The organism is Candidatus Methylomirabilota bacterium (assembly GCA_035764725.1).
In the GTDB taxonomy this organism is placed as follows: Bacteria; Methylomirabilota; Methylomirabilia; order Rokubacteriales; family CSP1-6; genus DASRWT01.
Map to the genome: position 1 here is coordinate 1 of DASTYT010000049.1, position 56533 is coordinate 56533.

Annotated in this window: 59 protein-coding genes (1 of these 59 cut by a window edge); 42 read left to right on the forward strand and 17 right to left on the reverse strand. The window is 70.0% G+C overall.

Translation table 11 applies throughout. The annotated features are described in order from the left end of the window. The first annotated feature begins 98 nt into the window (after positions 1-98). Together VFX14_08245 and VFX14_08250 are read left to right on the forward strand one after the other, a co-directional pair. Complete coding sequence (locus tag VFX14_08245; protein HEU5189664.1) at positions 99-1298, forward strand: aromatic ring-hydroxylating dioxygenase subunit alpha; 1200 nt, start codon at positions 99-101, stop codon at positions 1296-1298. Between the two features lie 11 nt (positions 1299-1309). Next, positions 1310-1579, forward strand: a complete 270-nt coding sequence (locus VFX14_08250; GenBank protein HEU5189665.1) for a hypothetical protein — start codon at positions 1310-1312, stop codon at positions 1577-1579. On the opposite strand, the gene VFX14_08255 is transcribed toward VFX14_08250, so the two are convergent. From VFX14_08255 to VFX14_08265, 3 genes are read right to left on the reverse strand one after another with little or no spacing between them, the layout of a single operon-like run. Next, positions 1569-2480, reverse strand: coding sequence for an SDR family NAD(P)-dependent oxidoreductase (locus tag VFX14_08255; GenBank protein HEU5189666.1), 912 nt, complete (start codon positions 2478-2480; stop codon positions 1569-1571). The genes VFX14_08250 and VFX14_08255 overlap by 11 nt on opposite strands. Before the next feature lie 11 nt (positions 2481-2491). Then, positions 2492-2872 (reverse strand): Zn-ribbon domain-containing OB-fold protein, encoded by a 381-nt coding sequence (locus VFX14_08260; GenBank protein HEU5189667.1) that lies wholly within the window; start codon positions 2870-2872, stop codon positions 2492-2494. Next, positions 2865-4019, reverse strand: coding sequence for a thiolase domain-containing protein (locus tag VFX14_08265; protein HEU5189668.1), 1155 nt, complete (start codon positions 4017-4019; stop codon positions 2865-2867). Before VFX14_08265 ends, VFX14_08260 begins: the two co-directional genes overlap by 8 nt. A gap of 153 nt (positions 4020-4172) precedes the next feature. On the opposite strand from VFX14_08265, the gene VFX14_08270 reads away from it, so the two are divergent. Continuing rightward, complete coding sequence (locus VFX14_08270) at positions 4173-5915, forward strand: hypothetical protein (protein ID HEU5189669.1); 1743 nt, start codon at positions 4173-4175, stop codon at positions 5913-5915. Positions 5916-5917: 2 nt separating this feature from the next. Beyond that, on the forward strand, positions 5918-7603 hold the full coding sequence (locus tag VFX14_08275) for an AMP-binding protein (protein ID HEU5189670.1): 1686 nt from the start codon (positions 5918-5920) through the stop codon (positions 7601-7603). Here the strand turns inward: VFX14_08275 and VFX14_08280 are convergent. Together VFX14_08280 and VFX14_08285 are read right to left on the reverse strand one after the other, a co-directional pair. Next, a complete protein-coding gene (locus VFX14_08280) occupies positions 7563-8621 on the reverse strand; it encodes an HD domain-containing phosphohydrolase (GenBank protein ID HEU5189671.1) in 1059 nt (352 codons plus the stop codon). The two genes, VFX14_08275 and VFX14_08280, sit on opposite strands and share 41 nt — an antisense overlap. Further along, entirely contained in the window at positions 8618-9562 is a 945-nt protein-coding gene (locus VFX14_08285) for a GGDEF domain-containing protein (GenBank protein HEU5189672.1), read from the reverse strand. The genes VFX14_08280 and VFX14_08285 overlap by 4 nt, the downstream gene beginning before the upstream one ends. A gap of 140 nt (positions 9563-9702) precedes the next feature. On the opposite strand from VFX14_08285, the gene VFX14_08290 reads away from it, so the two are divergent. From VFX14_08290 to VFX14_08300, 3 genes are read left to right on the forward strand one after another with little or no spacing between them, the layout of a single operon-like run. Beyond that, entirely contained in the window at positions 9703-9954 is a 252-nt protein-coding gene (locus VFX14_08290; protein ID HEU5189673.1) for a sulfurtransferase TusA family protein, read from the forward strand. A gap of 3 nt (positions 9955-9957) precedes the next feature. After that, positions 9958-11151, forward strand: coding sequence for a cysteine desulfurase family protein (locus VFX14_08295; GenBank protein ID HEU5189674.1), 1194 nt, complete (start codon positions 9958-9960; stop codon positions 11149-11151). A 6-nt stretch (positions 11152-11157) separates the two neighbouring features. Continuing rightward, positions 11158-11844 carry an HAD family hydrolase gene (locus VFX14_08300; GenBank protein HEU5189675.1) on the forward strand — a complete coding sequence of 229 codons (687 nt, stop codon included), beginning with the start codon at positions 11158-11160 and terminating at the stop codon, positions 11842-11844. 2 nt (positions 11845-11846) lie between these two features. Here VFX14_08300 and npdG read toward each other — a convergent pair whose 3' ends face one another. The 10 genes from npdG to VFX14_08350 form a co-directional block, all read right to left on the reverse strand. Then, complete coding sequence (npdG, locus tag VFX14_08305) at positions 11847-12500, reverse strand: NADPH-dependent F420 reductase (protein ID HEU5189676.1); 654 nt, start codon at positions 12498-12500, stop codon at positions 11847-11849. 21 nt (positions 12501-12521) lie between these two features. Further along, positions 12522-13274: a coenzyme F420-0:L-glutamate ligase gene (gene cofE / locus VFX14_08310; protein ID HEU5189677.1), complete on the reverse strand. Its 753-nt coding sequence runs from the start codon at positions 13272-13274 to the stop codon at positions 12522-12524. A 2-nt stretch (positions 13275-13276) separates the two neighbouring features. After that, positions 13277-13936 (reverse strand): 2-phospho-L-lactate guanylyltransferase, encoded by a 660-nt coding sequence (gene cofC, locus VFX14_08315; protein ID HEU5189678.1) that lies wholly within the window; start codon positions 13934-13936, stop codon positions 13277-13279. Further along, the gene (cofD, locus tag VFX14_08320) at positions 13933-14859 is read right to left on the reverse strand and encodes a 2-phospho-L-lactate transferase (GenBank protein ID HEU5189679.1); all 927 of its coding nucleotides are present in this window, start codon (positions 14857-14859) and stop codon (positions 13933-13935) included. The genes cofC and cofD overlap by 4 nt, the downstream gene beginning before the upstream one ends. A 7-nt stretch (positions 14860-14866) precedes the next feature. Next, entirely contained in the window at positions 14867-15415 is a 549-nt protein-coding gene (locus VFX14_08325) for a hypothetical protein (protein HEU5189680.1), read from the reverse strand. Further along, complete coding sequence (locus VFX14_08330; protein ID HEU5189681.1) at positions 15402-15689, reverse strand: HU family DNA-binding protein; 288 nt, start codon at positions 15687-15689, stop codon at positions 15402-15404. The genes VFX14_08325 and VFX14_08330 overlap by 14 nt, the downstream gene beginning before the upstream one ends. A gap of 63 nt (positions 15690-15752) precedes the next feature. Next, the gene (gene cofH / locus VFX14_08335; protein HEU5189682.1) at positions 15753-17039 is read right to left on the reverse strand and encodes a 5-amino-6-(D-ribitylamino)uracil--L-tyrosine 4-hydroxyphenyl transferase CofH; all 1287 of its coding nucleotides are present in this window, start codon (positions 17037-17039) and stop codon (positions 15753-15755) included. A 73-nt stretch (positions 17040-17112) separates the two neighbouring features. Then, positions 17113-18300, reverse strand: a complete 1188-nt coding sequence (gene cofG, locus VFX14_08340) for a 7,8-didemethyl-8-hydroxy-5-deazariboflavin synthase CofG (protein HEU5189683.1) — start codon at positions 18298-18300, stop codon at positions 17113-17115. Further along, entirely contained in the window at positions 18297-18731 is a 435-nt protein-coding gene (locus VFX14_08345; protein ID HEU5189684.1) for a TIGR03668 family PPOX class F420-dependent oxidoreductase, read from the reverse strand. The genes cofG and VFX14_08345 overlap by 4 nt, the downstream gene beginning before the upstream one ends. Positions 18732-18738: 7 nt before the next feature. Beyond that, entirely contained in the window at positions 18739-19713 is a 975-nt protein-coding gene (locus VFX14_08350) for an LLM class F420-dependent oxidoreductase (protein HEU5189685.1), read from the reverse strand. 221 nt (positions 19714-19934) lie between these two features. On the opposite strand from VFX14_08350, the gene VFX14_08355 reads away from it, so the two are divergent. The 28 genes from VFX14_08355 to VFX14_08490 all read left to right on the forward strand — a co-directional run bounded on the left by VFX14_08355 (position 19935) and on the right by VFX14_08490 (position 47527). Beyond that, positions 19935-21293: a sigma-54 dependent transcriptional regulator gene (locus VFX14_08355; GenBank protein ID HEU5189686.1), complete on the forward strand. Its 1359-nt coding sequence runs from the start codon at positions 19935-19937 to the stop codon at positions 21291-21293. A 134-nt stretch (positions 21294-21427) separates the two neighbouring features. Continuing rightward, entirely contained in the window at positions 21428-21835 is a 408-nt protein-coding gene (locus tag VFX14_08360; GenBank protein HEU5189687.1) for a response regulator, read from the forward strand. A gap of 183 nt (positions 21836-22018) precedes the next feature. Beyond that, positions 22019-22357 (forward strand): P-II family nitrogen regulator, encoded by a 339-nt coding sequence (locus VFX14_08365; GenBank protein HEU5189688.1) that lies wholly within the window; start codon positions 22019-22021, stop codon positions 22355-22357. 23 nt (positions 22358-22380) lie between these two features. Then, a complete protein-coding gene (locus VFX14_08370; protein HEU5189689.1) occupies positions 22381-23868 on the forward strand; it encodes an ammonium transporter in 1488 nt (495 codons plus the stop codon). Between the two features lie 113 nt (positions 23869-23981). Next, positions 23982-25406, forward strand: a complete 1425-nt coding sequence (gene glnA, locus VFX14_08375; GenBank protein ID HEU5189690.1) for a type I glutamate--ammonia ligase — start codon at positions 23982-23984, stop codon at positions 25404-25406. 245 nt (positions 25407-25651) lie between these two features. Further along, positions 25652-26896 carry an outer membrane beta-barrel protein gene (locus VFX14_08380; protein ID HEU5189691.1) on the forward strand — a complete coding sequence of 415 codons (1245 nt, stop codon included), beginning with the start codon at positions 25652-25654 and terminating at the stop codon, positions 26894-26896. Positions 26897-27035: 139 nt separating this feature from the next. Next, positions 27036-27635, forward strand: coding sequence for an ANTAR domain-containing protein (locus VFX14_08385; protein ID HEU5189692.1), 600 nt, complete (start codon positions 27036-27038; stop codon positions 27633-27635). A gap of 230 nt (positions 27636-27865) precedes the next feature. After that, positions 27866-29152 (forward strand): urea ABC transporter substrate-binding protein, encoded by a 1287-nt coding sequence (urtA, locus tag VFX14_08390; protein ID HEU5189693.1) that lies wholly within the window; start codon positions 27866-27868, stop codon positions 29150-29152. A gap of 9 nt (positions 29153-29161) precedes the next feature. Continuing rightward, entirely contained in the window at positions 29162-30850 is a 1689-nt protein-coding gene (gene urtB / locus VFX14_08395; protein ID HEU5189694.1) for an urea ABC transporter permease subunit UrtB, read from the forward strand. Further along, complete coding sequence (urtC, locus tag VFX14_08400) at positions 30837-32015, forward strand: urea ABC transporter permease subunit UrtC (protein HEU5189695.1); 1179 nt, start codon at positions 30837-30839, stop codon at positions 32013-32015. Before urtB ends, urtC begins: the two co-directional genes overlap by 14 nt. Then, positions 32012-32803: an urea ABC transporter ATP-binding protein UrtD gene (urtD, locus tag VFX14_08405; GenBank protein ID HEU5189696.1), complete on the forward strand. Its 792-nt coding sequence runs from the start codon at positions 32012-32014 to the stop codon at positions 32801-32803. Before urtC ends, urtD begins: the two co-directional genes overlap by 4 nt. After that, complete coding sequence (gene urtE / locus VFX14_08410) at positions 32796-33509, forward strand: urea ABC transporter ATP-binding subunit UrtE (GenBank protein HEU5189697.1); 714 nt, start codon at positions 32796-32798, stop codon at positions 33507-33509. Before urtD ends, urtE begins: the two co-directional genes overlap by 8 nt. A gap of 19 nt (positions 33510-33528) precedes the next feature. Next, complete coding sequence (locus VFX14_08415; GenBank protein ID HEU5189698.1) at positions 33529-33831, forward strand: urease subunit gamma; 303 nt, start codon at positions 33529-33531, stop codon at positions 33829-33831. A 10-nt stretch (positions 33832-33841) separates the two neighbouring features. Beyond that, entirely contained in the window at positions 33842-34213 is a 372-nt protein-coding gene (locus tag VFX14_08420) for an urease subunit beta (protein ID HEU5189699.1), read from the forward strand. Further along, positions 34210-35925 carry an urease subunit alpha gene (gene ureC / locus VFX14_08425; GenBank protein HEU5189700.1) on the forward strand — a complete coding sequence of 572 codons (1716 nt, stop codon included), beginning with the start codon at positions 34210-34212 and terminating at the stop codon, positions 35923-35925. The genes VFX14_08420 and ureC overlap by 4 nt, the downstream gene beginning before the upstream one ends. A 17-nt stretch (positions 35926-35942) precedes the next feature. Further along, entirely contained in the window at positions 35943-36446 is a 504-nt protein-coding gene (locus VFX14_08430; GenBank protein HEU5189701.1) for an urease accessory protein UreE, read from the forward strand. Then, a complete protein-coding gene (locus VFX14_08435) occupies positions 36439-37128 on the forward strand; it encodes an urease accessory protein UreF (GenBank protein HEU5189702.1) in 690 nt (229 codons plus the stop codon). Before VFX14_08430 ends, VFX14_08435 begins: the two co-directional genes overlap by 8 nt. Beyond that, the gene (gene ureG, locus VFX14_08440; protein ID HEU5189703.1) at positions 37125-37760 is read left to right on the forward strand and encodes an urease accessory protein UreG; all 636 of its coding nucleotides are present in this window, start codon (positions 37125-37127) and stop codon (positions 37758-37760) included. The genes VFX14_08435 and ureG overlap by 4 nt, the downstream gene beginning before the upstream one ends. A gap of 46 nt (positions 37761-37806) precedes the next feature. Further along, entirely contained in the window at positions 37807-38607 is an 801-nt protein-coding gene (locus VFX14_08445; GenBank protein ID HEU5189704.1) for an urease accessory protein UreD, read from the forward strand. 22 nt (positions 38608-38629) lie between these two features. Further along, positions 38630-38827: an AtzG-like protein gene (locus VFX14_08450; protein HEU5189705.1), complete on the forward strand. Its 198-nt coding sequence runs from the start codon at positions 38630-38632 to the stop codon at positions 38825-38827. Continuing rightward, positions 38824-40221: an AtzE family amidohydrolase gene (locus tag VFX14_08455; protein HEU5189706.1), complete on the forward strand. Its 1398-nt coding sequence runs from the start codon at positions 38824-38826 to the stop codon at positions 40219-40221. The genes VFX14_08450 and VFX14_08455 overlap by 4 nt, the downstream gene beginning before the upstream one ends. 24 nt (positions 40222-40245) lie before the next feature. After that, entirely contained in the window at positions 40246-40629 is a 384-nt protein-coding gene (hpxZ, locus tag VFX14_08460; GenBank protein ID HEU5189707.1) for an oxalurate catabolism protein HpxZ, read from the forward strand. 168 nt (positions 40630-40797) lie between these two features. Continuing rightward, positions 40798-41076, forward strand: coding sequence for a helix-turn-helix domain-containing protein (locus tag VFX14_08465; GenBank protein ID HEU5189708.1), 279 nt, complete (start codon positions 40798-40800; stop codon positions 41074-41076). A 49-nt stretch (positions 41077-41125) separates the two neighbouring features. Next, positions 41126-42193, forward strand: coding sequence for an MBL fold metallo-hydrolase (locus VFX14_08470; protein ID HEU5189709.1), 1068 nt, complete (start codon positions 41126-41128; stop codon positions 42191-42193). 26 nt (positions 42194-42219) lie between these two features. Beyond that, positions 42220-42909, forward strand: coding sequence for a response regulator (locus VFX14_08475; GenBank protein HEU5189710.1), 690 nt, complete (start codon positions 42220-42222; stop codon positions 42907-42909). 2 nt (positions 42910-42911) lie between these two features. Then, a complete protein-coding gene (locus tag VFX14_08480) occupies positions 42912-44747 on the forward strand; it encodes an ATP-binding protein (protein HEU5189711.1) in 1836 nt (611 codons plus the stop codon). A gap of 411 nt (positions 44748-45158) precedes the next feature. Further along, positions 45159-45968, forward strand: coding sequence for an alpha/beta fold hydrolase (locus tag VFX14_08485; GenBank protein HEU5189712.1), 810 nt, complete (start codon positions 45159-45161; stop codon positions 45966-45968). Further along, positions 45965-47527: a GH3 auxin-responsive promoter family protein gene (locus tag VFX14_08490; protein ID HEU5189713.1), complete on the forward strand. Its 1563-nt coding sequence runs from the start codon at positions 45965-45967 to the stop codon at positions 47525-47527. Before VFX14_08485 ends, VFX14_08490 begins: the two co-directional genes overlap by 4 nt. Positions 47528-47602: 75 nt before the next feature. On the opposite strand, the gene ppk1 is transcribed toward VFX14_08490, so the two are convergent. Both ppk1 and VFX14_08500 read right to left on the reverse strand, forming a co-directional pair. After that, entirely contained in the window at positions 47603-49672 is a 2070-nt protein-coding gene (gene ppk1 / locus VFX14_08495) for a polyphosphate kinase 1 (GenBank protein ID HEU5189714.1), read from the reverse strand. Next, positions 49669-50592, reverse strand: a complete 924-nt coding sequence (locus tag VFX14_08500) for a hypothetical protein (GenBank protein HEU5189715.1) — start codon at positions 50590-50592, stop codon at positions 49669-49671. Before VFX14_08500 ends, ppk1 begins: the two co-directional genes overlap by 4 nt. A gap of 240 nt (positions 50593-50832) precedes the next feature. Between VFX14_08500 and VFX14_08505 the strand changes: the two genes are divergently transcribed. The 7 genes from VFX14_08505 to phoU form a co-directional block, all read left to right on the forward strand. Continuing rightward, the gene (locus VFX14_08505; protein HEU5189716.1) at positions 50833-51666 is read left to right on the forward strand and encodes an arsenite methyltransferase; all 834 of its coding nucleotides are present in this window, start codon (positions 50833-50835) and stop codon (positions 51664-51666) included. Positions 51667-51771: 105 nt separating this feature from the next. Beyond that, positions 51772-52530 (forward strand): response regulator transcription factor, encoded by a 759-nt coding sequence (locus VFX14_08510; GenBank protein HEU5189717.1) that lies wholly within the window; start codon positions 51772-51774, stop codon positions 52528-52530. Between the two features lie 96 nt (positions 52531-52626). Continuing rightward, positions 52627-53664 carry a phosphate ABC transporter substrate-binding protein PstS gene (gene pstS / locus VFX14_08515; protein HEU5189718.1) on the forward strand — a complete coding sequence of 346 codons (1038 nt, stop codon included), beginning with the start codon at positions 52627-52629 and terminating at the stop codon, positions 53662-53664. Between the two features lie 3 nt (positions 53665-53667). Next, positions 53668-54657, forward strand: coding sequence for a phosphate ABC transporter permease subunit PstC (gene pstC / locus VFX14_08520; protein HEU5189719.1), 990 nt, complete (start codon positions 53668-53670; stop codon positions 54655-54657). Continuing rightward, positions 54654-55493 carry a phosphate ABC transporter permease PstA gene (pstA, locus tag VFX14_08525; protein ID HEU5189720.1) on the forward strand — a complete coding sequence of 280 codons (840 nt, stop codon included), beginning with the start codon at positions 54654-54656 and terminating at the stop codon, positions 55491-55493. Before pstC ends, pstA begins: the two co-directional genes overlap by 4 nt. 7 nt (positions 55494-55500) lie before the next feature. Next, positions 55501-56259 (forward strand): phosphate ABC transporter ATP-binding protein PstB, encoded by a 759-nt coding sequence (pstB, locus tag VFX14_08530; GenBank protein ID HEU5189721.1) that lies wholly within the window; start codon positions 55501-55503, stop codon positions 56257-56259. An 11-nt stretch (positions 56260-56270) separates the two neighbouring features. Then, positions 56271-56533, forward strand: partial view of a phosphate signaling complex protein PhoU gene (gene phoU / locus VFX14_08535; GenBank protein HEU5189722.1) — the 5' end (the start) only. Its footprint extends 394 nt past the window's final position; 263 of the gene's 657 nt are visible here — the first part of the coding sequence; it begins with the start codon at positions 56271-56273; its stop codon lies off the right edge, out of view.

Sequence of the window (56533 nt, forward strand, 5' to 3'; positions counted from 1 at the left end):
TCGGATGGCCGCGAAATGTGGCGACACTTTGGCGGCAAAGCCCCTGGAAGTCAAGGGGGAGCTTGGCCGCGACGGCCTGCTCGGCTATCATCCTCGCGATGCGATCCGGCTATGGGCGTCCGACTCCCTCAGAAAACGCCGAGCTCACGCATATCGGTCCCGGCACACCGGCCGGCGAGCTGTTCCGGCGCTACTGGCAGCCGGTCGGCCTCGCGCCCGCTCCCGGTGATCGCCCCCGCCCCCTTCGGGTGCTGGGTGAGGACCTGGTGCTCTTCCGCGACGGCCATGGCCGGCCGGGGCTGCTCGACGCGCACTGCTGCCATCGGGGCACCTCGCTGGAGTACGGGCGCGTGGAGGCGGACGGCCTCCGCTGCTGCTATCACGGCTGGCTCTTCGACGTCGAGGGCCGCTGCCTCGAGCAGCCCTGCGAGCCGGCCGAGAGCACATACAAGGATCGGGTGTTCCAGCCCGGTTATCCGTGCCGCGAGTACGGCGGGCTCGTGTTCGCCTACATGGGACCGCCGGATCGCATGCCGCTGCTGCCGCAGTACGACCTCGTGGAGGAGGGGGAAGGCGTCGTCATCGCCGACGCCACCAGCTACGGGCTCGGCGGTGGGGAGATCCTGGGCTGCAACTGGTTGCAGATCTACGAGAACGTGATGGATCCCTTTCACGTGGCGGTGCTGCACTCGGTGTTCAGCGGCGGGCAGTTCTCCGACGCGCTCAACCTGCAGCCTCGGGTGTCATGGGAGGAAGCGGACGCCGGCGTGCGTTCCACCCAGGATCGCGCGCTCCCGGATGGACGGCTGTTCCGGCGGGTGACGGAGATCCTGCTGCCCAACATCCGCATCGTGCCGAGCGTGGCGGCGGGCGAGCCCGACGAGGGCTTCGAGCGCGCGCGCCACATCGGCTGGATCCTGCCCATCGACGACACGCACACCCGCATGTACTCGCTGCTCCGCGTGCCGCTGCGCGATGGCGAGCCCGTGCTGCCGCCGCGCGCCCGGCACGGCGGCAAGCTCTGGGCCGAGCTCAGCGAGGAGGAGCATCACCGGATGCCCGGCGACGAGGAGGCCATCGTCAGCCAGGGCCCGATCGCCATTCACGCCGACGAGCACCTGGCGTCGTCCGACCGCGGCGTCATCCTGACCCGCAAGCTGATCGCCCGGGCCATCGCCGCCGTCCGCGGGGGCGCGGACCCGCCGGGTGTGCTCCGCGATCGGTCCGCCCGCGTCGTCACCACTCACGCCGGCAACGCGGTGCTCGCCGCGGGGCCGCACCCCCTGACTCACCCCTAGGAGGAGAGCCTGTGCCCGTGCTCTTTGAGCGCTACAGCCCCCCCGTCTTCTTCGACCCGCTGTTCACCCAGGCCGTGATGGTCGGCTGGATCCTCACCCTGGTGGGCTCCGGCATCCTGCTGCTCGCCGCCGTGTGGTGGACTATTGCGCAGGACGCGTCGCAGACGAGCCCCCGCTCGGGGTTCTGGCGCGGGCTCTGCACGATCGGCTTCGCGACCTTCCTGCTGGGGATCGGCTGGCAGCTGGTCGGCTACGTGAAGTTCGGCGCGCTCAACTGGTAGCCCCCGGGGCAGCGGGCGGCGGCCACGGGATCTTCATCGCGTCGAGCCGCCTCAGCCGGTCCTGGCCGAGCGCTCGATCGTAGACGTCCGCCAGCGCCTCGGCCGTCCAGCCCCCGGCGCTGGTGACGGTGCGCAGCGGCGCCGGGTGCGAGAACAGCGTCACCTCGCTGCCGCGCACCCCGATGACCTGTCCGGTGACATGGGCCGCTCGGTCACTCGCGAGAAAGGTCACCACCGGCGCGATGGACTCGGGAGGGGTCGCGGTGGCGGCGCCGCGGCGTTCGTCGGGGAGCCGCTGCGTCATCCGGGTGTCCGCGGTGGGCGAGATGCAGTTCACGGTCACGCCGTACTTGGCCATGGCCAGCGCGGTCGAGCGCGTGAGCCCCACGATCCCCTCCTTGGCCGCCGAGTAGTTGGGCTGGCCGGGGCTCCCTTCCAGGCCGGCGGCCGAGGTGAAGGTGATGATGCGGCCGCGCTTCTTTTCCCTCATGTGGCGCGTGGCTGGCTGCAGGACGGTGAAGTGGCCCTTGAGGTGGACGGCGATCACCGCGTCCCACTCCTCCTCGCTCATGTTGAAGATCATCCGCTCGCGGAGGATGCCGGCGCAGCAGACCACGATGTGCAGATCGCCAAAGGTGTCGAGGGCACGCTCGACGATACCGCGGCCGCCCGCCATCGTGGCGACGCTCTCTGGGCTCGCGACCGCCTGGCCGCCCGCGGCCTGTATCTCCTTGACCACGGACTCGGCGGGTCCGCTGGAGGGCTCGCGCCCGTCCACGCTCACCCCGTAGTCGTTGACGACCACGCGCGCGCCCGCGCGGGCCAGCCCCAGCGCGACGGACCTCCCGATGCCGCTGCCCGCGCCCGTCACCGCCGCGACCTTGCCGTCGAGAAGCGCCATCGTCAAAGCCCTCAGGCGGGTCCGAAGCCGACCATCGTCTCCCCGCCGGAGACGAGCGGTCGGAAGCGCACGGGCAGACCGACCCGGAGCGAGTCCAGGGGCAGCTCGGTGATCCGGCCGAGGAGCGAGACGCCTTCCGCGAGCCGCACCACCGCCACCGCGTAGGGGGTCTGGCCCACATGGCCCCGGGGGGCCACGCGGATCACCGTGTAGGACGAGATGGTCCCGTCGCCGGCCAGCGGCACTGATTCCCAGCCGCGCTTGCCGCAGGAGGCACAGAACTCCTTGGGGGGAATCGCGAGCTCGCCGCACTGCGTGCAGCGGATGGCGGTGAGCCGCCCGGCCCGGACCTCCGCGAAGAAGTCCTTCAGGTTGACCACCTCGTCAGTCACGGCCAAACAGGCTCACGAGCACGGTGGCGGTGTTGCCGCCCAGCGTGTGGGTGAGGCCGGTGCGCGCGCCCTCCACCTGGCGCGGTCCCGCCTCGCCGCGGAGCTGGGTCACGATCTCGGCGATCTGGGCGGCGCCGGTGGCGCCGATCGGATGGCCCTTGGCCTTGAGGCCGCCGGAGACGTTGACGGGGATCTTGCCGCCGAGGCTCGTCCAGCCCTTCTCGGCCGCGGGACCGCCCATGCCCGGCTCGACGAGACCAAGCCCCTCGGTGGCCACGATCTCGGCGATCGTGAAGCAGTCGTGCAGCTCCACGACGTCCACGTCCTGCGGGCCGCGCCCGGCTTGGCGGTAGGCGCCCGCGGCCGCGCGCTCGGTGGCGGTGACGCGAGAGAGGTCGCGCTTGTCGTGCATGAACATCGTGTCGCTGGCCGCCGCGCTCCCCAGCACCCAGACGGCCCGGCGATGCGTGCGCGCTACCTCCTCCGAGGCCAGCACGAGCGCGGCGCCGCCGTCGGTGAAGGGACAGCAGTCGAAGAGCTTGAGGGGATCCGCCACGTAGGCGCTCTGCAGCACTGTCTCGAGCGTGATCTCCTTCCGGAATTGTGCCTTGGGGTTGTGCAGCCCGTGCCGGTGATTCTTCACCGCCACGTGCGCCATCTGCGTCTCGGTGGTGCCGTACTTCTCCATGTGGGCGCGCGCGATCAGGGCGAAGACGCCGGGGAAGGTGAGGCCGGTCGGCTGCTCGAAGGAGGCGTCGGAGCAGTAGGCGAAGTACTCGGTGGCGTGCTCGGTCGGCACGTGGAGGATGCGCTCGGCGCCACCCACGAGCACGACATCGGACATGCCGGCGCCCACCTCCATCACCGCGTGGCGGAACGCGACGTGACTGGTCGCGCAGGCGTTCTCGAAGCGGGTGGTGGGGATCGTGGGCAGCCCCACCAGCGAGGCGGCCAGCGGGCCCATGTGCAGCTGGCGCTCGCTCTCACCGCCGGTCACGTTGCCGTAGTAGAGCGCCTGGATCGCCCGCGGCTCGATCCCCGCGTCGACGACCGCCTCGCGGGCGGCCTCCGCGAAGAGCTCCGCGCTCGTGCGATCGTGCTTGCCGAACTTCGTGACGCCGACTCCGATGACGGCGACCCGGCGCATCCGGACCTCCTGGGCTGAGCGGAATTGGTGAGCGGCTCGACTCTCCTTCGAATATTACCGCGGGGACGGGGGGCCAGCCAACGCGGGAATCTGTCGTGCGCGGCGGGAGCGCGTGCTAACGTAGCCGCGAGACATCGAGGAGGTGAGCCCGGCGTGACGATGGAAGACCTGCTGATCGTCCTGCTGGCCGTGGCGTCGGGACTTTCCCTCTTCGTCGGCCTGGCCCAGGCGCTCGACGGCCGGCCGCGTCGCGTACCGCTGCGTCGTCGAGCCCACGCCCTGTCGCCGCATCACCGTCCGGCCGCCGCCACAACTCCATCCGCCGCGCCCAGGCCGAGCGCCGGCCGCACCTTCACGGACGCCGCGCCCGCCACCGCGCTCCGCGCGGCCGTCGTGGCCGAGCCGGAGCCGGTGGCCGCGCTCGAGCCGATTGCGGCGTTCGAGTCGGTCGTCGCGCCCGCGGCGACCGAGGTCGCCTTGCCGGCGGCGGCGGAGCCGACCATTCCCGCGCGGCCGGCCCCCGAGCAGATCTCGCTCCTCGAGGTGCCGATCGACGCGCCGCCCCGTCCTGCCGAGCCGGAGCTCGTGGCCGAGACGGTCGAAGGGGCCGCGGCCGACGTGTCCGCACGGGTGGCCGTCGTGGAGCAGGCGAGCGCCTCGGAGCCGGTGGCCGAGCCCGAGCCCGCCACCGCGCCTCAGACGACGGCGACGTCGGCGCCCGCCGCGGCAGCCGATCTGATGGGGGAGGCGTCGCGCCTGCTCAAGGCGGGCGACCACGCGGGACTGCTCGCCGCGCTCGAGCCCGTACTCAAGGTCCCCGGGCGCGCGCGGAATCGCGCCCCCGCGTCCTTCGAGCGGGCCCTCCTCTCGGCCATGGTCGGGCTGGCCCAGCGAGGCCGGGGTGACGAGGCGGCGACGCGCGCAGCCTTCGAGCAGGGCGTGCGCGCGCTCCCGAAGACGGACGACTACGAGCCTCGTGTGATGCCGCTGGCGGAATCGATAGGAAGTCGCCTCTTGACGGACGGTCAAGCTGCGGGCGATGGCTCGGCGGCCACGCTCGCGGCGCTGCGGCTCGCGGTGGGCCTGCTTCGTGGGGTCGCCGTCGCGCAGGGGAGCCAGCCTCCCGCCGAAGCAGCGGCCGCGCTTCCCCCGCTGGATACTGCGCCAGTCGACGCCGGGGGCGACGATCTGCCCCCCTGGGGCAAGGCCCTGCGTGTCCATTTGGCCGTCGAGCGTGCGCGAGATGCTCTTGCCACCGCGGCCGGACAGCGGCTCGACGGTTTAATCGGCAAGCGAGATCACACGGGCGGGCACCGCTGGCTACGCGAGGTGCTGGGCTGGGACGAGCTGGGCGATCGCCGCGCGCCGATGGAGGACAGGTACTGGCAGGCGGTGGGCGGCGAGGTGACGCGGCTCGCCGGGGGCGCGCTCGAGTCGAGCGACGATCCGGCGGGTGCAACGGCGGCGCTCGAGAGCGCGGAGGCGCTCGTCGCCTCCCTTCCGTCGGAATCGGCCAAGTCCCCGCGCTTCGACGAGCTGCGCCGGCGCGTCTGGTGGGGCCACGTCAAGCTCGGGCTGCACCGCCTGGAGGTCGGCGACGCCAGCGGCGCCCTGGAGCCGCTCTACCGCGCGCTTAGCCGGGCCGGCGGCGACGCCGACCGCGAGATGGAGACGCGCCACGCGTTGGCGCAGGCGCTCGATGCCCAAGCCGCGGACGCGTCGGCACGGATCGAGAATCTGCTCGAAGCCGGTGATCGGGCCGGCGCGGAGACGGCCGGCGAGGAGCTCTGCCGGGCCATCGACCGCGGCCTCGCCGAGGGCGTGTCCCAGGAGGAGCTGGTCGACGCGCTCACGAAGCGCCAGAACGTGATGGCGCGCATCGCCCAGGCCGTCTGACCGTGGCCGGGTCCGGGCCGGCCCTCACCCTGGGCCAGATGGTGGACGGGGCGGCAACGCGCTTTCCCGACCGCGAGGCGGTGGTGTTCCGCGGGCAGCGCGTCACGTATCGGGATCTCAGGCGTCGGGCGGACGACTTCGCCCGCGGCCTCCTCGACCTCGGCCTCCGGCCCCGCGATCACGTCGTGCTGTGGATGCCGAACTGTGTCGAGTGGAACGTGGCCAATCTCGGCGTCGCCAAGATCGGCGCGGTGACCGTCACGTGCAACAGTCGCTATCGACCCTTCGAGGTCGAGTACGTGCTGCGGCAGTCGGACGCGAAGGCCCTCATCATGGTCGACCGCTTCCCCGCCGCCAAGATGGACTATCTGGCCATTCTCGACGAGCTCTGCCCGGAGGCGCGCCGCCCGGGGGGGCTCCCGGGGACGCGCTTCCCCATGCTGCGCCACGTGGTGGTGCTGGGCGCGGAAGTGCCCGCGGGGGCGGTCGACTTCGCGGCGGTGGAGCGCGCGGGCGCGCGGCCGGGCGCGCCGTCGCACGACGGAATCCGCATCGATCCCGACGATCCCGTGGAGATGCTCTACACCTCGGGGACGACCGGCGAGCCGAAGGGGTGCCTCCTCTCCCACGGCAACATGTACTACAAGTGCCGGGTCTACACGGAGCTCCACCGCTGGACCCACGAGGATCGCTACCTGGTCCCGGTGCCGTACTTCCACATCTTCGGCTCGATGGGCGGGGTCGCGGCCAACTGCCTCGTGGGCTCGACCCAGGTGCTCATGGACGTGTTCGACGCGGGGGAAGCAATGCGCCTGATCCAGGGCGAGCGCGTGACGATCTTCTCGGGCGTGCCGACCATGTTCATCACCGTGCTCGGGCATCCCGCCTTCGGATCCTACGACCTGTCGTCCCTGCGGACGGGCTCCATCGGCGCCGCTCCGGTGCCGGTGGAGATCATGAAGAAGATCCTCGACCGCGAGGGCGGCCTCGGCATGGACGCGCTCGTGGTGTACGGGCTCACCGAGGCCACCGGCGGCACGCACTGGACGCGCGCGGGCGACGCGCTCGAGAAGCGCGTGGCCACGGTGGGGCTGCGCACGCCCGAGATCGAGGACCGCATCGTGGACCCGGCGACGGGCCGTCCGTTGCCGCCCGGCGAGGAGGGCGAGGTGTGCGTGAAGGGGCCGACCCTCATGCTCGGCTACTACAAGAAGCCCGAGGCCACCGCGGACAAGATCCGTGACGGGTGGCTCCACACTGGTGACATGGGCGTGAAGGACGCGGAAGGCTATCTCCGCATCACCGGCCGGGTCACCGACATGATCATCGTGGGCGGCTTCAACACGTATCCCGCCGAGATCGAGAATTTCTACCTGCGCCACCCCGGCATCCTCGACATCTCGATCGTGGGCGTGCCGGACCCCATCATGGGGGAGGTCGTGATGGCCTTCGTGATCCCGAAGCCCGGGGCCGCCCTGACCGCCGAGGCGATCATCGCGTTCGGGCGGGAAAAGATCGCGAACTTCAAGGTGCCGCGGTACGTGGAGATCGTGGACCAGTTCCCCCTCACCGGGTCGGGGAAGGTCCAGAAGTTCAAGCAGAAGGCCTACGCGGTGGAGAAGCTCGGGCTCCAGTCGCCCGGGCCCCCTAGATCAGCGAGCGGCGCCGGATCTCCTCGAGCGTGGTGAGCGGCACGCCCAGGAAGCTTTCCACCACCGCGGGGTCGAAGTGCGCGCCGGCGGAGCGGCGAATCTCGGCGCGCGCCGCCTCGAAGTCGATCGCGCGCGAGTAGGGCCGGTCGAACGTCATCGCGTCGAAGGCGTCGGCGACGGCGAAGATGCGCGCGCCCAGGGGAATCGCCTCGCCCTTGAGCCCCTGCGGGTAGCCGGTGCCGTCCCAGCGCTCGTGATGGTGATAGACGATGGGCACCGCCGGCCGCAGGAACGCGATCTGCTCCACGAGCTGCCGGCCGATCTCGGGATGCGTCCGCATGATCTTCCACTCGGCGGGGGTGAGCGGGCCGGGCTTGAGCAGGATGGCGTCGGGGATGCCGATCTTGCCGATGTCGTGGAGCAGCACGCCATGCTCGAGGGTACGCAGGTGGGCCTCGTCGGTCATGCCGTGGGCGCGCGCGAGCGCGAGCGAATAGCCGCGCACCCGGCGCGAATGGGCCTGGGTGCCGAGGTCCCGCGTATCGATGGCGGAGCCGAGCGCTTCCAGCGTGCTGCGGTACGTCTCCTCGAGGGCCCCGAGAGTAGCCTCGAGGTCGCGCGTTGCCTCGGCCACGCGCCGCTCCAGCAGCGCGTGATACTCCCGCCGCTCGAGGATGAGAGCGCGGTGCTCCAACGCCCGCTCCGCGGCGTTCAGCAGCTCCTCCATGTTGACCGGTTTGAGGATGAAGTCGTAGGCGCCGTACTTGAGACTCTCCACCGCCGTCTGGATGTCGCCCACGCCGGTGAGGACGAGGAACGCGGCGTCGGGATCCAGAGCGCGCGCCTGCTTGAGGAACTCCACCCCGGACAGCGCGGGCATCTGCACGTCGGTGACGGTGAGGGGCGGGCGCTCGGCCTGGAACAGGGCGAGGCCTTCCTTGCCGTTGACCGCCTGCCGGCAGATGAAGCCGGCGCCCTCGAAGAACTCGGAGAGCACGCGCCGGATCTGGCGGTCGTCGTCGACGATGAGGACGCGGCGCTCGGCGATGCTCACGTCGGGCGCCCCGTCTGCCGCGGGGCCGGGGCCACGTCCTCGAACACGGAGACGCGGTTCTTGCCGGCGCGCTTGGCCGCGTAGAGAGCCTCATCGGCGGCCCGCATGAGATCGTCGGCGCCCGGCGCGACGTCCTCGGGGAGCGAGGCGATGCCGAAGCTGGCGGTGAGCCGCCGACCATGCGCGAACCGATGCGTGGAGAGGACCTGACGGATGCGGTCGGCATAGAGCTTGGCGCCCGCCTTGGACGTCTCGACGAGCAGCACCGCGAACTCGTCACCGCCGTAGCGGCAGATCACGTTGATGCCGCGAGAGTAGCGAAGCAGGATGTCCGACATGTCGCGGAGGGTGTCGTCGCCCGCGCCGTGCCCCAGATCGTCATTGATCTCCTTGAAGCCGTCGAGGTCCACCAGCACGACGGAGACCGGGTGATTGAACCGCCGGTAGCGGGACACTTCCTCCTCGAGGCGGATCGAGTAGAAGCGACGGTTGTAGAGACCCGTCACCTCGTCCTTGAACGAGTACTCCTTGAGGCGCGCGTTGCTGAGCTCGAGATCCTTGTGGGCGGCCTCGAGGCGGTGGGCGAAGTTCTGGATCTCGTTGCCCTGCTCCTCGATGCGCCCGAGGATGCGCGAGAACGCGCCCATCATGGCGCCGACCTCTTCGTTGCCGCCGCTCAGGGCCTGATCGGGCAGGTCGATGGGCAGCGGGGCCGACACGGCCGGCGCGGCTCCGGCGCGACGCAGGGTCACGACCATGAGGCCCCCGGCGAGGACGGCGACCACGACCAGGAGGCCTTCGACCACGGGCATGGCGAAGCCGAGCCGGGCGGGATCGTAGAGGGGACGCACCCGCAACTCGATCACCAGCACGAGGGCCGCGGCCACGAGGATGATGGCCCCGGAGAGGGCCAGGGCGAGCGTCGATTTCGGACGGCTCATCGCGGCTTGCATGGGTCGAGCCTCGAGAATACCGAGCCTGCGCTCGGTCCCTGCGATTATTCCTCTCCGGCTCTCGGACTGTCAAGCAACGCGCCCGCTTGCTTGACGCTCGCGCGCGGCGTGGGGTAGGGTAGGACGGCATGACGTCTGTCTCAAAAGTCGTCAATGTTGACAAGCAGATTGATTGCACCGGACTCTTCTGCCCCATGCCGATCGTGAAGACCCGCGAGGCGCTGCGCGACATGGCGCCCGGCCAGGTTCTGGAGATGCTTTCCGACGATCCGGCTTCCGAGGCCGACATGAAGATCTGGGCGCAGCGCTCCCGGAACGAGCTGATCGGAGTGTCACGGGACGAAGCGGTGTACCGCTTCCTGGTCAGGAAGTCGGGATAGACGGTGGAGGCCGGCGGAGAATCCCCCGGCCGCGTCTACTTCGACTATGCCGGCTTCGCGCCGGTGGATCCCCGCGTGCTCGCGGTCATGCGGCCCTTCTTCGAGGCCGGGATCGGCAATCCGTCCGCCCGGCACTCCCTCGGCGCCGAAGCGCGCGAGTCCCTGGAGGCGGCACGCATCAAGGTCGCCCGGCTGATCGGGGGCGCCCCCGGCGGCGTGATCTTCACCTCCGGCGCCACCGAGGCCAATAACCTCGCGATCAAGGGCGTGGCGCTCCGCGCGGGCGAGCGCCCGCGTCACGTGATCGCCGCGTGCATCGACCACATCTCGGTGCTCACCGCGTGCCGCGACCTCGAGAAGGCGGGCGGCGCGGTGACGCTACTCCCCGTGGACGCAGAGGGGCGGGTGGATCCGGACGCGCTGCATCGCGCGCTCCGGCCCGAGACGGCGATCGTGAGTATCGCCGCCGCCAACGAAGAGATCGGCACCCTGCAGTCGCTCGCCGATCTCGCCCGGGTGACGCGCGCCGCGCGCGTCCCGTTGCACGTGGATGGCGTGGGGGCCATCGGCCGTGCACCCCTCGCGGTGGAGGCGCTGGGTATCGATCTTCTGACTGTGTCCGGCAACGATATTTACGGGCCGCCGGGCACAGGCGCGCTCTGGGCGCGGAAGGGCGTGAAGCTGGCGCCGCAGATCCTGGGCGGCGGCCAGGAGGTCGGGTATCGCTCCGGTACCGAGAATCTCCCGGGGCTGGTCGGGCTGGGCGTCGCCGCGGACCTGATCCGGAGCGAGAGCGCGCACGGGGAGCCCGCGCGGCTCTCGGGGTTGCGTGACCGGCTGATTCAGGGGTTGCTCGAGGCCATCCCCGACTGCCGGATCACCGGCTCGCTGACCCGCCGCCTGCCCCACCACGCGAGCATGGTGCTGCGCGGGGTCAAGGCGGACAGCGTGCTCCTTGACCTGGATCTCCAGGGCATCGCCGCCTCCTCGGGCTCGGCCTGCGCCGCCCTCACCCAGACGCCGTCCCATGTCCTCCGCGCCATCGGCTGCACGCCCGCCGAGGCGGACGGCTCCCTCTGCTTCACGCTGGGCCGCTGGAGCACCTCCATCGAGGTGGACACCGTGCTCGACCGGCTACCGCCCATCGTGGCGCGCCTCCGTGCCCTCTCCGTCCCGGTCACGCCGGCGTCCCACTAGCGCGCCGTGCGGCTCGTCCTCTTCGACATCGACGGCACCCTCGTGCTCACCAAGGGCGCGGGCCGCCGCGCACTCGGCGCCGCGCTCCTGCGCGTGTATGGGACCACGGGGCTCATCGACGGCTACGACTTCCGCGGCAAGACCGATCCGCGCATCGTGGCCGATCTCATGGGCGCCGCCGGCCTCGCGCCGGAGGTGATCCACGCGGGGCTGGGCGACTGCTTCGAGGCCTACGCGCGTGGGCTGACGGGCGAGATCGGCGACGGGCAATGCGTGACGTTGCTGCCGGGTGTGGCCGACCTCGTGCGGCGGCTCGACGATGCCGAGGGCGTGGTCCTGGGCCTCCTCACCGGCAACATCGAGGAGGGCGCGCGCATCAAGCTGGCGCCCACGGGGCTCTGGCCCTACTTTCGCACCGGGGCGTTCGGTTCCGACGATGGCGACCGCCGGCGGTTGCCATCCCTGGCGGCGCGGCGGGCGCAGGCGCTCACCGGCCACGCCTTTCGTCCCGAGGAGGTGCTCGTGATCGGCGACACACCGCTGGACATCGAGTGCGCGCGGGCCTTCGGGGCGGTGGCGGTCGCGGTGGCGACGGGCTTCCACCCCTACGCGGAGCTCGAGGCCGAGAAGCCCGATCTACTCTTCGAGAGCTTCGCCGACGTGAAGACGGCGGCGTCCCGCCTCCTCGCGTAGCCCTAGCCGGGGAGGCCGGTGATCTTTATCCCAGAATTTTTGAGCTTGTAACGCCGGTTAATCGTCGCCAGCACCGCCGTGATGCCCTCGAGCGGGCCGGCGTTGCTGAGCGCGCCCACGTCGACTGTCCGAAGGCCCATCGACGCGCCGAGGTCGGCCACGCGCTTCTTGGCCTCGGCGTCCCCACCGCAGATGAGCAGATCGCACTCGATGTCGTGTTCGGTGGCCGAGAGCTCGTGCGCGGCGATGTGGTGGAACGCGCCGACCACGCGCGCGTCCGCGCCCAGCATCTCCTGCGCCTCTTCGGCGGATGAGCCCTGGGACGGGGGCATGAACAGGCGCGGGCCGCCGAAGGTCAGCGGCACCACGGTGGAGACCACCACCTTGCCGCGACATGCCTCGCGCACGTCGGGGAGGGTGGCAGCGAGGCCGCCCGCAGGCAGTGCGATCACGACGATCTCGGCGGCGGCGGCCGCGTCCTGGTTACCCGCGCCGCTCATGCGCGCGCCCGGCACGAGCGCGGCCAGCTCCGTCGCCTTCGCGCGCGCCCGCTCGGCATCGCGGGATCCGATGACGATCTCGTGTCCGGCCTGGGCCCACCGCACCGCCAGGCCCGCGCCTTCCTTGCCCGTGCCGCCGAGTATGCCGATCTTCATGGGTCTCGCCTCATGGGGGGTTCACCGGAAGAGGTCCCGCGCGGGATCGCGTTGCAGCGGTCGGCTGTCCGCTTCCGCCGCCTTCCATCGCGCGCCGCGAATGATGACGACGGGGATGCGATCGAGCTTGCCCATCACCGGCTCGGCCGCGGAGGCCAGCTCGTCGGCCACCGCGAGGATGGTCGCCTGCAGCACGTGACCCGCGGGGTCGGTGTCCCCGAGATAGCTGACGATGGGCTCGATGCCCGCCAGCCCGACCGCCACGTTGACCAGGCCCTCGCGCCACGGCCGCCCGAACGTGTCGGCGACGATGATGGCCAGCGTGTGGCCGGTGAGCTCGGCCAGGCGTTGCCGGAGGCCCCGCGCGGAGGCGTCGGAGTCTGCGGGAAGGAGGCACGCGGCGTCCCCGTCCACGTTGGACTGGTCCACGCCCGCGTTGGCGCAGATCCACCCGTGATGCGTCTCCACGATCAGGACGCCCTTGGCCTGCCGCACGATGCGGCGGCTCTCGCCGAGGATGACCTCGACGAGGCGCGGGTCGCGGTCGATCTCGGCGGCGAGCGCGGCGGCGCGCGGTGACGGCGCGACCTCGGAGAGCCTGACCAGCCGTCCCTCGGCCTTGGACACGATCTTCTGACTGACCACGAGCAGATCGCCCGCAGCGAGCGGGGTGCCCTGGCGCCGCGCGGCCTCGACGATGAGGGGCGCGAGATCCGCGCGCGGGGCGATCTCGGGCAGCCCCTCGATGCCGATCACCTCGTAACGGGCGGGCACGATCAGCGGGACGCGGGGAGGCGCTCGGCCAGCCCGAGGGCGCGGCAGAGCCGGCCCGCGCGCGTCGACGCGCCGTGGGCGAGGAGCAGGCGCAGGTCCTCGGGGCCGTCGACGTCGAGTCCGACGCCGGCCAGCGTGAGGACGCGCGGGGCCAGGCCGCGCGCGCGCGCCGCGTCGAGATGATTGGCGAAGGAAGGCTCGCCGAACTTGAGCGGCATGATGTCGACCGGCGACAGGAGCGCGGCATTGGTGCCAAAGCCCGAGCGGGATGGGACGAAGGTCACGCCCGGCGCGCCGGCGGTGGCGACGAGCGCGAGCACCTCGTCCGGCGTCGTGCACGGCACGTCGCCGGGAATGGTGAGGAAGGCCTCGGCGCCGCGACGGGCGGCCTCGGCCTGGGCGACGGCCACCGCCTCGGTGTGCCCGCGGTTCGCGCTTTCGGTCAGGCACGGCAATCCGCGGCGCCACGCGAGGGCGAGGATCTCGGGATCGCGCGTGACGAGGTGGACATCGAGCGCGTCCGTGGCCGCGAGGGCGTCCAGCACGTCCTCCAGCATGGCGGCAGCGAGATCGCGGCGCTCCGCGGGCTCGAGTGCGGGGATGAGTCGCTGCTTGGCGCTCATGAGGTCCTTCACCGGCACGGCGGTGAAGAGACGGCTCATTGCAGGCTCTCCAGCACGCGCCGGCCGAGCGCGATCTCCGCGGCGCGATCCGTCATGAGGGTGGGCGCGGCGACCCCGCGGATGCCCAGCGCGGCGAGCTCGGGCAGGAGGCTCCGGTCTTGCTCGTCGACGATCAGCACATCGAGCCACGACGCATAGGCCCGTGCCACGCCCACCGCCGAGACCGGGAGCCCGGCCATGGCCATGAGGCGTCCCGCGGGGCCCGACACCGCTTCGCCTCCGACGATGGGGCTGACCCCGACCACGGTGGCGCCGGTGTCCTGCAGTGCGGCGACGATGCCGGGCACGGCGAGGATGGGGCCGATCGAGGTAATGGGGTTGGATGGGCACACGATCACGGCTTCGGCGCGTCCGAGCGCCTGCAGCACCCCGGGGGCGGGCACGGCGGAGGCGGCGCCGGCATACTCCACCGCGCGCACGTCGGTCTGAGCCTTGTCACGCACGAAGTATTCCTGGAAGGTGATCCAGCCCTCGGGCCCCAGGACGCGAGTCCGCACCGGCTGATCCGACATCGGCAGCACGCGGGCGGGCACCCCCAGCGCCGCCGCGATGTCCGCCGTCACCTCGGTGAGCGCGCGCCCCTCGCGGAGGAGCCGGGTGCGGTGCAGATGCGTGGCGAGGTCGCGATCCCCGAGGCCGAACCAGGCAGGCTCCCCGAAGCGGGGCATCTGCTCGAGGGCGTTGAAGGTCTCGTCGCGAAGCCCCCAGCCCTTCCGCTCGTCGATGAGGCCGGCGAGGGTATAGGACACGGTGTCGAGATCGGGCGAGATGTGCAGGCCCCAGAGCTCGGTGTCGTCGCCCGTGTTGCCGATCACGGTGAGCGCACCGCCCGGCAGGAGCGGCGTCAGCCCACGCAGAAGCTTGGCCGCGCCGGTCCCGCCGGCGAGGGCGACGACGCGCATCGCCGGGCTAGCGGCGGCGCCGGGCGCCGGAGGAGCGTGGCGCGCGGGCGCCCTCGGGCACGCGCTCGCCACGGCGGGCCGCCTCCGCGCGGCCGGCCATGCTCCAGATCGCCGTGCCCCCTCGCCAGCCGAAGAGCCCAAGGCCGGGCCGGCCGCGCAGGGCGCCGGGAAGATCGGCCTCGGGAATCGGAATGAACCCGGCGCGGACCCAGATGCGGTCGAGCCCTTGGGGGCGCGTATAGAGCGTATCGATGCCCTGAGCCTCCGAGAGGCTCAGGGCCGGTTCAAGGAGTCCGGCGGCGATATCGAACAGCGTCTCGGGATCATCCGCGTCGGGGACCACGACGACTGGGCCGTAGAGCATGGCCGCGTCCCCCGCACGCTCGAGGAGGAGGGCGCCCACGAGGCGGTCGCCCTCCCAGGCGCCCCAGCCGGCGGAGACCGCCGGCCCGGGCGGGGCCCACGCGCCGACGAAGCCGAAGAGGTCCCGGGCGTCCCGGCCGGGATCGGCGAGCGTGCGGTACGCGAGCCCCTCAGCGCCGTTACTTCTTCCCAAGCACCGAGTCCTTCAGGCTCTTGGAGAGTCGGAACTTCACCACGCGCTTCGCGGGGATCTTGATGGGCTCGCCCGTCTGGGGATTGCGGCCCATGCGCGCCTTGCGATTCGCGAGCACGAGGCGCCCGAATCCAGGAAGGATGAAGACGTTCTTCGCCTCCTTCGTCGCGAGGCTCAGGAGGTTATCCATCAGATCGGCGACCTGCTTCTTGCTGAGTTCCGACTTCTGTGCGAGGTGGCCGAGGATGGCGGACTTGGTCATCGACTTTGCCATGTGGAGCGCCTCCGTTTCTGAGTTGGACGTGATGGGTCGGGCTGAACGGCGCCCTAGTCTTACCTAACCCGCCGATGTCTTCAAGGGGTGAACGAAGCGGAACTGCGACGAGGCGGTGAGGCGGCGATAGGAGCCGAAGCGCGCCTCCGCGTCAGCGACCGTATCGAGCGGCGAGGCGTCTTCGTCCGCCTCGGTCTTGTACACCTTGAGGATCTCGTACTCGGTGCTCCGGCGGGCGGGGATGCGGCCGGCGTCGCGCACGAGGCGGCGCAGCTCGGCGGGCGGCACGAGCTGGCCATAGCCGGCGCCCGCGGAGGTCGAGATCGACTCGTTGATGAGCGTGCCGCCGAGATCGTTGGCGCCGCAGGCGAGCAGGTGCTGGGAGAGCTTCGGGCCCTCCTTCACCCACGAGCACTGGATATTCCGGAACGTGGGCCCGAGCATCAGGCGGGCGAGGGCGTGCATCTTCACGACCTCGAGCCCCGTCGCGCCCGGCCGCACGCCCGGCACGAGGCCCCGCTGATACATGGGCGCCTCGGAGTGGATGAGCGAGAGCGGGACGAATTCCGTGAAGCCGCCCGTCTGCTTCTGGATGCCGCGCAGGAGATCCATGTGGCGCACCCAGTGCTCCGGCCGCTCGATGTGCCCATACATGATGGTGGACGTGGTGCGGATCCCCAGGGCATGCGCGGATGTGATGACCTCCATCCACTGGTCCACGGTGATGCGGCCCTTGGCGATGATGTCGCGGATCTCCTGATCGAGGATCTCCGCGGAGGTCCCGGGCAGCGTGCCGAGGCCGGCCGCCCGCAGCAGCTTCAAGTACTCGGGGATGGGCAGCCCCGAGCGGGTCGAGCCGTACAGCACCTCCTCGGGCGAGAAGGCGTGCAGGTGCATCTCCGGCACCGCCGCCTTGATGGCGCGGCAGAGATCCACGTAGTAGTGGCCGTCGAGCTTGGGCGGCAGCCCCGCCTGAATGCACACTTCGGTGGCGCCCATCTCCCACGCCTCGATGGCCCGGCGCACCACCTCGTCGAGGGGCAGGAAGTAGCCTTCCTCCTCCCGGTGGTCGCGGCTGAAGGCGCAGAACGTGCAGTGCTTGATGCACACGTTGGTGAAGTTGATATTGCGGTTCACCACGTAGGTGACGAGGTCGCCGGCCTGGCGGCGCCGCATCTCGTCGGCCACGAGGCAGAGCGCGTGGAAATCGCGCCCCTCTGCCTCGGTGAGCCGGATCCCGTCGGCCACCGAGATCTCGTCACCGTCGAGCGCCCGGCCGAGGATGTGCCGCACGTCCTGCGTCGCCCAGTCGAGATTCAGTGCGTCCACGTCGATTTCTCCATTTGTCATCAACATGCTTTTCGCATGTTGACCGTGGTTCAGTCGGTCAGGGCAACCCGGGTGGCTCCGTGGAGTCTGTAGCCTACCATGCGCGCCAGCGCTCCAGGTCTTCGCGTACGAGGCCGTGGCCGTCGGTGTAGCGGGCGATGCTGGGGCGAAGGCGCGCGTCGACGAATTCGGCCCGCCTGGTGTACTCGGGGTAGATCGCGAGGCGCTCGCGGAGGACGTGGCCGGCCGCCTCGGTGGCGCGACGCAGCTCGCGGATCAGCGGCCAGGGGCGCTCGGGGTTGATGTGGTCGGGCGTCAGCGGCGAGATACCGCCCCAGTCGTTGAGCCCCGTCGCGGGCAGGCGGTCGTACGCGGCATCGGCGAGGTTCGGCGGCGCCTGGACGTTCATGTCCGCGCCGAGGAGCAGGCGCGCCACCGCGATCGTGCGGGCGAGGTCGGGCACGGTGGGATCGGGCACGCCGCGCATGGGAATGGTGGGCTTGGCGCGGAAGTTCTGGACGATGACTTCCTGGATGTGGCCGTACCGCTCGTGGACGTCGCGGATGGCGCAGAGCGCGTCCACGCGCTCCGCGTGGGTCTCGCCGATGCCGATGAGGATCCCGGTGGTGAAGGGAATCTGGAGCTTGCCCGCCAGCTCGATGGTCTTGAGCCGTCGCGCCGGCACCTTGTCGGGCGCGCGGTCGTGCGCCATCCCGGGGCCCAGCAGCCGCTCCGACGTAGTCTCGAGCATGATGCCCATGCTCACGTTGACCTCCCGCAGGGCCGAGAGATCGCGCTCGGACATGAGGCCCGGATTGGCGTGGGGGAGGAGGGAGGACTCCGCGACCACCCGCTCGCACACCGCGCGCAGGTAGCTGATCGTGGTCCGGTGGCCCATGCGGCGCAGGAACTCGCGGTGCTCCGGGAAGAGCACCTCGGGCTTGTCGCCGAGGGAGAAGAGCGCCTCCTTGGCGCCGAGCCGCTCCCCGGCGTGGACGAGCGCCAGCACCTCGTCGGGCGTCATCGTGTGGGCACCGGGCTGGCCGGGGTCCTTCCTGAACGTGCAATAGCCGCAGTAGTCGCGGCAGAGCGTGGTGAGCGGGACGAAGACCTTGGCGGAGAAGGTGAGCGTGCGCCCATGCCCGCGGTCCCGCAGCGCGGCCGCCGCGGCCAGGAGCTCGGCGGTGCGCTCCGGCGGCGTCGCGAGCAGGGCCTCGGCCTGCGCGGCGTCGGGCGCGCGGCCCGACGCGGCGCGCGCCAGCGCGCGGTCCAGCGCGCTCACGGCGCGAAGCTCCAGTGGCTGATGCGGCCGGGCGTGATCTTGACCATGGTGCCCGCATCCGTCGCGAGCCCCATGCGGCGATACTGGGAATACTTCGCGAGGAGGAGATCGGCGCCGCGCTCGAATTCCGGCCCCTCGGTCAGGATCTCCGCGCGCCCCTGGATGAGCACCCAGCGCAGCCGGCTCCAGTCCTCGTCATACTCGTCGATCACCACGCTCACCCGCGGATTCTCGCGGATGTTGCGCACGCGCCGGAGGCTCTGGGCGGCGACGCGCTTGGGCTTGGCGTCGATGGCGGAGTAGAGCGCGCGGCCGTCCCACGCATAGCAGAACGGCACGACGAATGGCTCGCCCGAGGCGTCGGCGGTGCCGAGGCGGCCCACGCGGCCGGCGGAGATGAATCCCGCGACGGGCTCGGGCAAGACCTGCATGCGCCCGCTACCGCGGGAGGCGCTGGACCTTGGGCCGCACGTCGGCGGCGAAGCGGTCGAGCAGGGCGAGCGCGCCCTTGAGGTCCGTGGCGGTGAGGTCCCATACGAAGTGGGTGACGCCGAGCCGCTGATAGGTCCGGATGTCCTCAACCACTTCCGCGGCGGTGCCGCGGAACAGCGTGCGATCGCCGCCCGCGGCCTTGGCGCCCCGGGGGCGCAGCTCGAGCGGCACCCGGAAGCTCATGGTGATCGCCTGCGGATCGCGGCCGGCCTTGCGCGCCCAGTCCCGCACGATGCCGACCTTCTGCCGGTATTCCTCGGGCTCGAGCAGGCCGGGAGGCCGGAGCCCGATGGGATGCCACCCGTCGGCGACCTGTCCCGCACGGCGCAGCGCGGCGTCGGTGTGGCCTCCGGTCCACACGGGGATGCCGCCCTTCTGCAGTGGCTTGGGGAGCGCGCTCACCGGCTTCAGCGAGTAATACTGTCCCCTGAAGTCCACCGGCTCGCGCTGCCAGATCTCGCGCATGAGCCGGATGAACTCGTCGGTGACCCGACCGCGCTCCTTGTAGGCGGGCGCGGTGAGCGCCTGGAACTCCTCCTCCATCCAGCCGACGCCGGCGCCCAGGATGATCCGGCCCCCGGACAGCACGTCCATTGTCGCGAGCATCTTCGCCGTCACCACGGGATTGCGATACGGGATGATCAGCACGCTGGTCCCGATGCGGATCCGCTTCGTGAGCGCGGCCAGGTGGGCCATCAGCGGCAGCGGCTCGAGATAGCCCTCCTTCCAGTCTCCGCCGACACGGCCGTTGGCGGAGTAGGGATACGCCGAATCGATCTCGACCGGGATCACGACGTGATCGGTCACGAACGCCGACGCGTACCGGAGGGTGTCGCCCTTCTGAACGAGCCTGAAGAGGATGTCGGGCTTGGAGAGCGGACCCCGGCCCTGCAGAGCAAAGCCGAATTGCATGGGCGCCATATTGCTCGCGCCCTCCGGGCGTGTCAAGCGAGGGGGCTTTCTGCGGGGAGCCCTTATAAAGGGTGGCGGGCCATGTCCATGTCAAGCCTTTGGGATTGGGTAAACCCTTCTATAGAAGGAGTTAAACATTTGATAAGAATGCTCTTATTTGAATCTTGAGTGTCAGTCTGGTGACACATGGGCCCCTCGTGCTAGGCTGGTAAGAACCCATGGGAGGGAGCATGAAGGCGCGTATTCTGCTGGTCGACGACGAGCCTGCGATCGCGGACTGGCTCCGCATCGTCCTCGAGGGCGAGGGGTACGACGTCGGCGTGGCCGGCGACGCCGTCTCGGCCATCGGGCAGATGACGGAGCGCGAATTCTCCCTCGCGCTGGTGGATCTGGTCCTTCCCGACGGCGACGGCATGGCCCTCCTCCAGCAGCTCAAGAGCAAGGACCCGTCCATCGAAGTCATCATCATGACGGGCCACTCGTCGATCTCGAAGGCGGTCGAGGCGACCAAGCAGGGCGCCTTCTACTTCGTGGCCAAGCCCTTCGACAGCGCCGAGATGATCACGCTGGTCGCGAAGGCTCTCGAGCGCCGCCGACTCCTCGCGGAGACGTCCGACCTCAAGCGCAAGCTCGCGGAGCAGTCGGGGCTCGGCGAGCTCCTCGGCAGCTCGCCCTCGATGCGCCGCATGTTCGACCTGCTCGAGTCGGTGGCAGGCTCCGACGCCAATGTCCTCATCGTGGGCGAGAGCGGCACGGGCAAGGAGCTGGCTGCCAACGCGCTCCACGCGAAGAGCACGCGGGCAGGTGGCCCGATGGTCAAGATCAACTGCGCGGCCCTGCCCAAGGACCTCATCGAGTCCGAGCTCTTCGGGCACGTCAAGGGCGCGTTTACCGGCGCCACCACCGACAAGGCCGGCCTCCTGGAGGAAGCCCACAAGGGCTCGGTGCTGCTGGACGAGATCACGGAGATGCCGATGGATCTCCAGGCCAAGCTGCTTCGCGTCTTGGAGGACCGGCAGGTGCGCCGCCTCGGCGGCTCGCGCACGGTGCCCGTGGACTTCCGGCTTCTCTGCTCGACGAACCGCGATCCCGAGAGTGCGGTGCGTGAGGGCAAGCTCCGACAGGACCTCTACTTCCGTATCAACACCGTGACCGTGCAGATGCCGCCGCTCCGCGAGCGCGGACCGGACATCGCGCTGCTCGCCAAGGCCTTCCTGGAGCGCTTCCGCGAGAAGCACATGCGCCCGGTGGAGGGCATCGATCCCGAGGCCTATCGCCGGCTCCTCGCCTATCAGTGGCCCGGCAACGTGCGCGAGCTCGAGCATGCGGTGGAGCGCGCGGTCCTGGTGGCGCGCGGCAAGGAGATCGCGCTGTCCGATCTGCCGGAGTCGCTGCGCGCGGAAACGGGGAGCGTGACCGCGACCCAGCCGTCGTCCGGCTCGCTCGAGGAGATCGAGCGCGCGTCGATCGTGCGCGCCCTCGAGTCCACCGGGTGGAACAAGCAGGCCGCCGCCGCGGTGCTGGGCCTCCGGCGGCCTACGCTCTACTCCAAGATGCGCCGCCACGGCATTCCGCAGCGCCGCGCCTAGCGCGACACCCCCGCGGACAGGGGACCGTCAGGGCGCCAACGCACCGTGTGGTGTCCCCCTCGCCAAGTAGTTGAAAAGCCTGCGGTTCGTACTCGGCAGCCTGATTGCTTTCCCTGGGGCATGGGGAACAGCCGATGCGCACCATGCTGATCGTCGACGACGATCCCGCCTGGCGGAGCCTCTACGCCATGGAGTTCAAGCCTCGCTTCCGCATCGTGGAAGCCGAGGACGGCATCGAAGCGCTCGGCGTGCTCGATCGCTCCCTGCCTGACGTCATCGTGCTCGACCTCCGTCTGCCACGGCTCAACGGTCTCGACTTCCTCCGCGCGCTCGAGCGCCGCGGCCTGCGCACCCCGGTGGTCGTCTGCTCGGGACTCGTCTCGGACGAGCGCGGATTCGCGGTGCCGGGAGTGCGAGCCGCGCAGAAGACTGCGGACCTCCGCCAGGTGCGGGCCGCGGTGGACGACGCGCTGGGCGAGGCCCCACCGGCCGCTCCTACGGCGAACGCCGCGCCCAGCGGCGCCCGTACCCAGCGATCCTGATCGTCCAGCTCCACGGCAACCCTGCCTAGCGCCGAGGCACTCCGCAGCGCCCTGCCCATTCTGTGGGCAGGGCCGCGCCCACCACATAGGGGGTGCTGTCTGGTAACGCGCTGATTTTCGTGGAGCGCTGCCGTCCGGCCGAGGCGGCACGCTAGGTGCAAACTGCCCCGTCCGGAGGCCACCATGAAAAAGATCGAAGCCATCATCAAGCCTTTCAAGCTCGACGAGGTGAAGGAGGCCCTCACGGGGATCGGCGTCATCGGCATGACCGTCTCCGAGGTGCGCGGGTTCGGACGGCAGAAGGGACACACCGAGCTCTACCGGGGTGGCGAGTACACCGTGGACTTCCTGCCGAAGATCAAGGTGGAGGTGGTCGTCCCCGACAATCTCACCGACAAGGTCGCCGGCGTGCTCGCGGGCGCTGCGAAGACCGGGAACATCGGCGACGGCAAGATCTTCGTCACGCCGGTGGACACGGCGATCCGGATCCGGACGGGCGAGCGCGACGAGAGCGCACTGTGAGCAGGAATCAAGGAGGACGCGCGGTGGTCAAACTGTCTAGGATCATCATGCTCGTCGTGCTGCTCGCCGGGCTCGGGTTGATGGCGTCGGCCGCCTTCGCCCAGACGCCGGCGACTCCGCCCGCCGTCGAGGCCCCCAAGGCGGACGCCGCGGCGCCCGCAGCCGCCACGCCGGCGGCGCCGGCCGCGCCCGCGCCGCCCAAGATCGACTCGGGTGACACCGCGTGGGTGCTCATGTCCTCGGCGCTGGTCCTGCTGATGACCGCGCCGGGCCTCGCCCTCTTCTACGGCGGCATGGTGCGGCAGAAGAACGCGCTCGGCACCCTCATGCACAGCTTCATCATCCTCGCCCTCATCTCGGTGCAGTGGGTGCTGTGGGGCTACAGCCTGGCATTCGGGCCCGACAAGGGCGGCATCATCGGCGGCCTCGAATGGGTGGGGTTGCGCGGCGTGGGCCAGACGCCCAACCCCGACTACGCGGCCACGATCCCGCATCAGGTGTTCATGCTCTTCCAGATGATGTTCGCGGTCATCACGCCCGCGCTCATCACCGGCGCGTTCGCCGAGCGCAAGAAGTTCTCGACGTTCATCGTGTTCATTCTCGCGTGGGCGACCCTGGTCTACGACCCGCTCGCCCACTGGGTGTGGGGCGTGGGAGGCTGGCTGCGCAATCTCGGCGCGCTCGACTTCGCGGGCGGCACCGTCGTGCACCTCTCCTCGGGCGTGTCCGCCCTGGCCGCGGCCCTGGTGATTGGCAAGCGGCGCGGCTTCGGCCATCATCCGATGCCGCCGCACAACCTGCCCCTCACCGTGATGGGCGCGGGTCTGCTGTGGTTCGGCTGGTTCGGCTTCAACGCGGGCAGTGCGCTCGCCGCCAACGGCCTCGCCGGGCACGCCTTCACGACGACCAACACCGCGACGGCGGCGGCGGCCCTGGCGTGGATGTTCACCGAGTGGGCCTCGCGCGGGAAGCCCACGGTGCTGGGGGCGGCGTCCGGGGCGGTGGCGGGGCTCGTCGCGGTGACGCCCGCCGCCGGCTTCGTGACCCCGATGGCGTCGATCCTGATCGGGGCGGTGGCGGGCGTGATCTGCTACACCGCGTGCAACATCAAGACGAAGATCGGCTACGACGACTCGCTCGATGTGGTCGGCGTCCACGGTGTGGGTGGCACGTGGGGGGCCCTTGCCACCGGGATCTTTGCCACCAAGCTCGTGAACGACGCCGGCGGGGACGGCCTCCTCTACGGCAATCCCAAGCAGCTCATGGTCCAGATCATGGCCGTGGCGGTGACCCTTGTGCTCGGGTTCGTCATGACCACGGTCATCCTGAAGGTGCTCGACGCCATCATGGGGCTCCGCGTGACGGAGGAGGACGAGATGGCCGGGCTCGATCTGTCCCAGCATTCGGAGACGGCGTATGCGCTCGGCGGAGGCAGTGAGTACTCCGTGAGCGGCGGAGCATTCGAGGAGGCGATGCGCGCCACGCAGGCCAAGGCGCGGACGGCGCACTAGCCCGGGCCTTGACGGAGGCAGGCGAAGCCTCTAGTGTCTGAGGCCGGCGGGGCCGGGACGGCTCCGCCGGCCCCGGTTTTCAGCCCCAACGAAACTTTCATAAGGAGGCAGGAATGACCCCGAAGGACGTGTTGAAGCTGGCGAAGGAGAAGGGAGCCAGGATCGTTGACCTCCGGTTCATCGACCTGCCCGGGCTCTGGCAGCACTTCTCGATCCCAATCTCCGAGCTGAGCGAAGGCATCTTCGAAGACGGGCTCGGCTTCGACGGCTCGTCGATCCGCGGCTTTCAGACGATCGACGAGTCGGACATGCTGCTGATCCCCGACGCGAGCTCGGCCCAGATGGACCCGTTCACCGCGGTGCCCACACTCGTGCTCATCTGTAATGTCAAAGACCCGGTCACCGGAAAGGCCTACACGCGCGACCCGCGGTACGTGGCCCAGAAGGCCGAGGCCTACGTCAAGAAGACGGGGCTCGCCGACACCATCTACATCGGCCCGGAGCTCGAGTTCTTCTTCTTCGACTCGATCCGCTTCGACCAGACCTACAACCACGGCTACTACTTCATCGATTCGGAAGCGGGCGCGTGGAACACCGGCAAGGAAGGCTCGGCGGATCGGCCCAACCTGGGCTACAAGCCGCGCTACAAGCAGGGCTACTTCCCGGTGCCACCCATGGACCAGTTCCAGGACATCCGTTCCGACATGGTGCTGGCGCTGGAGTCGGTGGGGGTGCGGGTCGAGGTGCACCACCATGAGGTGGCCACAGGCGGGCAGACCGAGGTCGACATGCGCTACGACACCTTGACCAAGATGGCGGACAAGGTGTGCTGGTACAAGTACTGCGCGAAGAATACCGCGAAGAAGTGGGGCAAGACCGCCACGTTCATGCCGAAGCCGCTCTTCCAGGACAATGGCTCGGGCATGCACACCCACCAGTCGCTGTGGAAGAACGGCAAGAACCTCTTCTACGAGCGGGGCGGCTACGCGGACATCTCCAAGACCTGCCTCCACTACATCGGCGGCATCCTGAAGCACGCGCCCGCGCTCCTCGCGTTCATCGCGCCGTCGACCAACAGCTACAAGCGACTCGTGCCGGGCTACGAGGCGCCGATCAACCTGGTGTACAGCCAGCGGAACCGCTCCGCCGCCATCCGCATTCCCATGTACTCGAAGTCGGAAGGGGCCAAGCGCATCGAGTTCCGCACGCCGGACCCGACGTGCAACCCATATCTCTCGTTCGCGGCCTGCGTGATGGCCGGCCTCGACGGCGTGGCCAACAAGATCGACCCGGGCAAGCCCGTGGACAAGGATCTCTACGAGCTGCCGCCCGCCGAGCAGAAGAAGATCAAGCAGCTCCCCGGCGCGCTGGACATCGTGCTGGACAACCTTGAGAAGGATCACGACTTCCTCCTCAAGGGCGACGTCTTCACGCCCGACCTCATCGAGACCTGGATCGAGTACAAGCGGAAGAACGAGGTGGATCCCGTCCGGCTGCGCCCGCATCCGTACGAGTTCGCCCTCTACTACGACATCTAGGCGGCTCCCCGCGGCGCTGCCCCGCTCCTCGCGCGAGGGGCGGGGCGGCTGCCGCCCGAATCGGCACGCCGCCCGCGACTGATCACTCGAAGTGCAGCGGGGTGGCGCGCCGCTGACCCGCATCCTTTTCGCAGGTCCACGAAATCACGCTTTCGCCTCGCTCCTCCCTCGCGCCGGCCGCTTGGCATCGAACTCGCAGCCTGCCCTCGGCGCGCCGCACCTTCATAACCCACAGGGAGGAGCGAATGACGCAAGACCTTGGACGCTGGTTGGCCGCAATCCTGATGACCGGGCTTTGGATCGCCCCTGCTCTCGCCCAGACGTCGGGGCCCTCGCCCGGACCCGCGACCGCTCCGGCGGCGGAGGCGAAGAAGGAGGAAGAGAAGCCCAAGACGTACTGGGAGGAGCACAAGCTCTTCGCCTACATCGAAAACAGCTACACGTTCAATCTCACGGGGGCGGGACGGGACGCGACAAACGAGCTGCGCTTCTACGACTTCGACGAGGGCTACACGTTCAACATGGCAGAGTTCAGCATCAAGAGGGATCCCTCGGAGAAGTACTGGTGGGGCTATGGCCTGGTGGTCACTGCCGGGCTCGACGCGCAGAAGAACCACTCGCTGGGCATTTTTCGGGATTTGGACGACACCTTCCCCTTCCGGAACACGAAGAAGTTCGACCTGCAGGAGGCCTATCTCTCGCTCCGGATCCCCATCGGCGACGGACTCATCGTCAAGGGGGGGAAGTTCGTCACGCTGCTGGGCTACGAAGTCATCGAGTCGCTCAACAACCTCAATTTCTCGCGGGGCTACTTGTTTTCGCTCGCCATCCCGTTGACCCACACCGGCGGCCTGCTCTCCTACACCTTCGGCGAGCAGTTCAGCGTGACGGCGGGGGTGGTGCTGGGATGGGATAACAGCCGCGACAACAACGACGCGGTGTCGTACACGGGGCAGTTCGCGCTGACGCCCATCAAGGACCTGACGGCGAACCTAAACTGGATCGTGGGGCCGGAGCAGACGGACAACAAGGCCAATCAGCGGGCGGTGCTGGACCTGGTGGTGAACTACACGGGCTTCAAGAACACCACCATCGGGCTGAACGTCGACTACGGCTTCGAGCAGGACGAGGCGTTCCTGCGCTCGCTGGGGACGCGGCAGGACAACGACGCGGTGTGGTGGGGGATCGCGGGGTACGCGGCGTATGACTTCAGGGACTGGTTCCGGCTGGCGCTGCGACAGGAGTTCTTTCGGGACGCAGACGGGGCGCGCACGGGGTTCGGCAGCGACGTGAACCTCTTCTCGACCACGCTGACGGCCCAGTTCAAGATCTGGAAGGGCCTGGTGGGGCGGGTGGAATACCGCCACGACGCTTCGTCGGAGAAAGTGTTCAAGGCGAAGACGTCGCGGCCGGACGCCTCCCAGGGCGTGTCCGCGCAGTCCAAGACCCTCGACACGATCTCGCTCAGCCTCTACTACTCCTTCTTCTAGTCGCGCCTTCTGCTCAGGCGCTGGGCCACTTCGTGGCACATGCCCGGCGCCTGAGCAGATCGTTCCGCCGCCCGTCCCCTAATTCCGTGATTTCTGGTTCACTCCTTCTTGGCACCCCCCTTGCGTGCCCTGGCCGGGCATGAAGCCCAGGTGGAAGGTCGTCATCGTCGATGATCACGCGCCCTCCCGGGCGGCGGTCGCCGAGGCCGTGACCGCCCAGGGTGGGCAGGTGCAGGGCAACGGCAGTCGGGTCGAGGACGTCGCGCACCTGGTGGGGAAGCACCGGCCCGACGCCGTCATCATGGCGGTGGGTCTGCCCGACGGGGACGGTGTGGAGGCGGCGCGCCAGGTGATGGCCTCCGGCGCCTGCCCCGTGGTGATGCTCACCAGCCACACGGAGGCCGCGGTGGCGGCGCGCGCCATCGGGGCCGGCGTGCTTGCGTTCCTCGTGAAGCCGCTGCGCGCGGAGGAGCTGGGCCCGGCCCTGGACGTGGCGGTCTCCCGCTTCCGCGAGCTCACCGCCATGCGGCAGGAGAACGAAGCCCTCAAGCGCACGCTCGAGACGCGCAAGCTCATCGAGCGGGCGAAAGGCATCCTGATGCAACGGCTCGGTCTCTCCGAGCCGGATGCGTTCCGCCGCATCCAGAAGACCGCGATGGACACCCGCCGGCCCATGGCCGAGGTCGCCCAGGCGCTGCTCCTCACCGAGGAGATGGCGCACGGCCGAGCGGGCAAGTAGTCGCTGCTGCCTACATCCTCGGCAGGCGCGCCGCGACTGCTGCTTATGCAGGCAGTCACTCATCGGGCGGCGCTGCCGCAATCGCTTGAAAACATTCACCCAGGGCGGCGGCACATCGCTTGCTCTCCGTCTGGGCAGCCCGGCGCGACACCGCCGTCGCGCCGGGTACGGCACCGCCGCCGCTGGCCACTTCAACCTCTTTGCCGTGAAAGGAGTCGGGCATGCAGGGCGTGACGAGAAGGAGCTTCCTCAAGACCGCGGCGGTGGTCGGCGCGGGCGCGGCAGCCGGCATCGGATTCCCGGCCGTGCTCCGGGCGCAGGGCGGCACGGTGAAGGTGGGCGTGCTCCACTCGCTCTCGGGCACCATGGCCATCAGCGAGGTGTCGCTGCGCGACGTGTGCATGATGGCGTTCGAGGAGATCAACGCCAAGGGCGGGGTCATGGGCAAGAAGATCGAGCCCGTGGTCGTGGATCCCGCGTCGAACTGGGACCTCTTCGCGGAGAAGGCCAAGCAGCTCCTCCTCCAGGACAAGGTCGCGGTGGTCTTCGGCTGCTGGACCTCGGTGAGCCGCAAGTCCGTGCTTCCGGTGTTCGAGAGCAACAACGGGCTCCTCTTCTACCCCGTCCAGTACGAGGGTGAGGAGTGCTCGAAGAACGTCTTCTACACGGGGGCCACGCCGAACCAGCAGCTGATCCCGGCGGCGGAGTACCTCATGTCGAAGGAGGGCGGCGGGTACAAGAAGTTCTACCTGCTCGGGACCGACTACGTGTTCCCGCGCACCGCCAACAAGATCCTGCGCGCGTTCCTCCTCGCCAAGGGCGTCCCCGCTGACTCCATCGCGGAGGAATACACGCCGTTCAATCACCAGGACTATCAGACCATCGTCGGCAAGATCAAGCGCTTCGCCTCCAGCGGCAACGCCGCGGTGCTCTCGACCATCAACGGCGACTCGAACGTGCCCTTCTACAAGGAGTTCGCAAACCAGGGCCTGCGCTCCGAGAACGCGCCCATCATGGCGTTCAGCGTGGCCGAGGACGAGCTGCGCGGCATGGATACCTCCGCGCTGGTCGGGCACCTCGCTGCCTGGAACTACTACCAGTCGGTCTCCACGCCCCAGAACAAGACCTTCGTGCAGAGCTTCAAGAACTACGCGAAGAAGAACAACCTCCCCGGCGGCGACAAGCGCGTCACCGACGATCCGATGGAGGCCGCGTACTTCGGCGTCTACGTCTGGAAGCAGGCGGTCGAGAAGGCCAAGTCTTTCGAGGTCGACGCCGTTCGCAAGGCGGTGTACGGCCAGGAGTTCCTCGCGCCGGGCGGGAAGATCAAGATGGACGAGGCCAACCACCATACCTACAAGCCGGTGCTCATCGGCGAGATCCTGAAGGACGGGCAGTTCAAGGTGGTGTCGCGTTCCAAGGGTTTGGTGAAGGCCGAGCCGTGGAGTGAGTACACCAGTGCGGACAAGGGCTGCGACTGGGTCAAGCACCAGGGCACGTACCAGAAGAAGGCATAAGGCGGGGTGATGGCGTACGTCCTGCTGGTCCTGCTGCTGCTGTCGGGGCTCGCCGCCCCGGCCGCGGCGCAGGCGCCAGCAGCCGCCGCGCCGCCTCCCGAGATCGCGAAGGCCATCGCCGAGGTCGCCTCGTCCGATGGCGCGGCCCAGGAGGCGGCGGCGGTGACGCTCGGCAAGACCGGCGACCGGAAGATCCTGCCGCTGCTCGAGGCCCTCCGCGAGGGCAGCGTGTTCGTGCGCCCGCTCCCCGGCGGCAAGAAGGAGACCGTCATCGCCGGGGACAAGGTGACGGACGGCGACAAGACCCTGGTGCCCCTGTTCAGCGCGTACGCGCGGGAGCCCCTTCCGGGGCCCGACGGCAAGCCCCTCCTCGTGGACATCGGCACATTGGAAGAAGTCTCCACGGGGCGCAGCCTGCGTCTGGCCATTCGTCCCCTCATCGACGCCTTCTCCGGTCACGCGCAGCTCGCCGATCCCGACTGGACGGTGCGCAAGGCGGCGGCCACCAAGATGGGCAACGCGGGCGATCCCGGCGCTATCCCGACCCTGACGGAGGCGCTGGGCAGGGAGCAGGACCGCTGGGTGCGTTACGAGCTCGAGCAGGCGGTCGCGCAGATCCGGCTCAAGACGGGCAGCGATCCGGAGCGTGCGGCGGCGGCGGCCAAGCTGGGCGCTCTCGCCAGCGAGGACTCGCTGGATCGACTGCGCGAGGTTGCGGCCGACGCGGGAGCGGCCGCCCCGGTGCGGCAGGCCGCCGCCGAGGCGGTGAAACGGGTGGAGCGCTGGGCCCTCCTCACCTCGGCCATCCAGATCGGCTTCCAGGGGCTGTCCCTCGGCTCCATCCTGCTCCTGATGGCGCTGGGGCTCGCCATCGTGTTCGGTCTCATGGGCGTGATCAACATGGCCCACGGCGAGCTGATGGCGCTCGGGGCCTACACGACCTTCGTCATCCAGGGCTGGTTCCAGGCGCATGCGCCGGGGGCATTCGACTACTATTTCCCCGTCTCGCTGCCGCTCGCCTTCCTCGTCTCCGCCGCCGCCGGCTTCGCTCTCGAGCGCGGCGTCATCCGTTTCCTCTATGGGCGGCCCCTCGAGACGCTGCTCCTCACCTGGGGCGTGAGCCTCATGATCCAGCAAGGCCTGCGCCTCTGGTTCGGCGCGGCCAACGTGGACGTGCTCTCGCCGAGGTGGCTGTCCGGCGGGATCCCGGTGATGGTGGGGCTCCAGCTCCCGTACAACCGGCTCTTCATCGTCGGGCTCGCGGTGGTGGCGGTGGTGGGGATGTACCTCGTGCTGTTCCGCACCGACGCGGGGCTTCGGATCCGCGCGGTGACACAGAACCGCGGCATGGCCGCGTGCCTGGGTGTTCGGTCGCGCCGGGTGGATGCGTTCACGTTCGCGCTGGGCGCGGGGCTTGCCGGGCTCGCGGGCTGCGCGCTCACCCAGATCGGCAATGTGGGGCCGGAGCTCGGCCAGAACTACATCGTGGACTCGTTCATGGTGGTGGTGTCGGGGGGGGGGGGACAGCTCGCCGGCACCATCGTGGCGGCCGCGGGCATCGGCGGGCTGAACAAGCTCATCGAGCCGGGCCTGGGCGCAGTGTTCGGCAAGGTCGCGATCCTCGTGCTCGTCATTCTCTTCATCCAGCGGCGCCCGTCCGGCCTCTTCGCCGCCAAGGGTCGGTATGCCGACTCGTGAGCGGTGGGCTCTGCTCGCCGGCGCCGCGCTCGTCGTCGTGGTGCTGCCCGCGCTGAACTCGCTGCCCAAGGACTCGCCGCTCCACGTGAGCGATTTCACCCTGAACCTCTTCGGCAAGTTCCTGACCTACGCGATCCTGGCGCTGGGGATCGACCTCATCTGGGGGTATGCGGGCGTGCTCTCGCTGGGCCACGGTGTGTTCTTCGGGCTGGGCGCCTATGCCATGGGGATGCACCTCATGCTCGAGATCGGCACGCAGGGCGTGTACCGCAACGCGCTGCCGGACTTCATGGTATGGAACCGGGTCACCGAGCTGCCGCTCTTCTGGCGGCCGTTCTACAGCGCCTGGTTCACGCTCCTCGCCGTGGTCGTGGTGCCCGGCATCGTGGCCGCGGTGTTCGGCTTCCTCACCTTCCGGAGCCGGATCCGCGGTGTCTACTTCTCGATCATCACGCAGGCCCTTGCCCTCTGCGCCTGGCTGACGTTCAACCGCAACGCGCTGAACCTCGGCGGGACCAACGGGCTCTCGGGCTTCAAGACCATCTTCGGCTTCTCGCTCAGCGAGCCCGCGACCCAGCGGGGGCTCTACGTGGCCAGCGCGATCGCCCTCTGCCTGGCGTACGTGCTCTGCCGTGTCATCGTGGGGTCGCCCGCCGGCAAGGTCCTCGTGGCGATCCGCGACAGCGAGACGCGGGTACTCTTCTGCGGGTACTCGCCGGCGGCCTTCAAGCTCTTCGTGTTCGTCGTCTCCGCAGTGCTGGCGGGAGTGGCCGGGGCGCTGTACGTGGGGCAGGTGGGTATCATCACGCCCGCCCGCATCGGCGTGCTCCCATCCATCGAGATGATCATCTGGGTGGCGGTCGGGGGCCGCGGCACGCTGCTCGGCCCCGTGGTGGGCGCGGTGGGGGTGAACTGGCTCCAGAGCCTGCTCACCACCCACTACCCCGACCTCTGGCTCCTCGTGCTCGGCGGCATGTTCGTGGGGGTGGTGCTCTTCTTCCCGGAAGGCGTGGTGGGGAGCCTGCAGCAACTGCCGCGGTTCCTGACGCGTGTTCGAAGGGTCCGCGACGAGCGACCGCCGAACTCTTCGAACGAGGGGAGCTACGCCCCCCTCGGGCTCCCCCGGCCCCAGGCCCCCCCACCGCCGCGAGGCCCAAGATCATGACCGTGAATGCGGCTGCTCAGGGCTCCATTATTTATCTGGAGGACGTGACTGTCGAATACGAGGGGTTCAAGGCGCTGAACGCCCTGAACTTCTTCATGGACTACCAGGAGCTGCGCGTCGTCATCGGCCCTAACGGCGCGGGCAAGACGACGCTGCTCGACGTGATCACCGGCAAGGCGCAGCCGCGTGCGGGTCGCGTCATCTTCGGCCGGAACACCGATCTCGTGGGCCGCCGCGAAAACGAGATCGCGGCCCTTGGCGTCGGCCGCAAGTTCCAGAACCCGTCGATCTTCGCCAATCTGACGGTCCGGGAGAACCTGGAGCTGGCCCTGGCCCGTCCCAGCAAGGGCGTCCTCGCGACGATGCGCGCGCGCCTCGACGGCGGACAGCGCGCTCGAGTGGATGCCACGCTAGAGGCGATCGGACTCGCCGCCGAGGCGGGGCTACGTGCGGGCGGGCTTTCCCACGGCCAAAAGCAGTGGCTCGAAATCGGGATGGTCATCGTGCAGGACGCCGAGCTGCTCCTGGTGGATGAGCCGGTGGCGGGGATGACGGACGAGGAGACGGAGAGGACTGGCCGGCTCCTCCAGGACGTGGCGCGAGAGCGGGCCGTGCTCGTCATCGAGCACGACATGGAGTTCGTCCGGCGCATCGCACGGACGGTCACGGTGCTCCACGAGGGGAGCGTCCTGTGCGAAGGGTCGGTGGACGAGATCCAGAAGGACGGGCGCGTGCTCGAAGTCTATCTCGGGCGCAGCCGGGAGGAGCGGGGCCCTGCCCATGCTTGAGATCCAGGGACTCGACGTCGCCTACGGCGAGAGCCAGGTGCTCTGGGACGTGTCGCTCCGCGTGCCCGCGGCCGGTGTCGTCTGCCTGATGGGCCGCAACGGCGTCGGCAAGACCACGCTCCTCAAGACCATCATGGGGCTCTTGCCTGCACGCGACGGGCACATCGTGTTCGACGGCGAGGATCTGGTGGGGCGCCGCCCCGAGGAGCGCGTCGCCCGGGGCATCGGCTACGTTCCGCAGGGACGCGAGATCTTCCCCAATCTCACCGTGGCCGAGAACCTACGCGTGGGTCTTCTCGGGCGCGCCGGCGGGGGGAACGGAAACGGCCACGGCCCGCGCGGCGACTTCGACGAGGTCTTCTCGCTGTTCCCGAAGCTCGAGACCCTGCTCAAGCGCAAGGGCGGCGTGCTCTCGGGGGGCGAGCAACAGCAGCTCGCGATCGCACGGGTGCTCCTCGCCCGGCCGAAGCTTCTCCTCATGGACGAGCCCACCGAGGGTATACAGCCGAGCGTGATCCTGCAGATCGAGGAAGCGATCGAGCGGATCAAGGCGCGCGGCATCGCGGTGCTGCTGGTCGAGCAGTACCTGGAGTTCGCCTGGCGGCTTGCCGACTCCTATGCCATCATACGCAAGGGCGCGATCGTGGCGAGCGGGGCCACCGCGGATCTCCGCCAGGACGCGGTCCGCGAGCATCTCACCGTCTAGGACGCCCTAGGGCCTCCGCGTGCACCTGACTCCGCGCGAGCAGGACAAGCTCCTGGTGTTCGTGGCCGCCGAGGTGGCCCGCCGCCGCCGCGCGCGGGGCCTCAAGCTCAACTATCCCGAAGCCATGGCGCTGATCACCGCGGAGATTCTCGAGGGTATTCGCGACGGGCGCTCCGTCTCCGATCTCATGGCCTACGGCATGACCATCCTGAGCCGAGCCGACGTGATGGACGGCGTGCCGGAGATGCTTGACGAGGTCCAGGTCGAGGGCACTTTCCCCGACGGCACGAAACTGGTGACGGTGCATCATCCAATCCGATGACGGAGCGCGCATGATTCCGGGCGAGTACCTGCTGGGCGACGGGGAGATCGAGGCCAATGTCGGCCGGGAGACGGCGCAGCTCGCCGTGGCGAACACGGGGGACCGGCCGATCCAGGTAGGCTCGCACTTCCACTTCTTCGAGGCCAACCGCGCGCTGCGTTTCGACCGCGCCCGCGCATTTGGCATGCGGCTCAACATCCCCGCGGGCACGGCGGTGCGCTTCGAGCCCGGCGACGAGAAGGTGGTGACGATAGTGGCCCTGGCGGGGGCGCGAGAGGTGCACGGTCTCAACGCCCTCACCGACGGCCCCACCGCCGGGGGGGCCCGCGCCGCCGCGGTGGCACGGGCATCGCGCGCCGGCTTCGAGGGCGCGGGACGATGACCCTCCGCATCCCGCGGCGGCAGTACGCTGACCTCTTCGGACCCACGGTGGGCGACCGGGTGCGCCTCGCCGATACCGAACTCCTGATCGAGGTGGAGCGCGACTTCACCGTGTACGGCGACGAGGTGAAGTTCGGCGGCGGCAAGGTGATCCGCGACGGCATGGGGCAATCCGCCCGGGCCACCGCGGCTGAGGGCGTGCTGGACCTGGTCATCACCAACGCGCTCATCCTCGACCATTGGGGCATCGTCAAGGCGGACATCGGCGTGCGGGCGGGGCGCATCGTGGGAGTGGGGAAGGCCGGCAATCCGGACATCATGGCGGGGGTCATGCCGGGACTGGTCATCGGCGCCTCCACCGAGGTCATCGCGGGCGAGGGCCGCATCGTGACGGCGGGCGGCATCGACAGCCACATCCACTTCATCTGTCCGCAGCTCGTGGACGAGGCACTTGCCGCGGGGCTCACCACGCTGATCGGCGGTGGCACCGGGCCGGCGACGGGAACCAACGCTACGACGTGCGCGCCCGGCGCCTGGAACATTCACCGGATGCTGGAGGCCTCCGACGGGCTGCCCATCAACCTGGGCTTTCTCGCCAAAGGCAATGCGTCGCGGCCCGAGCCGCTGCGCGAGCAGGTGGCGGCGGGCGCCATCGGGCTCAAGCTCCACGAAGACTGGGGCACGACGCCAGCGGCCATCGACGCGTGTCTCGCGGTGGCGGAGGAGACGGATACCCAGGTCGCGATCCACACGGACACGCTGAACGAGGCGGGTTTCGTGGAAGCGTCCATCGCGGCCTTCAAGGGCCGGACCATTCATACGTACCACACCGAGGGCGCGGGAGGCGGCCACGCGCCCGACATTCTCCGCGTGTGCGGGGAGGCGAATTGCCTGCCGTCATCCACGAACCCGACCATGCCCTTCACCGTGAACACCATGGACGAGCACCTCGACATGCTCATGGTGTGTCATCACCTGAATCCGAAGATCCCCGAGGATCTCGCCTTCGCGGAGTCGCGCATCCGGGCCGAGACGATCGCCGCCGAGGATGTGCTCCACGATCTGGGCGCGATCAGCATGCTTTCATCGGACTCCCAGGCCATGGGCCGCATCGCCGAGGTCATCACGCGTACCTGGCAAACCGCGGACAAGATGAAGCGGCAGCGGGGTGCGCTTGCCGGGGACGGCCGCGCGGACAACGTGCGCGCGAAGCGCTACGTGGCCAAGTACACGATCAATCCTGCTATTTCACACGGCATTGCCCATGAGGTGGGCTCGGTCGAGGCGGGCAAGCTCGCCGACCTCGTGATCTGGAAGCCGGCCTTCTTCGGCGTCAAGCCCGAGCTCGTGGTCAAGGGCGGGCTCATCGTCACCGCGGCCATGGGCGATCCGAATGCCTCCATCCCGACGCCGCAACCCGTGCGGTACCGCCCGATGTTCGCCGCCTACGGTCGCGCCGTCGGCTCGACCTCCGTGACCTTCGTGTCGCGGGCGGCGCTGGAGGACGGCGTGCCCCTGCGCCTCGGCCTCCAGAAGCGGGCCAGCGCGGTGCGCGGGTGCCGCGGCCTCTCCAAGGCGGCCATGATCCACAACGCCTATGTGCCCCGCATGGAAGTGGACGCGGAGACGTATGAGGTCCGGGCCGATGGCCAGCTCCTGACCTGCGAGCCGGCGTCGGTCCTGCCGATGGCGCAGCGCTACTTCCTCTTCTAGGTGACCCGCGCTTGGTCGTGATCACCGAGCCCCACCTGCACGTCTCCGATGAGGCCCTGCGGGGACGCGAGCGCGACACGCTCTGTCTCACCTGGGAGGAGCGGCGCTGGACCCGCAAGCGCGTGCTGACGGGTGCCGGCCGCGAGGTGGCGCTCGCCCTGCCGACCGGCAGCGTGCTGCAGCCGGGCGACGTGATCGCGATCGAGTCGGGCTGGTACCTCGTGGTGGAGGGACGTCCCGAGCCGGTGCTGGCGATCGCGCCGCGCGACCGCGCCGAGGCCATTCGCGTGGCCTTCGACGTGGGCAACCGGCACTTCTCGCTCGCTTTGGACGGGGACGTCATCCTGGTGCCGGACGACACCGCGATGGAGCAGCTCGTCCAGCGGCTCGGCGTGGCCTGGGAGCGGCGCACCGCGGTGTACGATCCCATCGGCGGTGGTGGCCACCGCCACGAGCCCGGGCGGAGCCCGCTGGACGGCCACTCGCACCTGGATCACGGGCACGAGCACTCCCATGCCTGATCCCGCGCTGCTGCCGCTCCTGCATCTGGCCGACACCGCGTTCCCGACGGGCGGCTATGCGCACTCGCTCGGGCTCGAGACGTATTGCCAGGACGGCCGCGTCGCCGACGCCGAGGGGCTGGCGGCCTTCCTCACCATGCACCTCGAGGGCGCGGCCGGGCCGGCCGACGCCACCGCCGCGGTGGCGGCGCTGCGCGCATTTGCCGCCCGCGATCTCGGAGCGTGCCGCGCGCTCGACGCGCGGCTCGAGGCGATGAAGCCGGCTCGCGAGCTGCGGGAGGCCAGCCGTCAGATGGGCCGCCAGACCCTGCGCGTGGCCCGGGCGCTGACCGGCGACGCAGGGCTCGGCGCCTACGCGGCCGCGGTCGACGCGGGTGAGGCCCCCGGGCATCACGGCGTGGCCTTCGGCATGGCCGCGGGGGCGCTGGGGGTGGGGGCCGAGGCCGCGGCCACGGGCTATCTCTATTCCGCGACGTCGCTGCTGGTCGGCGCCGCCCTCCGCCTCATGCGCCTCGGCCAGCTCGAGGGCCAGCGCGTGCTCTGGCGGCTCCACCCGCTGATCGGCCGCCTGGCCGCCGAAGCGGCGGCGCGCGATCCCGACGACATGTGGAGCTGGGCGCCCGGCCTCGAGCTGGCGAGCCTCGCCCACGAGCGGCTGGACGCGAGGCTCTTCCGCTCATGAGCGCGTCGACGACGCCGCGTGCGCTGCCGCGCCCGCTGAAAATCGGCGTCGGCGGGCCGGTCGGCTCGGGCAAGACGGCACTGGTGGAGCGGCTCTCGCGCCTCCTGCGCGACCGCTACGACATGGCGGTGATCACCAACGACATCTACACGCAGGAGGACGCGCAGTTCCTCATCCGGCGCGGCGCGCTGGCCGCCGAGCGGGTCATTGGAGTGGAAACCGGAGGCTGTCCCCACACCGCGATCCGCGAGGACGCCTCGGTAAACCTCGAGGCCGTGCATCAGCTCGTCGGCCGGTTTCCCGGCCTCGAGCTCCTCCTCGTCGAGAGCGGCGGGGACAACCTCGCCGCCACGTTCAGCCCTGAGCTCGTGGACGCGACCATCTACGTGATCGACGTCGCCGAGGGGGACAAGATCCCGCGGAAGGGCGGCCCGGGCATCACGCGGTCCGACCTGCTCGTCATCAACAAGATCGACCTGGCCCCGTACGTGGGCGCCGATCTCGCGGTGATGGAGCGTGACGCCAAGCGCATGAGAGGAGACCGGCCGTTTGTCTTCACGAATCTTCGCGACGGTGACGGCGCGCAGGCCGTGGCCGATTGGATCCGGCGCGAGCTCCTCTTCGAGGGCTGACAGCGCCGGAGAGGTCGCGCGGCGCATCGGCCGCGATGGGCTGCTCGTGCTGGGGTTCGAGCGGCGCGGCGGCCGTACCGTGCTCGCCGAGCGGCGCTACGCTCTCCCGCTCCAGGCGCTCGAGTGCATGGAGCTGGAGGACGGCGTGGCCGCGCTCATGCTCCTCAATCCCACCGGCGGCGTGCTGGGCGGCGATCGTCTGGAGACCCGCGTGCGGGTGGGGGCGGGTGCCCACGCCTGTCTGACCACGCCCTCGGCCACGCGGGTGTATCGGAGCCTGGGGGAGCCGGCGCGACAGCGCGTCGTCGCCACCGTGGCCGTGGGCGCGCGGCTCGAATACGTGCCCGATCACCTGATCCCGTCACCCGGCTCCCGCCTGCGGCAGGAGACCGACATCGTCCTCGAAGCCGGTGGCGCGGCGCTGATCTGGGACGCCTGGTCCGTCGGCCGCCCCGCGCGTGGCGAGGCCTGGACCTTCGCCGAGCTGGATCTGCGTCTGGACGTCCGCGACGCGGGGGGGCCGATCCTCCACGAGCGCGCACGGCTCGATGGGCGCGGGCTCTGGGACGGGCTGGGCGGCGCCGAGGGCATGCCGTACCTCGGGGTGTTCGTGGCCGTGGAATCGGGGCGAGCGGTGTGGGGCCCGATCGCGGGCGCGCTGGACGATGCGCTGCCCCGTGGTCGCACCCCGGTCCGGGGCGGGGCCGCGGTGCTCGGCCGCGCGGGCGCGCTCGTGCGCGTGGCCGCGCCCTCCGCGCCCGCGCTCACCGAGGCGGCAGAGGCGCTGTGGGCGACGGGGCGCCGCGCCCTGTTCGACCGCCCGCCGTTGCGGTTGCGCAAGCTCTGACAATCGGGTGAGGATGGCGCCGATGAGCTACCCGGCGCCCGATCCCGAGGAGGCCCGCGCGTATGCCGAGCGCGCCGCCGCGGCCATCGGCCTCCCGCTCCCGGCCGAGCGAATGCCCGCCGTCGCGCAGCACCTCGCGATCCTGCTCGCCGCCGCTGCCCTCGTGCTCGACTTCCCGCTGCCCGAGGATGGGGAAGCTGCGCCCGTCTTCGAGCCATGAGCGCGGCGAGCCTGGAGGCGAGTGACGCCGTCGGCGTGGCCGAGGCGGTGCGGGCGCGTCGCGCATCCGCGGCCGAGGTCGCGGCGCGCGCGCTCGCGCGGATCGCCGCGCGTGACCCCGCGCTGAACTGCTTCACCGCCGTGCTGGCGGACCGCGCGCGCCGCGACGCGGCGGCGGTCGACGCCGCCCTGGCCCGCGGCGAGGATCCCGGCCCGCTCGCCGGGGTGCCCGTCGCCGTGAAGAACCTCTTCGACGTGGAGGGGCTCACGACGCTGGCGGGCTCGCGGATCAACGCCGAACGCCCGCCGGCCTCGCGCGACGCCGCATGCGTGGCCGCGCTCCGCCGGGCAGGCGCCGTCCTCGTCGGCGCGCTCAACATGGACGAGTACGCGTTCGGATTCACGACCCAGAACACCCACTACGGTCCCACGCGGAATCCTCACGACCGCGACCGCGTCGCCGGCGGGTCGTCGGGCGGCTCGGGGGCCGCGGTCGCTGCCGGCCTGGTGCCGCTCACGCTCGGCTCCGACACGAATGGGTCGATCCGGGTGCCGGCGGCGCTGTGCGGCGTGTTCGGGCTCAAGCCGACGTACGGGCGTGTGTCGCGGCGTGGCACCGCGCTCTTCGCAGGCTCCTTCGACCACGTGGGCCCGCTGGCGCGCTCGACGCGTGATCTCGCCGCCGCCTTCGACGTGCTGCAGGGCCCCGACGCGGCGGATCCAGCGGCGAGCCGTCGTCCCGTGGAGCCTGTGGGGCAGGGGTGGACGCAGGGGATCGCCGGGCTCCGCATCGCGGTGGCGGGCGAGCACTTCGCGCGGGGCGGCGAGCCCGAGGCGCTCGCCGCGGTCGGGGAGGTCGCGCGGGCGCTCGGGGCGCGCGAGACCGTGACACTGCCCGAGCCGCATCGGGCCCGGGCCGCCGCCTTGATCATCACCTCGGCCGAGGGCGCCCAGCTCCACGTGCCCGATCTCCGGACGCGTCCGGACGACTTCGATCCCATGACGCGCGATCGCTTCCTGGCCGGGGCGCTCGTCCCCGCGACCGCGTACGTGGCCGCGCAGCGCTTCCGGGCCTGGTATCGCGCCGCGGTCCGCCTCCTCTTCAACCAGGTCGACGTGGTGCTCGCCCCCACCACGCCGTTTCCCGCGCCGCGCATCGGACAGGAGCGCATCACGGTCGCGGGTCATGAGGTGCCGGCGCGGACCACGCTCGGCCTCTACACCCAGCCGCTGTCGTTCATCGGCCTGCCCGTGATCTCGGTCCCGATGGCGCGCGCGCCGGGCCGTCTGCCGCTGGGGGTGCAGCTCGTGGCGGCGCCCTTCCGCGAGGCGGCGTTGCTGCGCGTAGCCGCCTATCTGGAAGCCGAGGGCGTGATCGCGGCGCGCATCGCCTGAGCTCCCCCTCCCGAAAGGATCGGCATGGAGATCAATCTCCCCGAGGTCGTCGCCGAGGTGACGCAGGCTTTTCGCCGCTACGAGGCGGCGCTCACCACCAACGACATTCCCGTGCTGGAAGCATCGTTCTGGGATCATCCGCTGGTGATTCGCTTCGCCCTCCACGACAACGGGTACGGCCCGGACGCGATCGCGCGGTCGCGCCTCAGCCGGGGCAACACCGACCTGCGCCGCGAGCTCAAGCACACGCTGATCACGACATTCGGCCGCGACTTCGCGACCACGAACACCGAGTTCCAGCGGGTCGACTCGGGCCGCGAGGGGCGTCAGAGCCAGACCTGGGTGCGGACCGACAAGGGCTGGAAGGTCGTGAGCGCCCACGTCTCCTGGCTGACCCCGGCGCCCTGACCGCGTTGCTCAAGGCGCAGGCTGGCTGCTGATCTTCTGGGCAGCGCGCATGCTCGGCTCCGGAGCCGACCCACTCAAGCCTTTGATTTCCTTCGCCATGGCCTCCGGCATACGGCTTGCTGCCACCTGGGTCATCGCCCGGGCGTCGGCGGGCAAGGAGTCAGGGTCATGGACGGAAAGCAGCTGGAGACCGAGCTCGAGCGTCTGGTGCTGAACGCCTTGCCGGCGCTCGTGCGCGAGCAGGTCACCGCCGAGCGGGGGCGCCTGTATCGGGCGGTCATGATGCGGCTGGAGCTGCCGCTGCTCCGCCACGTGCTCGATCTCTCGGGCGGCAATCAGCTCAGGGCGGCGCGCCTGCTGGGCATCAATCGCAATACCTTGCGCAAGCGGCTCCGGGTGCTCGGCCTCCTGCCGCACGCCTCCACCCGGAACGAGACGCTGGCCTAACCTCCGGCCGTCTGGTCGTGCGGCGGGGGGCGGGGTACACTGGCTCCTCGTGCGTCCGTCCGCGTCCCTTCCGCCGGCCTTCGGGTCCGCTGCGCTCCTCCTCATCGTACTCTCGGGATGCGCCGGCCTGCCCTCGGAGCCCGTCCCGGGCGAGCCACCGCATCACGCCAAGGGCGGCTTCCGGAACACCGCCCCCGACTTCCACCGTGCCGAGGGCTGGAGGCGGATCAAGTTCCTTGCGAGCCGTAGCTGGCAAAGCCTCGTCTCGCCGCGCACCTTCGACACGCCACGGGAGAGTGCCGAGGGGCTCGCGGCAGGGCAAGCGCTTTGGGCGGGCGCCGAGCCCATCATCACCTGGATCGGGCATGCGAGCCTGCTGATCCGCCTCGACGGTGTCACGATCCTCACCGATCCCACCTGGAGCGAGCGGGCTAGCCCGTTTTCCTGGGCGGGCCCGAAGCGGCTGGTCCCGCCCGGGCTGCCGTTCGAGAGTCTGCCACGGGTGGACGTGGTGGTGCTGTCCCACGATCACTACGATCACCTGGATCTGCCCACCGTGCAGCGGCTCGCGAAGGCCTACGAACCGCTGTTCGTCGTACCGCTCGGCCTCAAGGCATGGCTGGCGGAGCGCGGCGTCACGCGGGTCGAGGAGCGCGACTGGTGGGGGCGGGTGGAGCATCGGGGCGTGAGCTTCGTGTGCACTCCCGCCCAGCACTTTTCGCAGCGCACCCCCTGGGATCAGAACCAGCGGCTCTGGGCCACGTGGGCGGTGCTGGGTCCGTCGCGCCGCTTCTACTTCACCGGCGACACCGGGTACTTCGACCAGTTCAAGGAGATCGGCGCGCGGTTTGGCCCGTTCGACCTGGCCGCGGTGGCGATCGGCGCATACATCCCACCCGAGATCATGCGCTCGGTTCACATGACGCCCGAGCAGGCGGTGCAGGCCGCGCAGGACGTCGGAGCGCGCGTCACGCTCGGCATGCACTGGGGGACGTTCGACCTCGCCGAGGAGCCGCTCGGCGAGCCGCCCGAGCGCATGCTCGCGGAGACCGCCCGGCGGGGCATCGGACCCGAGCGCGCCTGGATCCTGAAGATCGGCGAGACACGCCGCTGGTAGGCCCACGCTGGTAGGATGATCCCGGCATGGCGAGCCGGGTGCTGATCGTCGAAGACGAACCGGACATCCGGGACCTGCTGACCTTCCACCTCGAGCGCGACGGCTTTCAGGTCGTGCGCGTCGGCGCGGGGATGGAGGCGCTACGCCAGGTGCATCTCACCCCGCCGGACCTCGTCATCCTCGATCTCATGCTACCGGAGATGGACGGGCTCGAGGTGTGCCGCCGCCTGCGCGCGGACGCGGCGACCGCGACGCTGCCCATCATCATGCTCACCGCCAAGGGCGACGAGGTGGATCGAGTCGTGGGCCTCGAGATCGGCGCCGACGACTACATCGTGAAGCCCTTCTCGCCGAAGGAGCTGATCGCGCGCGTGCGCGCGGTGTTACGGCGCTCGCGGGCGCCGGCGGCGGGTGCGCCGCTGGTGGTGGGCGACATCCAGCTCGACGGAGCCACCCATCAGGCCGTTGCGGGCGGTCGGCCGCTGAGCCTCACCCCGAAGGAGTTCGACCTCCTTCGCGCGCTCCTGGAAGCGCGCGGGCGCGTGCTATCGCGGGAATTCCTGCTCGACCGGGTGTGGGGGTATGCGCGGGCGGGGGAGATCGAGTCGCGAACGGTGGACGTGCACGTTCGCCGGCTCCGCGCCAAGCTGGGCGCGGAGGGCGAGCGGATCCTCACCGTGAAGAACGTGGGCTATCGTCTGGACCCGGACTCCTGACCGTGCGCGCGCTCATCCTGTTCCTCCGGCGGCGCATCGCGCTGAAGCTGACCCTCACCCTGGTGGGTTTCACCGGCATCGCCGCCCTGGCCGCCGGCCTCTACGTGAACCGCGCCCTGGAGGGGTTTGCCGCCGATTCCCTCGAGGCGCGGCTGGCCGCGGTGGGCCGCGTCCTTCACGACGAGACGTGCGCCCAGCTCCCGGCGGACGCGGGCGCGCCGAGCATACAGGCCTTCGCGACCCGCGCCGGGCGGACCACGGGGGCACGCGTGACGGTGATCGCGCCCGACGGCCGGGTGCTCGCCGAGTCGGGCGCCGCGCCGGGCGGCGTGGCGGCGATGGAGAATCACGCCGATCGTCCCGAGGTGCGCGCGGCCCTGGCGGGGCGGGTGGGGCGCGATCTCCGCACCAGCGCGACGCTCGACGCGCCGCTCCTCTACGTCGCCATGCCCGTGCGCCAAGGCGACCGGCTCGTCGGCGTGCTGCGCCTCGCCGTGCCGCTGTCGGAAGTCACCGCGTCGTACGAGAGCGTGCATCGCGTGATGCTGGTGGGCGGGCTGGTCGCCCTCACGGTGGCGCTCGGCATCGGCCTCTTCGTGTCCGGGCGCGTGACGCGGCCCGTGGTGGAGATGCAGGCGATCGCTCGCCAGCTCAGCGAGGGCAGCTTCGCCGTGCGCGCGCCCGTGCGCTCTCCGGATGAGATCGGTACCCTCGGCCGCTCGCTCAACGTGCTGGCCGCGCGGCTCCGCGAGAAGATCCAGGACCTCGCCCAGGAGCAGGCCAAGGCCACCGCCATCCTCGACGGGATGGTCGAGGGCGTGATCGCGGTGGACGGCCATGACCACATCCTGCTCATGAACGAGCGCGCGCGGGCGATGTTCAATCTGGAGAGTGGACGTGTGGAGCGCAAGCCATTCCTCGAGGTCATCCGCAACGCGGACCTCCACACCGTCTTCCGCGAGGGACGGGCTGCGGGCGCGGACGATACGGGGGACGCGGCGGCGGTGCGGCGGGAGCTGCGTCTGAGCACGCCGGTCGAGCGCATCCTGCAGGTGCACGCGGTGCCGTTGCGGCTCGGCCCCGGCGAGACCGGCGTGGCCATGGTGCTCCACGACATCACGGCGCTGCGACAGCTCGAGCAGGTCCGCACGGAGTTCGTCGCGAATGTCTCCCACGAGCTCCGGACCCCGCTCACCGCCATCCAGGGCTATCTCGAGACCCTGCTGGGGGGCGCGATGGAGGATCCGGCGCATGCCCGGCGCTTCCTCGAGGTGGTGTTCCGGCACACGGAGCGGCTCGGCCGGCTGCTCAACGATCTCACCGACCTCTCCAACATCGAGCTCGGACGTGTGGCGCTACACCGAGGGCCGGTCGACCTTGCCGAGGTCGTGGAGGGGACCCTCGACATCATCCGCGCCAAGGCCGATGCGGGCGGGGTGCGGCTGGAGGCGCGGCTGCCCGATCACATGCCCGCGGTGCACGCGGATCGCGACCGGCTGGCGCAGATCCTCATCAACCTGGTCGACAACGCCGTGAAGTACACGCCCGGGGGCGGTCGCGTGACCGTGGAAGGTGCGGCGGGAGTCGGGCTCGTGGAGGTGACGGTGGCCGACACGGGCGTCGGCATTCCGCCCGCCGACCTCCCCCGTGTCACCGAGCGCTTCTACCGGGTGGACAAGGCGCGCTCGCGCGAGCTGGGCGGCACCGGCCTCGGCCTCGCCATCGTCAAGCATCTGGTCGCCGCCCACGGGGGCACTCTCGTGATCGAAAGCCGGTTGGGTGAGGGCACCCGGGTGCGCGTCACCCTGCCCGCGGCGGAGCCGACGCTCGCCGTCTGAACGCGGCCTCTCAGCGGGGGGATCACTGGAAATAGCCCCCGAGGCCCGCCGCGAACACCGCCACGCCCAGCAGCACGGGCAGGCCCAGCCCCTGTCGCACGGTGATGACGCCGCCGTGACGGGACGACGACACCCGTCACTGAAACTTCACTCGCGGAGCGGTACGGCGTTCACATCCCCCGTGGGACGCTGAACGCAATGAGCGCACTCCATGTCGAGCGGCAGGGGCGAGCCGATCTGCACGTGCACACGTGGTGGAGCGACGGGCCGCAGCGCCCGGAAGCGGTGGTCGCGGCCGCGGCGGGACGCGTCGACGTGTTGGCCATCACGGACCACGACGAGTCGCCACGTCCACTATCAGTCGCGTTCTCTCATCAAGTTTTTGCGCCAGAGCGCGCAAAGGAGAGCCCTGTGAGCGACCACGGCGACTGCAACTTTCGTTGGCTGGAGCGCGGTGAGGGCGAGCCGGTGCTGTTCCTCCACGGGCTCTTCGGGCGCATGCACGACTGGGACGCCACGCTCGACCGCCTCAGCGCGTCCTGCCGTCCCATGGCGCTCTCGCTCCCGATGTTCGAGCCCTGGCTGCCGGAGCCCACCATCGAAGCCCTCGCGGATCACGTGCGCGGCTTCCTGGATGCCCTGGAGATCCCGCGCCTGATCCTCGGCGGGAACTCCCTCGGCGGTCACGTAGCCCTTCGCGTGGCCCTGGCTGCCCCCGAGCGCGTGTCCGGCCTCGTGCTCACCGGCTCGTCGGGGCTCTTCGAGCGGAGCTTCACGCGCGGGGTGCCGCACCGCCCGAGCAAGGCGTTCGTGCGCGAGAAGATGGAGGAGATCTTCTACGACCCCGAGCTCGTGACGCCGGAGTGGGTCGAGTCGGTGCGGCGGCTGGTGACCGCGCCAACCTCCGCGATGCGCGTCCTGCGCTTGGCCCGCGCCGCACGGCGCGACAACGTCGGGGCACGCCTCCACGAGTTGCGGCCGCCGACCCTGCTCGTGTGGGGCCGGGAGGATCGCATCACGCCACCCGAGGTGGCCGAGCGCTTCCAACAGCTCATCCCCGACGCGGAGCTCCTCTACCTCTCGTCGTGCGGCCACGCGCCGATGCTCGAGGGGCCGGGTCCGTTCTCCGCCGCGGTCGCCTGGTGGCTCAAGGCTTCACGCGACCGGCGCGCGACGCCCGTGCTGGCGATGGAGTCGGCCTCCCTGGGGTCCGCGCGATGATGGCGCGCGCGGCGGCGAGGGTGCTGGACTGGTGGGCCGCGCGGCGCCGGCGGTCGCTCGAGCGGGCGTGGCGGCGGCCGGGCGGCGTGCAGGAGGAGCGGTTGCTGAGTCTCGTCACCGCCGCGCGCGACACCGAGTTCGGCCTCGCTCACGGCTTCGCGGCGATCCGCTCGGTGGCGGAGTATCAGGAGCGAGTGCCGCTGCGCGACTATCTGGGCCTCCAGTCCCTGTGGGCGCGCGCGGTGTGGGGCGTGCGGGATGTGACGTGGCCCGGCGAGGTGCGCCACTGGGTGAAGACGTCCGGGACCACCGCCGGCGACAAGCTGATCCCGGTCACGCGGGAGGCGCTCTCCGCCCACCGCCGCGGCGGCTGGGACGCCCTGCTCCTCGCGGCGGAGCGTGTGGGCGCGGAGCCGCTGCTCGGCGGCCCGATGCTCTTCCTCGGCGGCAGCACCACCCTCAAGCCCCTCGGCGAGCGCAGCGTGGTCGGCGACCTCTCGGGGCTCACGGTGCGGCGACTCCCGCCGGTGCTTCGCGAGCGCTACGCGCCGGGCCCTGCGGCGGCGATCCAGGACTGGGAGACACGGGTCGAGGCGGTCGCACGGCAGGTCGCCTGGCAGGACGTGCGCCTCCTCGCGGGCATGCCATCCTGGATGCTCGTGCTGTTCGAGCGCATCGCCCGGGTGCGCGACCTGGAGGGCCGACCCGTGCGCGACATGCGGCAGTGCTGGCCCGAGCTCCGCATCTTCGTCCACGGCGGGGTGTCCTTCGGGCCCTACGCGAGCGTGCTGGCGGAGTGGCTGGGCCGCCCGCTCGAGCGTCTCGAGGTGTATCCGGCGTCCGAGGGCTGGGTCGCGATGCAGACGGAGTCGCGGGACGGCCTGACCCTGACCCTCGACCACGACATCTTCTACGAGTTCGTGCCCGTGGAGGACGTGGGCTTGGACCGGCCCCGGCGCCACACGGTGGCGGACGTCGAGCTCGGGCGCCCGTACGCGGTCGCGCTCAGCACGACCGGCGGCCTCTGGTCGTATCTCCTGGGCGATACCGTGCGCTTCACCGCGCGCGACCCGCTGCGCCTCCGCATCATCGGGCGCACGCGGCACTTCGTGAACGCGTTCGGGGAGAACGTGATCGTCGAGGAGGTGGAGCGCGCGCTCACCACCGCGTGCCATCGGACAGAGGCGGAAGTGGTCGAGTTCACGGTGGCGCCGCGCTATCCCTCGGAGGCTGAGGCGCGGGGCAGCCACGACTGGCTGGTGGAGTTCCGCGTGCCGCCTCGCGAGCCCGAGGAGTTCGCGCGCCTGCTCGACGAGGCGCTCGCCGCCCTGAACACCGATTACGGTACCAAGCGCTGGCGGAATGTCGGCATGGTAGCGCCGCGCATCGTGACCCTGCCTGCCGGCACCTTCCACCACTGGATGCAGCGGGCGGGTAAGCTTGGCGATCAGCACAAGGTGCCGCGCGTGAGCAACGGCCGCGAGCTCGCGGAGGCGCTGCTCGCCGCGGGTGGGCTGGGGGCGCGTTTGGCGGCGCCCGGGGCCGTGGGCAGCCGGTGAGCATCGCGTGATCGTGCGCCAGGGACGCGGTGTTCCCACCGGTACGAGATGCTTCTGGCGGTCTAGGGGCCCGGCTCAGCCGGTCGGGCGGATACGGGAGCCGTTCGCCAGCTCGTAGAGCAGCTCCTGCGAGCGCAGGGGAGGCGAGGTCGTGGCGATCACGCGCTCGGACCGCCCGTCCGGGCGAATCAGCCGCGCCTTGGCGGTGTCGGCGAGCTGGATCTCGAGCATCTCGTGGATCTGGCGCTGCAGCGCGGGCTCGAGGATCGGGAAGGTCACTTCAACGCGATTGTCGAGGTTGCGCGGCATCCAGTCCGCCGAGGCCAGGAGGTAGTCCGGGTTGCTGCCGTTCTGGAAGTAGTAGACCCGGGCGTGCTCGAGATAGCGGTCGATGATGGAGATCGCGCGGATGCGGTCGGAGAGACCGGGTACGCCGGGGCGCAGGCAGCAGATGCCGCGGACGATGAGGTCGATCTGGACCCCCGCCGAGCTCGCCTTGTAGAGCTCCTCGATCAGCTCGCGATCCACCAGGCTGTTCATCTTGCCGATGATCCGGGCCGGTCGCCCGGCGCGGGCGTGCTCCGCCTCGCGCCGGATGCGGCTCGCCAACCCCTCGCGCAGGCTCGTGGGCGCTACCGCGAGGTGGTGGAACCTACGCGGTCGCGTATAGCCGGTGAGGAGGTTGAACAGCTCGGTGAGGTCCTCGCCGAAGCTCTCCCGGCACGTGAAGAGACCAAGATCGGCATAGGTGCCGCCGGTGCGCACGTTGTAGTTGCCGGTCGCGAGGTGGCAATACCGGCGGATGCCATCCGGCTCCTGGCGCACGACCAGGCATGCCTTGCAATGGGTCTTGTAGCCGACCAGGCCGTACACCACGTGCGCGCCCACTTCCTCGAGCGCGCGCGCCCAGCGGATGTTCGCCTCCTCGTCGAAGCGCGCCTGCAGCTCGACGAGCACCGCGACCTCCTTGCCGTTCTCGGCGGCCCGGGTGAGCGCCTGTGCGATCGGCGAGGTGGGGCTCACCCGGTAGAGCGTCATCTTGACCGCGAGGACCTTCGGATCCTCAGCCGCCGCGCTCACGAAGTGGGTGACGGCGTCGAAAGAGTGATACGGGTGGTGGGCGAGGATGTCGCCCGCGCGGATCGCCGACCACACGTCCGGGCTGCCCTCGAAGGCGGGCAGGGGGCGCGGCGGGAGCGGCCGGTCCTTGAGGGCGGGCAGATCCACCGCCGAGTACAGGCCGAAGAGGTCCGAAAAGGACGCGAAGCCGGCGGCCGCGTAGAGATCCTGCGGCTCGAGCTCGAGCTCATCGAGCAGGGTGGTCAGCACGGACTCGGGGAGGTCGGCGTCGTACTGCAGCCGCACCGCATCGCCCATGCGGCGGCCGCGCAGCCCGGCCTCGATGCTCGCGAGGAGGTCCATGGCGCGGGCGCGCTCGAGCTGGATGTCCGAGTCGCGAGTCACGCGGATCGCGTGGCAGGACTCGATCTCGTAGCCGTGGAAGAGCCACGGCATGTGCATCCGGATTACGTCCTCCAGGAGCATGAACGCGAACTGCCCAGGGGCGGCGGGCAGCGCGATGAACCGCGGCACCACGTGGGCGGGTAGGTGGACGAGCGCGAGGGTGGCGCGGGGGAGCGGTGAGGTCTCGATCGGGCGGACGGATGCGACCAGGCAGAGGGCGCGATTGCCGAGATGCGGGAAGGGATGCCCCGGATCGATCGCGAGCGGCGTGATGATCGGGTGGAGAATGCGCCGGAAATAGTCCTCGAGGAAGGTGCGCTGCTCGTCCGTCGCCTCCTTCGGCCGAATGATCGCGATACCTTCGGCGGCGAGGAGGGGCTGGATCTCCTCCAGGAAGCACCGGTGCTGCTCGTCCACCAGCTCGTGGATCCGTCGCATGATGGCGCTGAGCGCGGCAGCGGGCGTGAGGCCGTCCGGGCCGGGCGTCGTGTCGCCCGCGCGGAGCTGCCGCTTGAGCCCCGCGACACGCACCATGAAGAACTCGTCGAGATTGGAGCTGAAGATGGCGAGGAACTTGACGCGCTCGAGCAGCGGCACGCTGGGATCCTGGGCCTCCTCGAGGACGCGGGCGTTGAACTCGAGCCAGGAGAGCTCGCGATTGATCAAATTCGTCTCACTCATGGTGTCCTGCTTCCGTTGAAGGTTTCGCGAAGGAGAATGCCGTCGCGGACCCCGAGGGTGGAGACCGTCATTCTACGATATCCGCAGAGGATCATCAATTCCTCGATCACCACTGCGCCGGCGAGGATGATGTCGGCGCGCTCGGCCTTGAGGCCGCGCAGTCGGCGACGGCGACGCAGCGAGACCGCCTCGAGCCGCTGGCGGATCGCGATCACGTGCGACTGCGAGAGGCGGAGTCCGTGACGCGTGCGGCGTCGCTTCGATGTCCGCGCCAGATGCATGCGCGCCAGCGCCCGCACGGTGCCGCCCAGACCGATGAGGTCCGCGCCGGGTGCGGCGGGCGGCAGGGCGGCGAGCACGTGATCCCGGATCTCGCCGCGCAGTGCGCGAAGCTCGCGGCCGCTGGGCGGGTCGTGGTGCAGGAAGCGTCGCGTCAGACGCACGGCGCCAAGAGGGAGGCTGGCGAAGGCGATCAGCCGCCCGGCGTGCACGCGTGACACCTGCAAGCTGCCTCCGCCGAGATCGGCCACCGCGCCCTCGCGGATCCGATGCGCGCTCAGCGCGGCCAGCGCGCCCAGCCGCGCTTCCTGGCGCGAGCTCAGCACGCGGACGTCCACGCCCTCGCGGCGCCGCAGCGGATTCAGCAGCCGCTCTCGATTGGCCGCGTCACGCACCGCGGCGGTGGCCACCGCGACCACGCGGGGGCGGGCGCCGTTGTTCACGGTGCCGAGGAAGCGATGGACGGCGCGGAGCGTGGAATCGACCGCGGCCTGCGGCAACCGGCCGGGCTCGCCACTGCCGAGTCGAGTCTGGACGCGCTGTTCCTTCAGGATGCGGAATCCCACGCCCTCATTGATCCGTGTCAAAAGGAAGCGAGCAGCGTTCGAGCCGAGGTCGATCAGGGCCACCAGCTCGGACATGGCGGCAAGTGTCGACGAGTTGCCGCATTACCGTCAAGCAACAGAATTGTTACGAGGACAGTTATCCACCTCTATCCACCGGCAACAACATATCCGGGCGACGAGATGCCCGATGGCACCACCGGATGGGTGTCTCCGCATGAATGGGGGCGGTGTGGTTCCCCGACGGTCTTCGGGCTATAGTGGCATTCACCGGCCACGGGCCGCGGTGAAGCGCCGAGCGCACGGGAGGAGCATTAGATGGCGAGCGACGAGAGCAGGGACACCATCCGCGACAAGGTCAAGGAGAAGTACGGCCAAGCGGCGCTGCGCGTGATCGCGACCGATGATGCCGGTTGCTGCGGTACCGCCTCATCCCTGGGCTGTGCGGACCCGATAACGTCCGATCTCTACGATGCCGCCCAGACCTGCGGGCTGCCGCAGGAGGCAATGGCGGCGTCCCTGGGCTGCGGCAATCCCACCGCGCTCGCCCAGCTCGTCCCCGGCGACGTGGTCCTGGATCTCGGCTCGGGCGGCGGCATCGACGTGCTCCTGTCGGCGAGGCGAGTGGGGCCGACGGGCAAGGCCTATGGCCTCGACATGACGGACGAGATGCTTGCACTGGCGCGCGAGAATCAGCAGAAGGCCGGGCTCGGCAACGTGGAGTTCCTCAAGGGGGAGATCGAGGCCATCCCGCTGCCCGACGCGCACGTGGACGTGATCATCTCCAACTGCGTGATCAATCTCTCCGGTGACAAGGACCGCGTCCTCAAGGAGGCGTTCCGTGTCCTCAAGCCAGGCGGACGCTTCGCGGTGTCGGACGTGGTCGTGCGGGGCTCCGTGCCAGCGGCGATCCGGCGCAGCGTCGAGCTCTGGATCGGCTGCGTGGCGGGCGCCCTCGAGGAGCGGGAGTACCGGGACAAGCTGTCCGCGGCCGGGTTCGAAGCCATCGACGTCGAGCCCACCCGCATCTACCAGGTGGAGGACGCGCGCGCGTTCCTCGCGAAGGCGGGCATCGACGCCGATGCCATCGCTGCGGAAGTGGAAGGGAAGTTCATGAGCGCGTTCATCCGCGCGCGGAAGCCTGCGTCGTAGGGGCTCATTGGGGTCTTCACCCAGGATTTACGCCACCGTCATCGCAGCGTAACCTCACGCCGCGATAGTCCGCCTGTGCGAACCACAGGTGAGATGACACCCCCCATGCAGCGGCGGCGCCTTCCCGGGGACGCGGCGAGCCCGACCGGCCGCGAGCGCCTCGGTCGCGTGCTCGTCGTCGAGGACGAGCAGGACGTCGCCGAGCTCATCCGGTTCAATCTCCGGAAGGAAGGCTACGAGGTCACGGTGGTGGGCAGCGGCGCCGACGGCGTGCGCCACGCCCGCGAGGGCAAGCCCGACGTCATCCTGCTCGACATCATGGTGCCCCAGCTCAACGGGTGGGAGGTGTGCCGCCGCCTCAAGCAAGACGCAGACACACGGCGGATTCCCATCATCATGGTCACGGGCCGCGTCGACGAGGGCGACAAGGTGCTGGGTTTCGAGCTGGGCGCCGATGACTACGTGACCAAGCCCTTCTCACCGCGCGAGCTCGTGGCGCGCGTCCGGGCGGTCACCCGCCGGGGCCGGCCGGGGGACGGCGCGGACAAGAAGCGTCAGCTCAAGGTCGGCGACCTCGAAATCGACCGCGATCGCTTCGAGGTGCGGATGAAGGGTCGCGCAGTCGAGCTCACCCCCAAGGAGTTCGAGCTGCTCGCCACCCTGGCGGGCGCTCCAGGGCGCGTGTTCGGCAGAGAAGAGCTGCTGGACCTGGTCTGGGGGCGGGACGGATTCGTCGAGCCACGCACCGTAGACGTCCACGTGGCCCGGCTGCGCGGCAAGTTCATCGCCGCCAAGGTGCCGGAGCCCGGCGTGGAGACCGTCCGGGGGGTCGGGTACCGATTTCGCGATGTTACACCGCGTTAGCACGAACGTAACCCAACCGTAATGTCGGCGAAGTACGCTCGCCCCGAACTCGAAGGTAGACAAGGAGCTTCGATGATGACGCGACGGCGGATGCTCATGATGATCGTGGCGGTCGCAGTATGCTTCACGCTCGGCGACCCCCGGCCGATCGGGGCGCAGATGCTGGTCAACGGCGCGGGAGCGACATTTCCGTATCCCATCTACTCCAAGTGGTTCGAGGAATACATCAAGGTCGATCCCGCGGTCCGATTCAACTACCAGTCGATCGGCAGCGGCGGAGGGATCCGCCAGATCTCGGAGCGCACGGTCGATTTTGGCGCCAGTGATGGGCCGATGACGGACGACCAGCTGAAGAAGGCCCCCGGCGAGATCTTCCACTTCCCCACCGTGCTGGGTGCGGTGGTGCCGACGTACAACCTCCCCGGCAATCCCAAGCTTCGCTTCACCGGCCAGGTGCTCGCCGACATCTTCCTGGGCAAGATCATCAAGTGGAACGATGAGCGAATCAAGGCGCTGAACCCGTCCGAGGCCCTCCCGGACCGACCCATCGTGGTGGTGCACCGCTCTGACGGCAGCGGCACCACCTTCATCTGGGTCGACTACCTCTGCAAGGTCAGCAAGGAGTGGGAGCAGAAAGTCGGTCGCGGCACTTCGGTGAACTGGCCGGTGGGCTTGGGCGGCAAGGGGAACGAGGGGGTGGCCGGGCAGGTGAAGGCGGCGCCCGGCGCGCTCGGCTATGTCGAGCTCGCCTACGCCATCACCAACAAGCTGCCCGCGGGGGCGGTGCGTAACCAGGCGGGGAAATTCGTGGAGGCCAGCATCGAGAGCACGACCGCAGCGGCGGCGGGGGCGGCGAGCGCCATGCCGGCCGACTTCCGCGTCTCGCTGACCAATCCCGCCGGGGACGGAGCGTATCCCATCGCGAGCTTCACGTGGCTGCTCGTGTACAAGGAGCAGCGGGACGAGGCCAAGGGGAAGGCGCTCGTGCGCTTCCTCTGGTGGGCGGTTCATGATGGCCAGAAGTATCCCTCGCCGCTTCTCTATGCCCCGATCCCCCCCGCAGTGGTGAAGCAGATCGAGGCGCGCATCGGGCAGATCACCTTCGGCGGCAAGCCGATCCTCGCCGCGCGGTGATGCATGGCAGATAGCGCGAGCCTCGCGCAGGAAGCCAGGCGCACCTGGACCCCCCGCCCGGCGACGCGCCGGCGGGCCGGCCGCGTGGGCGATCCGCTCTTCCGCGGCCTGCTCCGCGCGGCCGCCTGGGCGGTGGTCGTGCTCGCCGGAGGCCTGATGGCGGCGCTGGTCTGGGAGTCCAGCGCCGCCATTCGTGCCTTCGGCTTTCGCTTCGTGACGACGTCGACCTGGGACCCCGTGGCCGGCGAGTTCGGCGCACTCCCGTTCATCTACGGCACCCTCGTCTCGTCGCTCCTGGCGCTGCTCATCGCCGTCCCCCTCTCGCTCGGCGCGGCCATCTATCTCTCCGAGCTCGCGCCGGCCTGGGTGCGGCCGCCGGTCAGCTTCCTCATCGAGATGCTGGCCGCAGTGCCGAGCGTCGTCTATGGGCTCTGGGGAATCTTCGTGCTGGTGCCCTGGCTACGCGATTGGGTGCAGCCACCGCTGGGCCGCTGGCTGGGCGTTCTCCCGCTCTTCTCGGGACCCGGTTACGGGGTCGGCATGCTGGCCGCCGGCTTGATCCTGTCGATCATGGTCCTGCCGTACATCACGTCGGTTGCGCGGGAGGTGCTCCTCGCCGTTCCGAACGCCCAGCGGGAGGCCGCCCTCGGGCTCGGAGCCACCGGCTGGGAGGCCATCCGGGTGGCCGTTCTGCCCTACGGTCGCACCGGGTTGATCGGGGCGATCCTCCTGGGTCTGGGCCGGGCGCTCGGGGAGACGATGGCCGTGACCATGGTGATCGGAAACCGCCCCGCGATCTCCGCGTCGCTGTTCGCGCCCGGATACACGATGGCGAGTGTCATCGCGAACGAGTTCACCGAGGCCACGTCGGATCTCTACGTTTCGGCGCTGGTGGGGGTGGGCCTGCTCCTCCTCGTGGTCACGATCGTGGTGAACGCCCTCGCCCGTCTCCTCGTGTGGAGCGTCGGCGCGCCGGCGGGAGCACGCGAGTGACGCCCCGCGCGCGGCGCCGGATCGACCGCGCGGTGAGCGTGCTCGCCGCGCTCTGTGCGGCGGCCGTCATCGCCCCGCTGCTGATGATCTTCGGCTTCCTGCTCTACCAGGGCGCCTCGGCGGTGAACGTCGACTTCTTCACGCATCTCCCCAAGCCCGTGGGCGAGCCCGGTGGGGGAGTCGCCAACGCCATCGTGGGCAGCCTGATCATGATCGGGCTCGCCGGAATCCTCGCGGTCCCTCTCGGGGTCCTCGGCGGCGTGTACCTCGCCGAGTCGCGCGACCGCCGGCTGCCAGGGGGGGTCCGCTTCCTCGCCGACGTGCTCAACGGTGTCCCGTCCATCGTCTTCGGCATCTTCGCCTACACCATCGTGGTGATTCCGATGCGCCGCTTCTCGGCTCTCGCGGGTGGGCTCGCCCTGGCCTTCATCATGATCCCCATCATCGTGCGTACGGCGGAGGAGATGGTGCGGCTGGTGCCCAACGCGCTCCGGGAAGCCGGGCTCGGCATCGGTCTTCCGCAGTGGAAAGTGACGCTCCACGTGGTCTTGCCGGCGGCGCGGGCCGGCATCGTCACCGGCGTCATCGTGGCGGTGGCCCGGGTGGCGGGCGAGACGGCGCCGCTCCTCTTCACCGCGCTCGGCAACCGGTTCTGGCACCAGGGGTTGGATCAGCCCATCGCGGCGCTGCCGCTCCAGATCTACGCGTACGCCATCGCGCCCTACGAAGACTGGCACCGGCAGGCGTGGGCCGGCGCGCTCGTACTCATCACGCTGGTGTTTCTCACCAGCCTGGCGGCTCGGCTGGCCACGCGAGGCCGGACCGTTGCGCGCTGAGGGGACCATGGGAGACGGGATCTATGTCAGGGGACTGAAGGCCTGGTTCGGGCCGTCGCTGGTCATCAAAGGCGTGGACCTCACGGTGGCGCCCAATGCGGTGACCGCCATCATCGGGCCATCCGGCTGCGGCAAGTCCACGTTCATCCGTTGCCTCAATCGGATGCACGAGACGGTGCCAGGCGCCCGGGTCGCGGGCGAGGTCTACCTGAATGACGAGGACCTCTACGCACCCGGCGTGGATCCCGTGGACGTGCGCCGACGCATCGGCATGGTGTTCCAAAAGGCCAATCCGTTCCCCACCATGTCGATCTTCGACAACGTGGCCGCCGGCCTGCGACTGGCCGGTGTGCGCCAGCGCGCCGCGCTCCAGGAGGAAGTCGAGCGAGCGCTGACGCACGCGGCCCTCTGGGACGAGGTGAAGGACGATCTCGACAAGTCCGGCGTGAGCCTCTCCGGCGGCCAGCAGCAGCGGCTCTGCATCGCGCGCGCGCTCGCCGTCGACCCGCAGATTCTCCTCATGGACGAGCCGTGCTCCGCCCTCGACCCCATCGCGACCGCCAAGATCGAGGAGCTGATCCACGAGCTCAAGAAAGATCTCACCATTGCCATCGTGACCCACAACATGCAGCAGGCGGCCCGCGTCTCGGAGTGGACCGGCTTCTTCCTCCTGGGCGAGCTCGTCGAGTTCGGTGTGACGAAGGAGATCTTCACCACCCCCCACGACCGCCGCACGGAAGACTACATCACCGGGCGATTTGGATAGAGGCGCGGACGATGACCCGACATTTCCACGAGGAGCTGGAAGCGCTCAAGCAGACCCTTCTTGCCATGGGGGGCTTAGTCGAGGACCAGATCCGCCGCGTGATGCGGGCCCTCCTCGAGCGAGACGACGCGCTGGCTCGCGAGGTCATCGACCGCGACCGGCAGGTCAACGCGTATGACGTCGAAGTGGACGAGCAATGCGTGGAGCTCCTCGCCCTGCACCAGCCGGCGGCGAGCGATCTGCGCTTCATCACCACCGCCATGAAGATCGTGAC

What these genes read in the sequence shown, in the direction of transcription:
- VFX14_08245 (HEU5189664.1), top strand. Translation starts at nt 99, where the DNA reads ATGCGATCCGGCTATGGGCGTCCGACTCCCTCAGAAAACGCCGAGCTC.
- VFX14_08255 (HEU5189666.1), bottom strand. Translation starts at nt 2,480, where the DNA reads ATGGCGCTTCTCGACGGCAAGGTCGCGGCGGTGACGGGCGCGGGCAGC.
- VFX14_08265 (HEU5189668.1), bottom strand. Translation starts at nt 4,019, where the DNA reads ATGCGCCGGGTCGCCGTCATCGGAGTCGGCGTCACGAAGTTCGGCAAG.
- VFX14_08285 (HEU5189672.1), bottom strand. Translation starts at nt 9,562, where the DNA reads ATGAGCCGTCCGAAATCGACGCTCGCCCTGGCCCTCTCCGGGGCCATC.
- VFX14_08290 (HEU5189673.1), top strand. Translation starts at nt 9,703, where the DNA reads ATGACGTCTGTCTCAAAAGTCGTCAATGTTGACAAGCAGATTGATTGC.
- npdG (HEU5189676.1), bottom strand. Translation starts at nt 12,500, where the DNA reads ATGAAGATCGGCATACTCGGCGGCACGGGCAAGGAAGGCGCGGGCCTG.
- cofC (HEU5189678.1), bottom strand. Translation starts at nt 13,936, where the DNA reads ATGAGCCGTCTCTTCACCGCCGTGCCGGTGAAGGACCTCATGAGCGCC.
- cofD (HEU5189679.1), bottom strand. Translation starts at nt 14,859, where the DNA reads ATGCGCGTCGTCGCCCTCGCCGGCGGGACCGGCGCGGCCAAGCTTCTG.
- VFX14_08330 (HEU5189681.1), bottom strand. Translation starts at nt 15,689, where the DNA reads ATGGCAAAGTCGATGACCAAGTCCGCCATCCTCGGCCACCTCGCACAG.
- cofH (HEU5189682.1), bottom strand. Translation starts at nt 17,039, where the DNA reads ATGACAAATGGAGAAATCGACGTGGACGCACTGAATCTCGACTGGGCG.
- VFX14_08345 (HEU5189684.1), bottom strand. Translation starts at nt 18,731, where the DNA reads ATGCAGGTCTTGCCCGAGCCCGTCGCGGGATTCATCTCCGCCGGCCGC.
- VFX14_08350 (HEU5189685.1), bottom strand. Translation starts at nt 19,713, where the DNA reads ATGGCGCCCATGCAATTCGGCTTTGCTCTGCAGGGCCGGGGTCCGCTC.
- VFX14_08355 (HEU5189686.1), top strand. Translation starts at nt 19,935, where the DNA reads ATGAAGGCGCGTATTCTGCTGGTCGACGACGAGCCTGCGATCGCGGAC.
- VFX14_08360 (HEU5189687.1), top strand. Translation starts at nt 21,428, where the DNA reads ATGCGCACCATGCTGATCGTCGACGACGATCCCGCCTGGCGGAGCCTC.
- VFX14_08365 (HEU5189688.1), top strand. Translation starts at nt 22,019, where the DNA reads ATGAAAAAGATCGAAGCCATCATCAAGCCTTTCAAGCTCGACGAGGTG.
- glnA (HEU5189690.1), top strand. Translation starts at nt 23,982, where the DNA reads ATGACCCCGAAGGACGTGTTGAAGCTGGCGAAGGAGAAGGGAGCCAGG.
- VFX14_08380 (HEU5189691.1), top strand. Translation starts at nt 25,652, where the DNA reads ATGACGCAAGACCTTGGACGCTGGTTGGCCGCAATCCTGATGACCGGG.
- VFX14_08385 (HEU5189692.1), top strand. Translation starts at nt 27,036, where the DNA reads ATGAAGCCCAGGTGGAAGGTCGTCATCGTCGATGATCACGCGCCCTCC.
- urtB (HEU5189694.1), top strand. Translation starts at nt 29,162, where the DNA reads ATGGCGTACGTCCTGCTGGTCCTGCTGCTGCTGTCGGGGCTCGCCGCC.
- urtC (HEU5189695.1), top strand. Translation starts at nt 30,837, where the DNA reads ATGCCGACTCGTGAGCGGTGGGCTCTGCTCGCCGGCGCCGCGCTCGTC.
- urtD (HEU5189696.1), top strand. Translation starts at nt 32,012, where the DNA reads ATGACCGTGAATGCGGCTGCTCAGGGCTCCATTATTTATCTGGAGGAC.
- urtE (HEU5189697.1), top strand. Translation starts at nt 32,796, where the DNA reads ATGCTTGAGATCCAGGGACTCGACGTCGCCTACGGCGAGAGCCAGGTG.
- VFX14_08420 (HEU5189699.1), top strand. Translation starts at nt 33,842, where the DNA reads ATGATTCCGGGCGAGTACCTGCTGGGCGACGGGGAGATCGAGGCCAAT.
- ureC (HEU5189700.1), top strand. Translation starts at nt 34,210, where the DNA reads ATGACCCTCCGCATCCCGCGGCGGCAGTACGCTGACCTCTTCGGACCC.
- VFX14_08435 (HEU5189702.1), top strand. Translation starts at nt 36,439, where the DNA reads ATGCCTGATCCCGCGCTGCTGCCGCTCCTGCATCTGGCCGACACCGCG.
- ureG (HEU5189703.1), top strand. Translation starts at nt 37,125, where the DNA reads ATGAGCGCGTCGACGACGCCGCGTGCGCTGCCGCGCCCGCTGAAAATC.
- VFX14_08450 (HEU5189705.1), top strand. Translation starts at nt 38,630, where the DNA reads ATGAGCTACCCGGCGCCCGATCCCGAGGAGGCCCGCGCGTATGCCGAG.
- VFX14_08455 (HEU5189706.1), top strand. Translation starts at nt 38,824, where the DNA reads ATGAGCGCGGCGAGCCTGGAGGCGAGTGACGCCGTCGGCGTGGCCGAG.
- hpxZ (HEU5189707.1), top strand. Translation starts at nt 40,246, where the DNA reads ATGGAGATCAATCTCCCCGAGGTCGTCGCCGAGGTGACGCAGGCTTTT.
- VFX14_08465 (HEU5189708.1), top strand. Translation starts at nt 40,798, where the DNA reads ATGGACGGAAAGCAGCTGGAGACCGAGCTCGAGCGTCTGGTGCTGAAC.
- VFX14_08475 (HEU5189710.1), top strand. Translation starts at nt 42,220, where the DNA reads ATGGCGAGCCGGGTGCTGATCGTCGAAGACGAACCGGACATCCGGGAC.
- VFX14_08490 (HEU5189713.1), top strand. Translation starts at nt 45,965, where the DNA reads ATGATGGCGCGCGCGGCGGCGAGGGTGCTGGACTGGTGGGCCGCGCGG.
- ppk1 (HEU5189714.1), bottom strand. Translation starts at nt 49,672, where the DNA reads ATGAGTGAGACGAATTTGATCAATCGCGAGCTCTCCTGGCTCGAGTTC.
- VFX14_08500 (HEU5189715.1), bottom strand. Translation starts at nt 50,592, where the DNA reads ATGTCCGAGCTGGTGGCCCTGATCGACCTCGGCTCGAACGCTGCTCGC.
- VFX14_08505 (HEU5189716.1), top strand. Translation starts at nt 50,833, where the DNA reads ATGGCGAGCGACGAGAGCAGGGACACCATCCGCGACAAGGTCAAGGAG.
- VFX14_08510 (HEU5189717.1), top strand. Translation starts at nt 51,772, where the DNA reads ATGCAGCGGCGGCGCCTTCCCGGGGACGCGGCGAGCCCGACCGGCCGC.
- pstS (HEU5189718.1), top strand. Translation starts at nt 52,627, where the DNA reads ATGATGATCGTGGCGGTCGCAGTATGCTTCACGCTCGGCGACCCCCGG.
- pstC (HEU5189719.1), top strand. Translation starts at nt 53,668, where the DNA reads ATGGCAGATAGCGCGAGCCTCGCGCAGGAAGCCAGGCGCACCTGGACC.
- pstB (HEU5189721.1), top strand. Translation starts at nt 55,501, where the DNA reads ATGGGAGACGGGATCTATGTCAGGGGACTGAAGGCCTGGTTCGGGCCG.